The sequence below is a fragment of the Streptomyces sp. SAS_270 genome, from assembly GCF_052543295.1.
In genome coordinates, this window is the sequence record NZ_JBMNDS010000068.1 from 1 (window position 1) to 53,244 (window position 53,244).

58 protein-coding genes, 2 tRNA genes and 1 pseudogene (1 of these 61 only partly in view) are annotated in these 53,244 nt (G+C 70.8%); 25 read left to right on the top strand and 36 right to left on the bottom strand.

The features are described from left to right. Window positions 1-54: 54 nt before the first annotated feature. The 4 genes from ACN6LB_RS33675 to ACN6LB_RS33690 all read right to left on the bottom strand — a co-directional run bounded on the left by ACN6LB_RS33675 (window position 55) and on the right by ACN6LB_RS33690 (window position 4,048). Window positions 55-1,077 carry an ABC transporter substrate-binding protein gene (locus ACN6LB_RS33675; protein ID WP_445029145.1) on the bottom strand — a complete coding sequence of 341 codons (1,023 nt, stop codon included), beginning with the start codon at window positions 1,075-1,077 and terminating at the stop codon, window positions 55-57. A 39-nt stretch (window positions 1,078-1,116) separates the two neighbouring features. Then, window positions 1,117-1,932 carry an ABC transporter ATP-binding protein gene (locus ACN6LB_RS33680; protein ID WP_356134515.1) on the bottom strand — a complete coding sequence of 272 codons (816 nt, stop codon included), beginning with the start codon at window positions 1,930-1,932 and terminating at the stop codon, window positions 1,117-1,119. A 77-nt stretch (window positions 1,933-2,009) separates the two neighbouring features. Further along, complete coding sequence (locus ACN6LB_RS33685; RefSeq protein WP_445029146.1) at window positions 2,010-3,059, bottom strand: FecCD family ABC transporter permease; 1,050 nt, start codon at window positions 3,057-3,059, stop codon at window positions 2,010-2,012. Beyond that, entirely contained in the window at window positions 3,056-4,048 is a 993-nt protein-coding gene (locus ACN6LB_RS33690; RefSeq protein WP_356134534.1) for a FecCD family ABC transporter permease, read from the bottom strand. The genes ACN6LB_RS33685 and ACN6LB_RS33690 overlap by 4 nt, the downstream gene beginning before the upstream one ends. 210 nt (window positions 4,049-4,258) lie before the next feature. Here ACN6LB_RS33690 and ACN6LB_RS33695 point away from each other — a divergent pair, with 210 nt between their 5' ends. Continuing rightward, a complete protein-coding gene (locus ACN6LB_RS33695) occupies window positions 4,259-5,113 on the top strand; it encodes a (2Fe-2S)-binding protein (RefSeq protein WP_445029147.1) in 855 nt (284 codons plus the stop codon). Between the two features lie 3 nt (window positions 5,114-5,116). Here the strand turns inward: ACN6LB_RS33695 and ACN6LB_RS33700 are convergent, their stop codons facing one another. After that, window positions 5,117-6,595: an alginate lyase family protein gene (locus ACN6LB_RS33700; protein ID WP_445029189.1), complete on the bottom strand. Its 1,479-nt coding sequence runs from the start codon at window positions 6,593-6,595 to the stop codon at window positions 5,117-5,119. Window positions 6,596-6,717: 122 nt separating this feature from the next. Continuing rightward, window positions 6,718-7,095, bottom strand: coding sequence for a hypothetical protein (locus ACN6LB_RS33705; protein ID WP_445029148.1), 378 nt, complete (start codon window positions 7,093-7,095; stop codon window positions 6,718-6,720). A gap of 230 nt (window positions 7,096-7,325) precedes the next feature. Between ACN6LB_RS33705 and ACN6LB_RS33710 the strand changes: the two genes are divergently transcribed. Then, entirely contained in the window at window positions 7,326-8,168 is an 843-nt protein-coding gene (locus tag ACN6LB_RS33710) for an SMP-30/gluconolactonase/LRE family protein (protein ID WP_445029149.1), read from the top strand. 73 nt (window positions 8,169-8,241) lie between these two features. Here ACN6LB_RS33710 and ACN6LB_RS33715 read toward each other — a convergent pair whose 3' ends face one another. The 3 genes from ACN6LB_RS33715 to ACN6LB_RS33725 all read right to left on the bottom strand — a co-directional run bounded on the left by ACN6LB_RS33715 (window position 8,242) and on the right by ACN6LB_RS33725 (window position 10,607). After that, window positions 8,242-10,257 (bottom strand): oxidoreductase, encoded by a 2,016-nt coding sequence (locus ACN6LB_RS33715; protein ID WP_445029190.1) that lies wholly within the window; start codon window positions 10,255-10,257, stop codon window positions 8,242-8,244. 61 nt (window positions 10,258-10,318) lie between these two features. After that, complete coding sequence (locus tag ACN6LB_RS33720) at window positions 10,319-10,462, bottom strand: hypothetical protein (protein ID WP_445029150.1); 144 nt, start codon at window positions 10,460-10,462, stop codon at window positions 10,319-10,321. Window positions 10,463-10,533: 71 nt separating this feature from the next. Further along, window positions 10,534-10,607 (bottom strand) — tRNA-Pro (locus ACN6LB_RS33725). 104 nt (window positions 10,608-10,711) lie between these two features. Between ACN6LB_RS33725 and ACN6LB_RS33730 the strand changes: the two genes are divergently transcribed. The 4 genes from ACN6LB_RS33730 (at window position 10,712) to ACN6LB_RS33745 (ending at window position 15,003) form a co-directional block, all read left to right on the top strand. After that, window positions 10,712-11,272, top strand: a complete 561-nt coding sequence (locus ACN6LB_RS33730) for a DUF309 domain-containing protein (protein ID WP_445029151.1) — start codon at window positions 10,712-10,714, stop codon at window positions 11,270-11,272. A 204-nt stretch (window positions 11,273-11,476) separates the two neighbouring features. Further along, window positions 11,477-12,247 carry a precorrin-6A synthase (deacetylating) gene (gene cobF, locus ACN6LB_RS33735; RefSeq protein WP_356134503.1) on the top strand — a complete coding sequence of 257 codons (771 nt, stop codon included), beginning with the start codon at window positions 11,477-11,479 and terminating at the stop codon, window positions 12,245-12,247. A 125-nt stretch (window positions 12,248-12,372) separates the two neighbouring features. Then, window positions 12,373-14,457: an MDR family MFS transporter gene (locus ACN6LB_RS33740; protein ID WP_445029152.1), complete on the top strand. Its 2,085-nt coding sequence runs from the start codon at window positions 12,373-12,375 to the stop codon at window positions 14,455-14,457. A 45-nt stretch (window positions 14,458-14,502) separates the two neighbouring features. Continuing rightward, entirely contained in the window at window positions 14,503-15,003 is a 501-nt protein-coding gene (locus ACN6LB_RS33745) for a hypothetical protein (RefSeq protein ID WP_445029153.1), read from the top strand. On the opposite strand, the gene ACN6LB_RS33750 is transcribed toward ACN6LB_RS33745, so the two are convergent. Together ACN6LB_RS33750 and ACN6LB_RS33755 are read right to left on the bottom strand one after the other, a co-directional pair. Further along, window positions 14,990-15,736: a cobalt-precorrin-6A reductase gene (locus tag ACN6LB_RS33750; RefSeq protein WP_445029154.1), complete on the bottom strand. Its 747-nt coding sequence runs from the start codon at window positions 15,734-15,736 to the stop codon at window positions 14,990-14,992. The two genes, ACN6LB_RS33745 and ACN6LB_RS33750, sit on opposite strands and share 14 nt — an antisense overlap. A gap of 21 nt (window positions 15,737-15,757) precedes the next feature. Then, window positions 15,758-16,531 carry a sulfite exporter TauE/SafE family protein gene (locus tag ACN6LB_RS33755; RefSeq protein WP_445029155.1) on the bottom strand — a complete coding sequence of 258 codons (774 nt, stop codon included), beginning with the start codon at window positions 16,529-16,531 and terminating at the stop codon, window positions 15,758-15,760. A 231-nt stretch (window positions 16,532-16,762) separates the two neighbouring features. Between ACN6LB_RS33755 and ACN6LB_RS33760 the strand changes: the two genes are divergently transcribed. Genes ACN6LB_RS33760 through ACN6LB_RS33770 form a run of 3 tightly spaced genes read left to right on the top strand, consistent with a single transcriptional unit; the run spans window position 16,763 to window position 18,333 of the window. Beyond that, a complete protein-coding gene (locus ACN6LB_RS33760; protein WP_356134491.1) occupies window positions 16,763-17,245 on the top strand; it encodes a Dps family protein in 483 nt (160 codons plus the stop codon). Window positions 17,246-17,286: 41 nt separating this feature from the next. Then, the gene (locus ACN6LB_RS33765) at window positions 17,287-17,628 is read left to right on the top strand and encodes a DUF3140 domain-containing protein (protein ID WP_445029156.1); all 342 of its coding nucleotides are present in this window, start codon (window positions 17,287-17,289) and stop codon (window positions 17,626-17,628) included. A 45-nt stretch (window positions 17,629-17,673) separates the two neighbouring features. Further along, window positions 17,674-18,333: an endonuclease gene (locus tag ACN6LB_RS33770; protein ID WP_445029158.1), complete on the top strand. Its 660-nt coding sequence runs from the start codon at window positions 17,674-17,676 to the stop codon at window positions 18,331-18,333. Between the two features lie 61 nt (window positions 18,334-18,394). Here ACN6LB_RS33770 and ACN6LB_RS33775 read toward each other — a convergent pair whose 3' ends face one another. From ACN6LB_RS33775 to ACN6LB_RS33810, 8 genes are all read right to left on the bottom strand, one after another. Further along, window positions 18,395-19,087 carry an SDR family NAD(P)-dependent oxidoreductase gene (locus tag ACN6LB_RS33775; protein ID WP_356134485.1) on the bottom strand — a complete coding sequence of 231 codons (693 nt, stop codon included), beginning with the start codon at window positions 19,085-19,087 and terminating at the stop codon, window positions 18,395-18,397. After that, window positions 19,084-19,965 carry a cupin domain-containing protein gene (locus ACN6LB_RS33780; RefSeq protein ID WP_445029159.1) on the bottom strand — a complete coding sequence of 294 codons (882 nt, stop codon included), beginning with the start codon at window positions 19,963-19,965 and terminating at the stop codon, window positions 19,084-19,086. The genes ACN6LB_RS33775 and ACN6LB_RS33780 overlap by 4 nt, the downstream gene beginning before the upstream one ends. Beyond that, the gene (locus tag ACN6LB_RS33785; protein ID WP_445029160.1) at window positions 19,962-21,320 is read right to left on the bottom strand and encodes an amidohydrolase family protein; all 1,359 of its coding nucleotides are present in this window, start codon (window positions 21,318-21,320) and stop codon (window positions 19,962-19,964) included. The genes ACN6LB_RS33780 and ACN6LB_RS33785 overlap by 4 nt, the downstream gene beginning before the upstream one ends. A 36-nt stretch (window positions 21,321-21,356) precedes the next feature. Next, a complete protein-coding gene (locus ACN6LB_RS33790; protein ID WP_445029161.1) occupies window positions 21,357-22,337 on the bottom strand; it encodes an alpha-ketoacid dehydrogenase subunit beta in 981 nt (326 codons plus the stop codon). Next, window positions 22,325-23,293, bottom strand: a complete 969-nt coding sequence (locus tag ACN6LB_RS33795) for a thiamine pyrophosphate-dependent dehydrogenase E1 component subunit alpha (protein WP_356134477.1) — start codon at window positions 23,291-23,293, stop codon at window positions 22,325-22,327. Before ACN6LB_RS33795 ends, ACN6LB_RS33790 begins: the two co-directional genes overlap by 13 nt. Next, window positions 23,293-24,624: a M24 family metallopeptidase gene (locus tag ACN6LB_RS33800; RefSeq protein WP_445029162.1), complete on the bottom strand. Its 1,332-nt coding sequence runs from the start codon at window positions 24,622-24,624 to the stop codon at window positions 23,293-23,295. The genes ACN6LB_RS33795 and ACN6LB_RS33800 overlap by 1 nt, the downstream gene beginning before the upstream one ends. A 44-nt stretch (window positions 24,625-24,668) precedes the next feature. Beyond that, complete coding sequence (locus ACN6LB_RS33805) at window positions 24,669-25,310, bottom strand: helix-turn-helix domain-containing protein (protein WP_445029163.1); 642 nt, start codon at window positions 25,308-25,310, stop codon at window positions 24,669-24,671. Window positions 25,311-25,457: 147 nt separating this feature from the next. After that, complete coding sequence (locus ACN6LB_RS33810; RefSeq protein ID WP_445029164.1) at window positions 25,458-26,759, bottom strand: YhgE/Pip domain-containing protein; 1,302 nt, start codon at window positions 26,757-26,759, stop codon at window positions 25,458-25,460. Between the two features lie 559 nt (window positions 26,760-27,318). Between ACN6LB_RS33810 and ACN6LB_RS33815 the strand changes: the two genes are divergently transcribed. The 3 genes from ACN6LB_RS33815 to ACN6LB_RS33825 all read left to right on the top strand — a co-directional run bounded on the left by ACN6LB_RS33815 (window position 27,319) and on the right by ACN6LB_RS33825 (window position 30,299). After that, window positions 27,319-27,756, top strand: a complete 438-nt coding sequence (locus ACN6LB_RS33815) for a Fur family transcriptional regulator (protein ID WP_356134468.1) — start codon at window positions 27,319-27,321, stop codon at window positions 27,754-27,756. A 33-nt stretch (window positions 27,757-27,789) separates the two neighbouring features. After that, entirely contained in the window at window positions 27,790-30,003 is a 2,214-nt protein-coding gene (katG, locus tag ACN6LB_RS33820) for a catalase/peroxidase HPI (RefSeq protein WP_445029165.1), read from the top strand. A 116-nt stretch (window positions 30,004-30,119) separates the two neighbouring features. Beyond that, the gene (locus ACN6LB_RS33825) at window positions 30,120-30,299 is read left to right on the top strand and encodes a hypothetical protein (protein ID WP_445029166.1); all 180 of its coding nucleotides are present in this window, start codon (window positions 30,120-30,122) and stop codon (window positions 30,297-30,299) included. A 292-nt stretch (window positions 30,300-30,591) separates the two neighbouring features. Here ACN6LB_RS33825 and ACN6LB_RS33830 read toward each other — a convergent pair whose 3' ends face one another. Then, the gene (locus ACN6LB_RS33830) at window positions 30,592-31,170 is read right to left on the bottom strand and encodes a TetR/AcrR family transcriptional regulator (RefSeq protein WP_356134451.1); all 579 of its coding nucleotides are present in this window, start codon (window positions 31,168-31,170) and stop codon (window positions 30,592-30,594) included. A gap of 90 nt (window positions 31,171-31,260) precedes the next feature. Here ACN6LB_RS33830 and ACN6LB_RS33835 point away from each other — a divergent pair, with 90 nt between their 5' ends. The 3 genes from ACN6LB_RS33835 (at window position 31,261) to ACN6LB_RS33845 (ending at window position 32,937) form a co-directional block, all read left to right on the top strand. Further along, the gene (locus ACN6LB_RS33835; RefSeq protein ID WP_356134449.1) at window positions 31,261-31,707 is read left to right on the top strand and encodes a DUF1772 domain-containing protein; all 447 of its coding nucleotides are present in this window, start codon (window positions 31,261-31,263) and stop codon (window positions 31,705-31,707) included. Between the two features lie 110 nt (window positions 31,708-31,817). Further along, a complete protein-coding gene (locus ACN6LB_RS33840; RefSeq protein WP_445029167.1) occupies window positions 31,818-32,168 on the top strand; it encodes an antibiotic biosynthesis monooxygenase family protein in 351 nt (116 codons plus the stop codon). A gap of 343 nt (window positions 32,169-32,511) precedes the next feature. Beyond that, on the top strand, window positions 32,512-32,937 hold the full coding sequence (locus tag ACN6LB_RS33845) for a DUF4267 domain-containing protein (RefSeq protein WP_445029168.1): 426 nt from the start codon (window positions 32,512-32,514) through the stop codon (window positions 32,935-32,937). A 425-nt stretch (window positions 32,938-33,362) separates the two neighbouring features. Here the strand turns inward: ACN6LB_RS33845 and ACN6LB_RS33850 are convergent. Then, window positions 33,363-33,439, bottom strand: a tRNA-Pro gene (locus tag ACN6LB_RS33850). Between the two features lie 172 nt (window positions 33,440-33,611). Here ACN6LB_RS33850 and ACN6LB_RS33855 point away from each other — a divergent pair. After that, window positions 33,612-34,322 (top strand): transketolase, encoded by a 711-nt coding sequence (locus ACN6LB_RS33855; protein ID WP_445029169.1) that lies wholly within the window; start codon window positions 33,612-33,614, stop codon window positions 34,320-34,322. Window positions 34,323-34,418: 96 nt separating this feature from the next. Beyond that, window positions 34,419-35,330 carry a transketolase family protein gene (locus ACN6LB_RS33860; RefSeq protein ID WP_445029170.1) on the top strand — a complete coding sequence of 304 codons (912 nt, stop codon included), beginning with the start codon at window positions 34,419-34,421 and terminating at the stop codon, window positions 35,328-35,330. Window positions 35,331-35,387: 57 nt separating this feature from the next. Here the strand turns inward: ACN6LB_RS33860 and ACN6LB_RS33865 are convergent, their stop codons facing one another. The 6 genes from ACN6LB_RS33865 to tdh all read right to left on the bottom strand — a co-directional run bounded on the left by ACN6LB_RS33865 (window position 35,388) and on the right by tdh (window position 40,175). Continuing rightward, window positions 35,388-35,747 (bottom strand): MmcQ/YjbR family DNA-binding protein, encoded by a 360-nt coding sequence (locus tag ACN6LB_RS33865; RefSeq protein ID WP_356134439.1) that lies wholly within the window; start codon window positions 35,745-35,747, stop codon window positions 35,388-35,390. Window positions 35,748-35,777: 30 nt separating this feature from the next. Next, window positions 35,778-36,344: a GNAT family N-acetyltransferase gene (locus ACN6LB_RS33870; protein ID WP_445029171.1), complete on the bottom strand. Its 567-nt coding sequence runs from the start codon at window positions 36,342-36,344 to the stop codon at window positions 35,778-35,780. Next, window positions 36,341-36,913 carry a helix-turn-helix domain-containing protein gene (locus ACN6LB_RS33875; protein ID WP_445029172.1) on the bottom strand — a complete coding sequence of 191 codons (573 nt, stop codon included), beginning with the start codon at window positions 36,911-36,913 and terminating at the stop codon, window positions 36,341-36,343. The genes ACN6LB_RS33870 and ACN6LB_RS33875 overlap by 4 nt, the downstream gene beginning before the upstream one ends. Before the next feature lie 40 nt (window positions 36,914-36,953). Beyond that, entirely contained in the window at window positions 36,954-37,871 is a 918-nt protein-coding gene (locus tag ACN6LB_RS33880; RefSeq protein WP_445029173.1) for a LysR family transcriptional regulator, read from the bottom strand. A gap of 18 nt (window positions 37,872-37,889) precedes the next feature. Further along, complete coding sequence (locus ACN6LB_RS33885; protein WP_445029174.1) at window positions 37,890-39,083, bottom strand: glycine C-acetyltransferase; 1,194 nt, start codon at window positions 39,081-39,083, stop codon at window positions 37,890-37,892. Between the two features lie 63 nt (window positions 39,084-39,146). Continuing rightward, window positions 39,147-40,175 carry an L-threonine 3-dehydrogenase gene (tdh, locus tag ACN6LB_RS33890; protein WP_445029175.1) on the bottom strand — a complete coding sequence of 343 codons (1,029 nt, stop codon included), beginning with the start codon at window positions 40,173-40,175 and terminating at the stop codon, window positions 39,147-39,149. A 307-nt stretch (window positions 40,176-40,482) separates the two neighbouring features. Between tdh and ACN6LB_RS33895 the strand changes: the two genes are divergently transcribed. Next, window positions 40,483-41,298, top strand: a complete 816-nt coding sequence (locus ACN6LB_RS33895) for an alpha/beta hydrolase (protein WP_445029176.1) — start codon at window positions 40,483-40,485, stop codon at window positions 41,296-41,298. 133 nt (window positions 41,299-41,431) lie between these two features. Further along, window positions 41,432-42,286, top strand: a complete 855-nt coding sequence (locus tag ACN6LB_RS33900; protein WP_445029177.1) for an alpha/beta fold hydrolase — start codon at window positions 41,432-41,434, stop codon at window positions 42,284-42,286. A gap of 90 nt (window positions 42,287-42,376) precedes the next feature. On the opposite strand, the gene ACN6LB_RS33905 is transcribed toward ACN6LB_RS33900, so the two are convergent. Continuing rightward, on the bottom strand, window positions 42,377-42,958 hold the full coding sequence (locus ACN6LB_RS33905; protein ID WP_445029178.1) for a TetR/AcrR family transcriptional regulator: 582 nt from the start codon (window positions 42,956-42,958) through the stop codon (window positions 42,377-42,379). A 241-nt stretch (window positions 42,959-43,199) separates the two neighbouring features. Here ACN6LB_RS33905 and ACN6LB_RS33910 point away from each other — a divergent pair, with 241 nt between their 5' ends. From ACN6LB_RS33910 to ACN6LB_RS33920, 3 genes and pseudogenes are all read left to right on the top strand, one after another. Then, on the top strand, window positions 43,200-43,850 hold the full coding sequence (locus ACN6LB_RS33910; RefSeq protein ID WP_445029179.1) for a DsbA family protein: 651 nt from the start codon (window positions 43,200-43,202) through the stop codon (window positions 43,848-43,850). 49 nt (window positions 43,851-43,899) lie between these two features. Beyond that, a complete protein-coding gene (locus ACN6LB_RS33915) occupies window positions 43,900-44,712 on the top strand; it encodes an MBL fold metallo-hydrolase (protein WP_445029180.1) in 813 nt (270 codons plus the stop codon). Window positions 44,713-44,903: 191 nt separating this feature from the next. Beyond that, a pseudogene (locus ACN6LB_RS33920) lies at window positions 44,904-45,434 on the top strand (aquaporin); the annotation flags it as partial. 46 nt (window positions 45,435-45,480) lie between these two features. Here ACN6LB_RS33920 and ACN6LB_RS33925 read toward each other — a convergent pair. The 4 genes from ACN6LB_RS33925 to ACN6LB_RS33940 all read right to left on the bottom strand — a co-directional run bounded on the left by ACN6LB_RS33925 (window position 45,481) and on the right by ACN6LB_RS33940 (window position 48,931). Then, entirely contained in the window at window positions 45,481-46,434 is a 954-nt protein-coding gene (locus ACN6LB_RS33925; RefSeq protein ID WP_445029181.1) for a helix-turn-helix domain-containing protein, read from the bottom strand. 215 nt (window positions 46,435-46,649) lie between these two features. Next, window positions 46,650-47,021: a YybH family protein gene (locus tag ACN6LB_RS33930; protein ID WP_445029182.1), complete on the bottom strand. Its 372-nt coding sequence runs from the start codon at window positions 47,019-47,021 to the stop codon at window positions 46,650-46,652. 83 nt (window positions 47,022-47,104) lie between these two features. Further along, window positions 47,105-47,842 carry an SDR family NAD(P)-dependent oxidoreductase gene (locus ACN6LB_RS33935; protein WP_445029183.1) on the bottom strand — a complete coding sequence of 246 codons (738 nt, stop codon included), beginning with the start codon at window positions 47,840-47,842 and terminating at the stop codon, window positions 47,105-47,107. A gap of 150 nt (window positions 47,843-47,992) precedes the next feature. Further along, window positions 47,993-48,931, bottom strand: a complete 939-nt coding sequence (locus ACN6LB_RS33940) for a LysR family transcriptional regulator (protein WP_445029184.1) — start codon at window positions 48,929-48,931, stop codon at window positions 47,993-47,995. A 196-nt stretch (window positions 48,932-49,127) separates the two neighbouring features. Between ACN6LB_RS33940 and ACN6LB_RS33945 the strand changes: the two genes are divergently transcribed. The 3 genes from ACN6LB_RS33945 (at window position 49,128) to ACN6LB_RS33955 (ending at window position 51,347) form a co-directional block, all read left to right on the top strand. Continuing rightward, on the top strand, window positions 49,128-49,430 hold the full coding sequence (locus tag ACN6LB_RS33945; RefSeq protein ID WP_445029185.1) for a muconolactone Delta-isomerase family protein: 303 nt from the start codon (window positions 49,128-49,130) through the stop codon (window positions 49,428-49,430). 113 nt (window positions 49,431-49,543) lie between these two features. After that, window positions 49,544-50,728, top strand: a complete 1,185-nt coding sequence (locus tag ACN6LB_RS33950; protein WP_445029191.1) for a YbfB/YjiJ family MFS transporter — start codon at window positions 49,544-49,546, stop codon at window positions 50,726-50,728. Window positions 50,729-50,741: 13 nt separating this feature from the next. Continuing rightward, a complete protein-coding gene (locus ACN6LB_RS33955) occupies window positions 50,742-51,347 on the top strand; it encodes a GOLPH3/VPS74 family protein (protein WP_445029186.1) in 606 nt (201 codons plus the stop codon). Here ACN6LB_RS33955 and ACN6LB_RS33960 read toward each other — a convergent pair. The 4 genes in view from ACN6LB_RS33960 to ACN6LB_RS33975 are tightly spaced (at most 51 nt apart) and all read right to left on the bottom strand, a layout consistent with a single transcriptional unit that may run on beyond the window. Continuing rightward, a complete protein-coding gene (locus tag ACN6LB_RS33960) occupies window positions 51,344-51,943 on the bottom strand; it encodes a TetR/AcrR family transcriptional regulator (protein ID WP_445029187.1) in 600 nt (199 codons plus the stop codon). The genes ACN6LB_RS33955 and ACN6LB_RS33960 overlap by 4 nt on opposite strands. Before the next feature lie 51 nt (window positions 51,944-51,994). Beyond that, a complete protein-coding gene (locus tag ACN6LB_RS33965; protein ID WP_356134421.1) occupies window positions 51,995-52,591 on the bottom strand; it encodes a GAF domain-containing protein in 597 nt (198 codons plus the stop codon). A 28-nt stretch (window positions 52,592-52,619) separates the two neighbouring features. Further along, a complete protein-coding gene (locus ACN6LB_RS33970; RefSeq protein ID WP_356134419.1) occupies window positions 52,620-53,219 on the bottom strand; it encodes a GTP-binding protein in 600 nt (199 codons plus the stop codon). Further along, window positions 53,197-53,244 carry the 3' portion of a DUF742 domain-containing protein gene (locus ACN6LB_RS33975; protein WP_356134417.1) on the bottom strand. It continues 324 nt past the right edge of the window, so the window shows 48 of its 372 coding nt (coding positions 325-372); its start codon lies beyond the right edge, outside the window — the gene reads right to left on this strand; it ends in the stop codon at window positions 53,197-53,199. The genes ACN6LB_RS33970 and ACN6LB_RS33975 overlap by 23 nt, the downstream gene beginning before the upstream one ends.

Below are 53,244 nucleotides of genomic sequence, written 5' to 3' on the forward strand. Positions count from 1 at the left end.
GGGCCGCACCTGAACTGCGGCCCCGCCCCGCAACCCCCCACCTCCGAGCGGGAGTTACTTCGCCGGAAGGTCCACGCCGGTGGCCTTGGCCACGTCGGCGAGCATCTGCTCGGCCGCCTGAACGCCGATGCCGGACATCCAGGTCTCGTCCGGAACCTCGAAGACCTTCTTGTTCTTGACGGCGCCCAGGTCCTTCCAGACCGGGTTGGAGGTGACGGCCTTCTGCTGGGTCTTGTCCGGGGTGTCGGCGGTGGTGACGAAGATCAGGTCGGCGTCCGCACGGTCGATCTGCTCGGGGCTGACGTCCTTCATGGTCACGTCCGGGTCGTCGGAGACCTGGGAGGCCGGGCGCTTGAGGCCGATGTCGTTCAGAACGATGCCGCTGTAGGAGTTGGACTGGTACAGGCGGGTCGGTCCGGCGATGAAACGGACGACCGACGCGGTCGGCATCGTGACGCCGTCCTTCTTCTTGATGGCCGCGCCGAGCGCCTTGGCGCGGGTCTCGTACTCCTTGAGCTTCGCCGCGGCCTCGCTCTCCAGGCCGAGCGCCTTGGCGTGCACCTTCAGGTTGGCCTTCCAGGGGCCGCCGGTGGTCTCGGTGAAGACGGTCGGGGCGATCGCGCTGAGCTTGTCGTAGACCTTCTCGTGCCGGACCTTGGAGGACAGGATCAGGTCGGGCTTGAGCGAGGCGATCAGTTCGAGGTTCGGCTCCAGCAGCGGGCCGACGTCCTTGGTGCCGTCCAACTCGCCCTTCAGGTAGGTCGGGAAGCCGCCCTCCGTCTTGAAGTGCGGGGCGACGGCGCCGACCGGGTCGATGCCGAGCAGGGTGACGTCGTCCAGCTCGCCGGTGTCGAGTACGACGACCTTCTTCGGCTTGGACGGGATCTTCACGTCACCCATCACGGTCTTGAGGGTGCGCGGGAATCCGGCGGACGCGGCACCGGCGTTCGCCGCGTCGTCCTTGGTGCCGGAGTCCTTGTCGCTGCCGCAGGCGGCCAGCGCCGCGGTGCCGAGCACGACGGCGAGCAGCACGGCGAGGAGCCGGCCGATTCCGCGCAGGGGGGATCGCAAGAGCATGGGGGGTTCGTCTTTCTCGTAGGGGTACGGAGGTGCGGGTCAGGCGGACGCGGTGGTGCGCCGTAGGGCACTGCTCCTGGGGACGACCAGCGGTGTGCCGGTCTCCGGGTCGGGAATCACCCGGCAGTCCACGTCGAACACGGCCTTGACCAGCTCCGCGTCGAGTACGTCGGCGGGTGTTCCGGCGGCGGCGAGGCGCCCGTCCTTGAGGACCACCATGTGGTCCGCGTAGCGGGCGGCCTGTCCGAGGTCGTGCAGCACCATGACCACGGTGCGGCCGGCCTCGGCGTGCAGCGCGGCGACCAGGTCGAGTACGTCGAGCTGGTGCCGCAGGTCGAGGAAGGTGGTGGGCTCGTCGAGCAGCAGCAGTTCGGTGTCCTGGGCCAACGCGAGGGCGATCCAGGCGCGTTGGCGCTGACCGCCGGAGAGCTGGTCGACGGGGTGGTCGCGCAGCTCCGCCGTGCCGGTGCGCTCCAGGGCGTTCTCGACCGCCGTCTGGTCGGCGGCGGACCAGGGGCTCAGCAGCCGCTGGTGCGGATAGCGGCCGAGTCGTACGAGTGCTTCGACGGTGATCGCCTCCGGGGTGACCGGCTGCTGCGGCAGGAGCCCCATCCGGCGGGCGAGCGCACGTGCGGACAGCCGGTGGATGTCGGCGCCGTCGAGGGCCACGGTCCCGGCGGCCGGTGCGAGCAGTCGGCTCAGGCCGCGCAACAGGGTGGACTTTCCACAGGCGTTGGGGCCGACGATCGCGGTGACGGCGCCGCCGGGCAGCGTCAGATCGAGGCCGCCGACCACGAGCCGGTCGCCGTAGCGCAGGTCGAGGCCCTGCGTGGAGAGCTGGTTGGCGGCGGTCATCGCCGGCTCCTGCAGACGGGTCGGACGAGTCGTGGCTGACTTCTGCGGACGGGTCATGGCCGACTCCTGGGGGCGAGTCATGTCTGGCTCCGGTGGACGGGGGCGCTCTGGCGGAACATCAGCACCAGCAGCCAGGGGGCACCGAGCGTCGCGGTGACCGCGCCGACCGGGAGCCCTTCGACGGGCAGCAGGTGCTGCACCACCAGGTCGGAGGCGAGCAGCAGGGCGGCTCCGGTGAGAGCGGCCAGGGCCAGCGAGCCGGCGGTCGGCGGTCCCGTGACGAACCGCACGAGGTGGGGTACGGCGAGCGCCACGAAGGTCACGGGACCGGCGAGCGCGGCGGCCAGCGAGGCCAACACCACGGCGATGAGGAGGAGTTGGAGGCGCGCTGTGGAGGTACGCAGGCCGAGGGCGCCCGCGGAGTCGTCGCCCAGGTCGAGCACGGCGAGCGAGCGGTGCAGGGCGAAGGTGGCGATCAGCGCGAGCGCCATGGCGCCGCTCGCGCCCCACACCTCGGTCCATGTGCGTCCGTACACGGACCCGGTCGTCCACTGGAGCGCCGAACCGGCCAGCTCGGCCGGGAAGCGCACGATCATCAGGTTCACCGCGGCGGCGAGGCCCGCCTGCACCGCCAGTCCCATGAGAACGAGCCGGGTGACGGCGAGCCCGGAGCGCCAGGCGAAGACGCCGAGCAGCAGGGCGGCGAGGAGACCGCCCGCCAGCGCGCCGAGCGGGATGAGCGTCTGCGAGGCACCGGCGGCGACCAGCGCGACCGCGCCGAGCGAGGCCCCTCCGGTCACGCCCATGACATCGGGTGAGGCGAGCGGGTTGCGGAACAGCCGCTGCAGGACGCTGCCGGCGGCGCCGAGTCCGGCACCGGCGACGATCGCCGCCACGGCCCGGGGCGCACGGAACTGCTGCACCACGAGCACGTCACCGGAGTCCCCGAGCCCGAACAGCGCCCGCAGCGCGGTGGTCGCGGGCAGCCGCATCTCTCCCGTGGTCAGGGCGACGGTGAGCAGGACGAGAAGCAGGAGAAGAGCGCAGACGCCGTACGCGAGGACACGGCGACGGTGGCGGGTACGGGCTCGGCCGCCTCGTACGACTCCCGTGAGCACGGCGGTCATCGGGCCACCTTCCGTGCGAGGAGCGCCAGCAGGGGGGCGCCGAGGAAGGCGGTGACGATGCCGACCTCCAGCTCCGAGGGCCGCACCACGAGACGTCCGAGGACGTCGGCGGAGAGCAGCAGCAGCGGTCCGGCGATCAGACAGCCGGGCACCAGCAGCCGGTGGTCGCCGCCCAGCAGTGGTCGTACGAGGTGGGGAGCGGCGAGCCCGATGAAGGCGACCGGACCGGCCACGGCGACAGCGGATCCTGCGAGCAGGACCACCGCGATGCCTCCGGCCAGCCGGATCCTGGCCACCGGCACACCGAGCGCCTGCGCCGAATCGTCGCCCAGCGCAAGGGCGTTGAGGGCGGGCGCCACGGCCATGGCGACGATCAGTCCGAGCACCAGGGTCGGCAGCACCGGCCACAGGACGTCGAAGGTACGTCCTGACAGTGATCCGGCCAGCCAGAACCGCGCCTCATCCAGGGTCCGTTGGCTGGCCAGCATGACCGCGGACGTCCAGGAGATCAGGACGAGTTGGAGCACGGTGCCGCCGAGCGCGAGCCGTACGGGGTCGATGTCCCCGGCACGCCGGGCGAGCGCCTGGGCGAACAGTGCGGCCGCGGCCGCTCCTGCGAAGGCGAACCACAGGTACTCGACGGGGCTGGTGAGATGCAGCGCGAAGATGGCGACGACGACCGCGAATCCGGCACCCGCGTTGATACCGAGGGTGGTCGGGGAGGCGAGCGGGTTGCGCGTGATGCCCTGGGCGACCGCACCGGCGACTCCGAGCGCGGCACCGACCGCGAGACCGATGACGGTACGCGGCAGCCGCAGCCCGGTCACCACGAGCGCGTCACGCCCCTGAGCATGGCCGAACAGCGCGTCGGCCACGGTGGGCAGGGGGATGGAGCGGGCTCCGAGGGCGAGGCTCAGCGCCGCGCAGAGCAGCAGGGCACCGATGCCGGTGAGGAACAGGGGAATGTGCCGGAAGGCACGGAAGGGCACACCCGTGGGTGCGGCCCGTTCGGTCGCAGTCACAAAACGTGAGCTTAGGTTAGGCATGCTTTACTTTTCAACCAGCCATGGAATGGCTGTGACGTGCACACCTTCCGGCCGTCGACACATCCGCACCCCCGAAGTCGTCCGCGTGATCCTTTGAGTAAGGTAAGGCTTACCTATGGATCCCGCAATGACGTCTCATGCTCAGGAGTACCGATGACCGTGGCCCTGGAGACCCCGCCGACCGCCGTCCCGCACGGCGTGCCCGGGCTCCTCTCCGACGCCTACCGGCGCCTGGGCGACCTCTGCGAGGCACTGACCGTGCATGTCGCGGACGGGAGCGCGGAGGGTAACCAAGTCGGCGTCACCGGGGCTGAATTGATTGACCATCAGGAGGCGGCCGACGCATTCGTCGAGGCCGAGGCCCGGCGGATCCACGACCGCTACGGGCACACCGCGCGCCGGGACGTCGCCGCGTCCCGCGCTCTCCACGACTACGCGTGGTCGGTCGGTCTGCTGATGAGCGGGGTCTGGTACCTGGAGCGGCGGGTGCCGCTGCTCCGGCCCCAGGACGTACGGCTCGACCTCGCGTCCGGTGTGTTCATGATCACGCCGGGGTCCGAGCTGGTGTGTCTGCCCGACGACCCGGCCGCCCGCCTCCCGGGCGCCCGCGTCGTGCCCCACGAGCAGTCGCTGCACGCCGAGTTGAGGACGGCGGTCGCCGACCACATGCGGCCGCTCCTGTCCGCGCTCGGCCCCATCGCCAGGCGCGGACCGCGCGCCCTGTGGGGCATGGTCGCCGACGACCTCGTGTCGGGGATCTGGTATCTCGGCCGCGCACTCGGCGAGGAAGGCGACGCCGTGCGGGCCGCCACCGCCCTGCTGCCCTCCGCCGAGGCGCCGTTCCCCGGCGGCGCGGACTTCCGCCGGCTCACGGGCGCGGACGGCCGACTGCACCCGACCCGCACCCGCACGGGGTGCTGCCTCCAGTACACCGTCCGCCCCGCGGAGGCCTGCATCACCTGCCCCCGGACCTGCGACGCCGAACGGCTGCGCAGGCTGGAAGTCTGACGCCTACTCCTGACCGCCCGCCTGGCGTCGCCGCAGCGCGTAGAAGCCGGCCGCAAGGGCCAGGACACCGGTGCCCGCGATGGCGGTGATGCCTCCGGCACCGCTGAGTGCCAGGTCGCCGCCGCCGGAGTCACCGCCCTGCGGCCGCGCACCCGCGGCTCCGGACGCGGACGGCGAGGCGGAGGCGGCCGACGACCCGGTCGCCGAAGGAGTGGCTGTCGTACCGGTGCCGGTGCCGGTGCCGGTGCCGGTCGGGCCCGGCGTGCTCCTCGGCACAGAGACCTCCCCTGCGTCCCGGCTGAACGTCAGCGTCCCGAAGCCGAGTTGGTCGAATCCCCCGCTGTTGGGGCCGTAGTCGCCACCGCCTCCCTCGGGCGCCACCTTGGCCGCGATCTGGGTGACGTAGGGCGCGGAAAGACCCCGGCGCTTGGTGTAATGGTTGGCGATCATTGCCCAGATCGGCCGGGTCATCGCCGGGTCCACGGCGGCCGCGCGGCTCGCGGTCTCCGCTCCCGACCACACGCCCGGGGCGCCCTTCCTGCGGGTGTTGGCGGTGTACGGCACATCCCCGCCCATGCTCCACTTGGCCACGTACTGGGCGCCCTTGAGGAAGCGGTTGTCGTCGTATCCGTACAGGTCGATGCCCTGGTTCCAGGCCATCTCGCAGATGGTCCCCATCAGGCCCACACCGAGCAGGGCGTGGCCCTGGTCGCGTCCCGCCTCGACCCACTCGGCGAGACCGTCGCCGTACACGACCGGGATCGCGTTCTTGACGGAGCCCATGCCCTCGCCGTGCTTGAAGTACGCGACCGCGCGACCGACTTGGTCGCGGTCGTCGCAGAGGATGCCGATGGCGAGAACACAGGCGATGGCGGTCAGGTCCCAGTTGGCCCAGTAGTTGGTGGAGTAGGCGCCGTTGTGGTTGACGAGGAAGTCCTCGCTGAGCGGCGCGAAGACCTCTTGCATCATCTTCTGGAAGCGGGCCAGTTCGAAGCCGTCGCGGTCGCGGACGAGTTCGGCGGCGTTGGCGAACTGATAGCCGTACAGACCTGCCGCAAGGAACCGGTCCGCGCTGCCGTCGAGCTGGGTCAGCTTCGCCGACCAGGCGTTGAGGATGGCGACGGCGGTGTCGGCGTGGGCGGTGTCGCCGCTGACGTGCCAACGCAGGGCGTTCTGGTAGGCGGCGTGGATGTCGTTGTAGAGCGTGACGTAGTTCTGGGGACTTCCCGAGCCCCGGTACACCGTCGCCTGCGGATTCGGCGTCCAGCCGCTCTGTGCATGCCGGTTGGCCACGAGCTTGGCGAAGCCCGCCTTCCAACGGCCGCTGCCCGCCTTCACCTTGGCAGCCATCCGCTCCAGGTCGGCCCGGGTGTGCAGCATCCCCGGATGCGCGAACGCCCCGGCGGCCGCCGCGCCGGGAGCAAGGACGGTGCCGCCGAGCGCGGCGGCACCGGCGCCCACCACCGTGACGGCACCCGCCATGCGAAGCGCTCCGCGCCGGGTGATCGGGCGTCCGCTGCTGTCCTGGTTCACGCGCTCACTCCTGAGGGGTGGGGGTCCCGTACGGAGTGGAGACGCGCGGGCCGCTCAGGGATAACAGAAACTCAGCAGTTCGGGACGGGGTCCGTCTCGCTGTAGATCGCGGTGTCCTTCATGAAACCCAGCTGCCCGTTGTCGGCCTTCGTCATCAGCCAGCGCGTCGGGTGCGGTCCACCGACCCAGGCCTGGCCGTCCTCCTTGCAGTAGAACCAGCTCGGGTTGGAGTACATGCGGCCCACGATCGTGTGGGGATCCGGGTAGGAGTGGTTGTTGCCGATGATGCCGTAGACCGCTGCGCCGGAGACGTTGTTGCAGTACCAGTGGATGCTGTCACTGGTCCAACAGCCCGAGGCGGCGTGGGCGGACGGTGCCGCCACCGCGCCGAACCCCACGGCCAGCGCCGCCGTCGCCAACGCCGCGCCGATCTTCTTCTGCTTACGCATGGCTACCCCCGAGTCGGTGTCCGCCGAGCGGCGAACGATCAAGATGTGTCGATGGACGTGGTCCACGGCCACTCTGCCGAGCGCGGGCACCTCGGTCGATCTTTTCGATCCTGGTGGAACTGTCCAAGCCCTCGGCGATTCCCCGGCGCGTGTCGATTTCGGCGCTGCCCGTTCGTGTGGAGAGTGAGACGCCGGCAACATGTCGACGCGAGCGAAGGGACGTGACCGTCATGAGCGAGGTACGCACACTGCTCACGGGGCGGGGGCTGGTGGAATCGCCGCGCTGGCACGGTGACCGGCTGTACTTCTCCGACTGGACCGCGGGCGAGGTCCTCGCGTTGGATCTCGACGGCCGCAGCGAGGTGGTCGCACAGGTCCGGTCGCTGCCCCTGTGCACCGCCTGGACCCCGGCCGAAGAGCTGCTGATCGTGTCGTCGCGGGACGGTCTGCTGCTGCGCCGGGAGCCCGACGGGACGCTCGTCGCGTACGCGGATCTCGGCAGGCCCGGCTGGAACGACATCCTGGTGGACGGCCGCGGCAACGCCTACGTCAACCGCGTTGACTTCGATCCGATGGCCGGGGAGGCGTCCAAGCCCGGCTTCGTCCACCTGGTCACTCCGGACGGCTCGGTCACCCAGGTCGCCGACGACATCGCGTTCCCCAACGGGATGGCGGTGACGCCCGACAACTCGACACTGATCGTCGCGGACTCCTACCGGCACAGCCTGGTCGCCTTCGACATCGAGGGGGACGGCAGCCTCTCCCGTCGGCGTGTCTGGGCCGACCTCGGCGAGGGCACACCGGACGGCATCTGCATCGACGCGCACCAGGCCGTCTGGTACGCCGACGTCCCCAACCGGCGGTGCGTACGCGTCGCCGAGGGCGGCAAGGTCCTGCACACCGTCGAACTGGACCGCGGCGGCTTCGCCTGCGCCCTCGGCGGCCCCGACGGCACCACCCTCTTCGTCGTGACCGCCCAATGGCAGGGCATGACCGCGAGCGAGATGGTGCCCGCCGGAACCGGCCAGGTACTGGCCGTCGACGTGGAGGTCCCGGGCGCGGGGTGGCCGTGACCTCGGCGGGGCCGCAGTCGCCGGGCCCTCATCGGTGAACCGAGGGGCCCCTCGACCGACGTCCGGCGACCGGCTACAGAGCGGCGGCCACTTCCGTGCCCTGCTTGATGGCACGCTTGGCGTCCAGTTCGGCGGCCACGTCGGCGCCGCCGATCAGGTGCACGGTGCGGCCCGCGGCCCTGAGCTCCTCGTACAGGTCCCGGCGCGGCTCCTGCCCGGTGCACAGCACGATGGTGTCGACCTCCAGGACCTGGCTGGTCCCCTCGACGGTGACGTGCAGCCCCGCGTCGTCGATCCGGTCGTACTGGACACCGGGGACCATGGTGACGCCGCGGTGCTTGAGCTCGGTGCGGTGGATCCACCCGGTGGTCTTGCCCAGGCCGGCGCCGACCTTGCTGGCCTTGCGCTGCAGCAGGTGGACCGTTCGCGGCGGGGCGGGCCGCTCGGGCGCGGCGAGGCCGCCGGGGGCCCGGTAGTCCATGTCGACGCCCCAGGCACGGAAGTACGTCGCCGGGTCCTCGCTCGCCTTGTCGCCGGCGTCGGTCAGGTATTCGGCGACGTCGAAGCCGATGCCGCCGGCGCCGAGGATGGCGACACGGTCGCCGACCGGGGCTCCGTCGCGCAGCACGTCGAGGTAGCCGACGACGCTGGGGTGGTCGACGCCCTCGATGTCGGGGGTGCGCGGGCTGACGCCGGTGGCGACGACGACCTCGTCGAAGCCGGCCAGGTCCCCGGCGGCGACGGGGGTGTTCAGCCGTACGTCCACGCCGTGGTCCTGGAGCTGGGTGCGGAAGTAGCGGATCGTCTCGTCGAACTCCTGCTTGCCGGGCACCTTGCGGGCCACGTTCAGCTGGCCGCCGATGTCGCCCGCCGCGTCGTAGAGCGTGACGTCGTGGCCGCGCTCCGCCGCGGAGACCGCGCAGGCCAGGCCCGCCGGGCCGGCGCCGACCACGGCGACGCGCTTGCTGCGGCGGGTCGGGGACAGCACAAGCTCCGTCTCGTGGCAGGCGCGCGGGTTGACCAGGCAGGAGGTGATCCGGCCGCTGAACGTGTGGTCGAGGCAGGCCTGGTTGCAGCCGATGCAGGTGTTGATCGCCTCGGGGCGGCCCGCCGCGGCCTTGGCGACGAAGTCGGGGTCGGCCAGCATCGGCCGGGCCATCGACACCAGGTCGGCGTGTCCCTCGGCGAGCAACTCCTCGGCGATCTCTGGGGTGTTGATGCGGTTGGTCGTCACCAGCGGGACCGAGACGGCGCCCATGACCTTCTTGGTCACCCAGGCGTACGCACCGCGCGGCACCGACGTCGCGATCGTCGGGATACGGGCTTCGTGCCAGCCGATGCCGGTGTTGATGATCGTCGCTCCGGCGGCCTCCACGGCGCGGGCGAGCGTGATCACCTCGTCCAGCGAGGATCCGCCCGGGACCAGGTCCAGCATCGACAGGCGGTAGATGATGATGAAGTCGTCGCCGACCGCCTCGCGCACCCGCCGCACGATCTCCACGGGGAAGCGCATGCGGTTCTCGTACGAGCCGCCCCAGCTGTCGGTGCGCTGGTTGGTCTGCCGGGCGATGAACTCGTTGATCAGGTAGCCCTCGGAGCCCATGATCTCGACACCGTCGTACCCCGCCTGCCGGGCCAGCCGGGCCGCGCGGGCGTAGTCCTCGATGGTCTGCTCGACCTCGTCCCCGGTCAGTGCGCGCGGCACGAACGGGCTGATCGGCGCCTGCAGGGCGCTCGGCGCGACCAGGTCCGGGTGGTAGGCGTACCGCCCGAAGTGCAGGATCTGCATCGCGATCTTCCCGCCCGCGCCGTGCACCGCGGCGGTGATGGCGGTGTGCTCCTCGGCCTCCGCCTCGGTGGTCATCTTCGCCCCGCCCTCGCCCGGCCGGCCGGCGTCGTTGGGGGCTATACCGCCGGTGACGATGAGTCCCACTCCGCCGCGTGCCCGGGCGGCGTAGAACTCCGCCATGCGCTCGAAGCCGCCGTCGGCCTCCTCCAGCCCCACGTGCATGGAGCCCATGAGTACCCGGTTGGGCAGCGTGGTGAAGCCCAGGTCGAGCGGGTTCAGCAGGTGCGGGTAGCGGCTCACGGGGGCCTCCGTACGGGGTGTCATGTCCTCTGTTGTAGACGACGAACAACGCCTTATGCAACTAGTTGCACAAGGCGTGAAGGGTGAGGCCAGTCACGGAGGCGTGCGGGGAGTCGTCGTAGTACGGAGGGCCGGCGGCCGACGGGCAGACCTGGCAGGAGATGCCGTCGGCGAGCCTCTCGCGGGCCGCGGTGCTCTGGCGCACAGGTGCACAGGCGCCCGGCCAAAACGAAAAAGGCCCCCACAGGCTCTCGCCTGCGAAGACCCTTCGCACCGTCGGGACGACAGGATTTGAACCTGCGACCCCTTGACCCCCAGTCAAGTGCGCTACCAAGCTGCGCCACGTCCCGGTGCGCTTTTCGTCGCGGTGACCCGCGTGATCGCGCAGGACAACACTACCGCACCGCGGAGGGTGCCCTCAGCGTCGTCCCGGACAGCGCGCGACAATCGCCGTATGAGTGTGAACAGCAGGGGAGGTACGAGCGACCCGCACACCGCGCCCGGGGCCGGGGCCGACGCGGGGCGCGACCGGGACGTGGAGGGGCGGGCTCGCAGCGCCCGGCCGCGGGACGGCCTGGGCAGACCGCTGCCGTACGGCACCGAGGGCGTCGAACGGCAGCCGGAGGGCGTCGTCCGCACACCCGGGGCGACCGTCGCCGAAGCTCAGGCCCTGCTGACGGCGGGCAAGCCCTTCCACGCCCACGAGGTGTTCGAGGACGCGTGGAAGTCGGGTCCGGAGGACGAGCGCGGACTGTGGCGGGGCCTCGCCCAGCTCGCGGTGGGCCTCACCCACGCGGCACGCGGCAACATCACGGGCGGCGCCAGGCTGCTGCGGCGCGGGGCGGACGCGGCCGAGGAGTGGTGCACGACGGCGGGGCAGGAGCGCCCGTACGGCATCGACCTCCCTCATCTGGCCGTGTGGGCACGGGAGTTGGCGGGCGTCCTGGAGAGCGAGGGGGCGGCGGTCGACGCGCGTGTGTGGGCGCCCCGGCTGGGCGGCGGGGACGCGGCCTGAGCAACGGCGTACGTGCTGCACATCGGGGCCGCGCGTAGCCAGATTGCGCCTGAGACCGGGGCCGCGCGGGACGGCGTGCGCCGGACACCGGGAGGCCGCGGACGCAGGTCGCCGCGCGCATCCCGCGGCAGCGCCACATGTATGCACCGCACCCATCCCGGGTGCGGTGCATCCGTTGTCAGTGGCGTGCGGCAGACTCGGGGCGTGCGAAAGATTCATGTCATCGGTATTGGCGCGGGCGATCCCGACCAGCTCACCCTGCAGGCGGTCAAGGCGCTGAAGAGCACGGACGTGTTCTTCATCCTGGACAAGGGCGAGGTGAAGTCGGACCTCGTGCAGCTGCGGCGTGACATCCTCGACGCGCACATACCGGACGGGGCATACCGACTGGTCGAGGCGCGCGACCCGGACCGCGACCGCTCGGCCGGGGGCTCGGCGTACTCGCCGGCGGTCGGGGACTGGCGCAGCGCCCGGGCGGACATCTTCGAGCGGCTCATCACCGAGGAGCTGGGCGAGGACGAGAGCGGCGCGTTCCTGGTGTGGGGCGACCCCGCGCTGTACGACAGCACGCTCGGGATCCTGGAGGAGGTCCTCGCCCGGGGCGCGGTGGACTTCGCGTACGACGTCGTGCCGGGCATCAGCAGCGTCTCCGCGCTCGTCGCCAGGCACCGCACGGGGCTGAACCGGGTCGCGCGTCCGGTCCAGATCACCACGGGCCGCCGTCTCGCGGAGGGTTTCCCGGAGGGCGTCGACGACGTCGTGGTCATGCTGGACGCCCACCAGGCCTTCCGGCAGTACGCCGAAGAGGACATCGACATCTACTGGGGCGCCTACATCGGCACGCCCGACGAGATCCTGGCCTCCGGCCCCCTCGCCGAGGCAGCCCCCCGCATCGAGCGGCTGCGTGCCGAGGCCCGGGAGCGCAAGGGCTGGATCATGGACACGTATCTGCTGCGCAGGAATCCGCGAGGGTAGTTCGGTTCCGTTCTGCGCGACGGCTGGGCCCCGCGAGGAGGCCCGGCGTCGCACGGGGCGGGGCAGGGTACGCCGGGCGGGTCGTTCCGCATGCGCGCCACGCCCGCCGGTGTGAAAGTGGCGATGTGACGACCACCCAGGAATCCGCGCCGCCCGCTGCCGAGGCCGCCGCTCCACCGGTGCTGGACAAGCGGCGCCGCAACGTCGTCTTCGTGACGATCATGCTGGGCATGCTCCTGGCGGCCCTGGACCAGACGATCGTGGGGACCGCCCTGCCGACGATCGTGTCGGACCTGGGCGGCGCCTCCCACATGTCGTGGGTGGTGACGTCGTATCTGCTGGCCGAGACCGTTGCGACGGTGCTGGTCGGCAAGTTCGGTGACCTGTTCGGCCGCAAGGTGGTCTTCCAGGCGTCGGCGATCATCTTCATCACCGGTTCGTTCCTGTGCGGTCTGGCCACCAACATGTCGCTGCTGATCGCCTGGCGGGCGATGCAGGGAATCGGCGCGGGCGGTCTGATGGTCACCGCGATGGCGCTCATCGCGGACGTCATTCCGCTGCGCGAGCGCGGCAAGTACCAGGGCGCGATCGGCGCCGTCTTCGGCGTGGCGACCGTCATCGGGCCGCTCCTGGGCGGTCTGTTCACCGACCATCTGACCTGGCGGTGGGCCTTCTACGTCAACGTGCCCATCGCGATCGTCGTGGTCGTCGCCGCGGCCCGCACCATCCCCGTGGTGAAGTCGGCGGCCCGCCCCGTCATCGACTACCTCGGCATCGCCTTCGTCACCATCGGCGCCAGCTCCCTGATCCTGGCGACGAGTTGGGGCGGCAACGAGTACGCGTGGGGCTCGGCGACGATCATCGGCCTCTTCGCGGGCGGAGTGATCGCCCTCGGCCTGTTCTGCTGGGCCGAGACGCGGGCCGCCGAACCGACGCTGCCGATGCGCCTGTTCGGGAACCCGGTCTTCACGGTGTGCTCGATCCTCAGCTTCATCGTGGGCTTCGCGATGCTCGGCGCGATGACGTTCCTGCCGACGTTCCTGCAGTACGTCGACGGGGACTCGGCCACGGTGTCCGGCGTGCGCACACTGCCCATGGTGATCGGCCTGCTCATCGCGTCCATCTTCAGCGGCAACGTGATCAGCAAGACGGGGCAGTATCGCCTCTTCCCCATCATCGGTTCGCTGGTGATGGCGGCCGGGCTGTATCTGCTCTCGCTCCTGGGCCCGGACACCAGCGCGTGGCTGGCGTCGCTGTACATGTTCATCCTGGGCACCGGCATCGGCCTGTGCATGCAGGTGCTGACGATCGCCGTGCAGAACACCGTCGACTACGCCGACCTCGGCACCGCGACGTCCGGCGTCACCTTCTTCCGTACGCTGGGCAGTTCGTTCGGCACCGCTGTGTTCGGCACGATCTACACGAACACGTTGAAGACGAACCTCGCCGACGGGGTCAAGGCCGCCGCGGGGACCGGCGCGGCGGACCCCGCCACCGTCGCCAAGGCCTCCCAGAGCCCGGAGGGGCTGCACGACCTGCCGTCGGCGGCGGCCGCACCCCTCATCAAGGCGTACGCCGACACGCTCCAGACCGTGTTCCTCTGGACGGTGCCGGTCGCCCTCCTCGGCTTCCTCGTCGCCCTCTTCCTCAAGCAGGTACAGCTGCGCGACAGCGCCCGGATGGGCTCGACCGACATGGGAGAGGGCTTCGCCTCCCCGGCCGGCGCCGACTCGCAGCGGGTCCTGGAGGCCGCGGTCGGAAAGATCATCGGCGGTACGGAGCTGGAAACCACGCGCCGTATCGTCAACGAGTCGGACACCCGGCTCGACGTGGCGGGCGCGTGGGCGGTGATGCACGTGCATCTGTTCACGAAGCTGGTCGGGCACGCCAACCTCGGACTGATCGCCGCCAGCCACCACCTGCCTCCCGAGATCCTGGTGCCGGTCTTCGACCGCATGGTCGACGAGGGCTACCTCACCCGGGAAGGCACCCTCTTCTCGCACACCCCGGCGGGCGAGCGCGAGGCACAGGTCATCGGCGACGCCTGGGGCAGCTGGCTCGCTCAGCGCGTCGAGCAGGACCTCGGCCGCCCGTCGAGCGAGGACCTCCGCGCAGCCGTCCACACCATCGCCAAGCGCCTCCTCGCAGAGGACCTGGCCCAGGAACTCCCGAGGCGCACCCCGGCGGCGGCAGTCGCCGCGGCCCACTGAGAAACCCGGGTGCCGCGCAGGGCACGCGGACCGCATACTCGGTCCATGTCCCCCGCACCGACCCGTTTCCGTGACCCGCTCTACACGAAGTACCAGTTCGTGGACTCGGTTCTGGTGCGCTGCCCGCGGTGCGAGCGGATCGCTCATGTCGTGCCGCGCGCGGAGGCCGAACCCGGCGCCCGGCCCGGGGTGTTCGATCCTCGAAGCCTCGTCTGCCGCGCCTGCGGGCTGTCCAGAACATGGGCCGAACGATCGGTCATGTTCTCCGGGAGCTCCCTCGCGCCCGCTCGTGACCCGTACTTCCGCGTCCCGCTGTGGCTCCGGACGGGGACCCGTCACGGCAGGTTGTGGGCGTACAACCTCGAACACCTGGAGCTGCTCCGGCAGTTCGCCGCGGCCTCGCTGCGGGAGCGGGGCCCCTGGTACGAGCACGGGCGGAAGATGACCTACGTCGCCCGGCTGCCCGCCTGGATCAAGAGCGCCAAGAACCGGGACGAGGTGCTGCGCGCCGTCGACCGGATGCGTGCGTCCGTCACGGAAGCCTGAGGCCCAGCCGCTCCAGTACGCCCGGTACGTCCGGGACCGCGGCCGTGCCCTCCGGCAGCGGTGGACGTCGTACGACCACCACGGGCAGGCCGAGCCCCCGCGCGGCCACCAGCTTCGCCGCGGTCGCCGCTCCCCCGCTGTCCTTGGTGACCAGAACGTCGATGCGGTGCTCGCGCAGGAGCGCGGTCTCGTCGTCCACCGTGAAGGGGCCGCGGGCGAGCAGCACTTCGGTGTGCGCGGGGAGCGGTGGCTCGGGCGGCTCCACGGAGCGTACGAGGAAGTGGAGTTCGGGCAGGTCGGCGAAGGCCGCGAGGCCGAGTCGGCCGGTGGTGAGGAAGACGCGGCGGCCCAGCGAGGGCAGCAGCGCGGCAGCTTCGCTGAGGGAGGCCGCCGCATGCCAGCGGTCCCCGGGTTCGGGGCGCCAGCCCGGGCGGCGCAGCACCACGTCCGGGATGCCGGTCGCCGCCGCGGCCGCCGCCGCGTTGGCCGTGATGCCCTCGGCGAAGGGGTGTGTGGCGTCGACGACGGCGTCCACCTCGTGCTCGCGCAGCCAGGCGGCCAGCCCCTGCGCCCCGCCGAACCCACCGACGCGTACGTCCCCTTGCAGCGGCCCCGGCCGGGACACCCGGCCCGCCAGCGACGAGGTCACGCGCACACCGGGGCACGCCGAGAGCGCGGCGGCGAGTTCACGCGCCTCGGTGGTACCGCCGAGGACCAGGACGTGCGGGGACATGGCGTCGAGCCTACGAGAGCGTCAGCGCAGCAGGAGCTGCACCCCTCCCACCACCGTCGCCGCGATGACCAGCTGTTCGAAAAGCCGTTGGTTGATCCGGGTCACGGCCCACTTGCCGAGGAGTGCACCCGGCACCACGAACACCGCGAGCGCCGCGTCCAGCAGCAGCGAGTGCCCGTCGATCAGGCCGAGGCCCACGCTGAAGGGCACCTTGGAGATGTTGACGATCAGGAAGAAGAAGGCCGAGGTGCCGAGGAAGCCGAGTTTCCGGAAGCCGGCCGACAGGAGGTACATCGACATGACGGGGCCGCCCGCGTTGGCGACCATGGTGGTGAAGCCGCCGAGGATGCCGTAGGAGCGGGCCTTGATCCGCCCTGTGGGGGTTGTCACCGCGTCGGGCTCGGCGTCCTGGACGGCGGCCCGGCGGCGCCACATCGTGACCGCCGCCATCAGCAGCAGGATCGCGCCGATCGAGGTCCGTACGGCCCCGTCGTCGGCCCACACCAGGAACAGCGTGCCGAGGACGACGCCCGCGGCGACCGCCGGGAACAGTCGCCACAGCGTCGGCCAGTGGGCGTGCCGCCGATAGGTGAGCACGGCGAGGACGTCGCCCACGATGAGGATGGGCAGGAGTACGCCGGTCGAGGCGCGGGCGGGCAGGACAGCGGCGAAGATCGCGAGACTGACCGTGTTGGCCCCGCTCACGGCGGTCTTCGAGAAGCCGACGAGCAGGGCCGCGGCGGCGAGAGCGGCGAACTCCCAGGAAGTCAGGTGCCAGAGCGTCATGGTGTTCATGCGGGAACCGATGCTAGGCCCACGCATCCGCCGTCGTCAGGAGCGTCTCGACAGGTGACACCTGTGGGTCGGCGGGGTCGTGGACGTAGCGCACCGGTTTTCGCCCCGCTGTCCTGGGCACCCGCGCCTCAGGGAGTGGTGGCGGTGCGCTGCCCGCGCCCGGTGGCACCCCGTTCCGTGACGGAGCTCGGGGAGCGATGACACAGACGACGGCACAAGGAGGACCTCAGTATGACCGTGGTGAAGAGCACGCTCTCCGACCTGGCCCGACAGGTCACCGGGGATGCGCTGCAGGACACCCTCGTGGATCTTCTCGGACTCTCACTCATCGGGAAGCAGGCCCACTGGAACATCGTGGGTCCCCGGTTCCGGACGATCCATCTTCAGCTCGACGAGGTGGTCGCCACGGCACGCGACTACGCCGACACGGTGGCGGAGCGTGCGGCGGCGCTCGGCGTTCCGCCGGACGGGCGTCCCGAGACCGTGGCGCAGAGCGGCACCCTGCCCGTCCCCAAGGACGGCTGGCTGCAGGACACCGAGGTCGTGAGCCTGCTCGTGGAGGCGCTGGAGACCGCGATCCGGCGGCTGCGCGAACGTATCGCGGCGACCGAGGAGTCCGATCTTGTCAGCCAGGATCTGCTCATCGGCATCACCGCCGAGCTGGAGAAGCAGTTCTGGATGTTCCAGGCCGAGAACAGCCGGGCCGGCGACTGACCGGCACTCCGCGACGAGCACAGGGATGAGAGGGGTACGCGATGACGGACGCCCTTGAACTCGACGCGCTGTGGGCCGAGTTCCACCGCGTGGTGAACATGACCTCCCAGGAACTGGCGACCTGGCTGCGGGTCCGTGACGCCGGCGAGGAGACCGAGCCGCTGCCGGAACAGGCGGGCACGCCGACCGGGCAGCACGTCCTCGCGATCCTGCAGAAGCGGCGCACGGATCTCACCGACGACGACATCCGCGTCATGTACGAGGTCGTGGACAGCGTCACCGCTCAGCGGGACGAGGCGAACGAGCCCGAGGCCGACGACACCCGGCGCCGCCACCGTCTGATGACAGTGGGGCACGATCCCCTCAAGCCACCCCATTCATAGGCTGGTCGAAGCCACGCCGGCCGCTCCCGACAAGGGGCCTGGACCATGGGCGCCAGACAGCAGCAAGTGATCGAGCGACTCGTCGCCTCGTGCGGGCGCACGTACGCCGAGGAGGCGGGCATCCGCCTGAGGAACACGCCGCAGCCGCTGTACCGCCTCCTCGTGCTGGCGTGTCTGCTGAGCGCACGCATCCGGAGCTCGACCGCGGTCGCGGCGGCGCGCGCCCTGTCCGAGGCGGGCCTGCGCGATCCCCGGAGCATGGCGGCCGCGACCTGGCAAGAGCGGGTGGATGCCCTCGGCCGAGGCGGCTACCGGCGTTACGACGAGCGCACGTCTACCCAACTCGGCGACGGAGCACAACTTCTGATGGATCGTTGGGGCGGCGACCTGCGGCGTATGCGGGACGAGGCCGACGGGGACATGGCGCGGCTGAGCGCGCTGCTCCAGGAGGTGCCCGGCCTCGGGCCGGCCGGGGCGGACATCTTCCTGCGTGAGGTCCAGCTCGTCTGGCCGGAGGTGGCGCCGCGCTTCGACGCCAAGACCCTGGAGGGTGCGCGCCGCCTGGGCCTTCCGGACAGTCCCGGCCGGTTGGCCAGGATCACCGGCGCCACCGAACCGGCCCTGTTCGCGGCGGCGTTGGTGCGGACGGCGCTGGACAAGAACGTGGCGCAGGAGATCCTTGACGACGCCTCCGCACACGCGTGAGTCGACGACGCCCGCGCAGACGTGATTCGACGGTGGGACAGCGCCGGCCGCCGCCCTCAGCTCAGCTCAGCAGCCAGCCTCCGTCCACGCCGAGGTTGACCGCGTTGACCGAGCGGTTGCGGAGCAGGAAGTCCACGGCGTCCACCACGTCCCGCATGGTGGCCAGCCGGCCGGTGGGCGTTCGTGCGCGCAGACCCGCCAGGACCTCCTCCGGCTTGGCCGCCCAGTAGGGGCTGTCGCCGACGACGCCCGGGTGCACGGCGTTGACCCGGACGGGAGCCAGCTCGGTGGCGAGGGTGTGCACCAGGCCGGTCACGCCCGCGTTCACTGTGGCCACGGTCGTCGCGCCCGGGTACGGCCGTTCCTTGGCCTGTCCGCCGAACAGGACGACGGCGCTCTCGTCGTGCAGCCGCGGGTGCAGCGTGTGCACGACCTCGGTGTAGCCGACGAGTTTGAGCGTGACGAGGTGGAGGGCGGCGTCGATGTCGTAAGCGGCGACGCGGTTGTCGTCGCGGGAGATGCCGACGAGGACGAGATGGTCGACGCGGCCGAGGTCCGCCAGCGCCCCGGCGATCCCCCGCGGCCGGGAGAGGTCGAGGGCGATGCCGCGGGCCGCGCCGATCTCCTTGGCGACCGTGGCCGCCCGGTGGGCCTCGCGGCCGGTGAGAATCACCTCGTCACCGCGCTCGGCGCGGAACCGGGCGATCTCGCGGCCGATCCCCGAGGTGCCTCCGATGACGACCACGCTGTTCATGGCTTCTCCTCCAGCGCCGTGCGCAGATGATCCCAGTCCCGGGTGAAGCGGTAGGAGTGGCGCGAGGGCGGTTGCGGCGCCTGTGTCTCCAGCCAGCGCACCGGAGTGTCACCGGCGTTGGCGAACCCGTGCACGCAACCGGCCCCCGCCCAGGCTGCGTCGCCCGGGCCGAGCCGGTGCCGCTCGCCGTCGAAGGTGGCGTCCACGGTTCCTTCCAGGATCAGATACGTCTCCTCGAACGGATGGTCGTGTGTGCCGGCCACACCGTCCGGGGCGTACTGCACCATGAACATGGTTGAGGACACCGCCCCCAGGTCGGCGTCCACCATCATCTTGACGGTGATGCCGCTGTAGACGAGCAGTGCGGTACGCATGCTCGCCGATGCCGCCAGCAGGTCCTGGGACTGCTTGCCGGGGTCCATCTGCGCCCGTTCGAAGTGCCCGAACAGGCGGGTGCGCGGATCACGGACGTCGATGCGGACCGGGTGCCGGGCCGGGAGTGCGGGCACCGGCTGGGTGTCGTACCCGTAGCGGGCCCGCGGGACGGGCGCGCGCATGTCCGCCCAGCGCGCGACGGTGTCCCCGGCGCCGCGCCAGGCGTGCGGCATTCCGGTGGGCAGCAGACCGTAGTCGCCCTCTTCGAGGAGGTACGAGCCTTCCGGCACGTCGAGGATCACGGTTCCCGACACCATGTGGAACGTCTCCTCGTACGAGTGCACATGTGGGCCCACCACACCGTCCGGCCGTAGCTCGCAGATGCCGAAGCCGGTGTGCACACTGCCGTCCTCCTCGGCGACGACCGCTCGGCGCCGGAACCCGTCGAGGTCGTAGGGGAGATCGGGCGCGTTCGCGACCCTGCGCACCAGGAAGGAGGTCATGCCCGGTCCCTCGCCTCCTTCGCCGCCAGCAGCCGGTCCCGCGACTCCTCCACCAGCCGCCGCGCCCGCCCGGTGTCGGCGAGCAGCCTGCCGTCCCGCTTGCGGACCATGCCGTCGACGATGACGGTGTCCACGTTGGACACGTCCGCGCTCAGCGTGACCGCGGCCGCCGCGTCGTGCACCGGAGCGACGTTGAGCGCGGTGGCGTCGATCGCGACGATGTCGGCACGCTTGCCGGGGGTGAGGGAGCCGGTGCGGTCCTCCAGCCGGGCGACGTGCGCGCCGTTGAGCGTGGCGATGCCCAGCATCTGACGCGCCGTCAACATCGTTTCGGGGATGGCGACATCTGCCTCCCAGCAGGCGGCGTTGACGCGGGCGCGCTCGGCCGCGAAGGCCGCGCGGATCTGGGTGAACATGTCGCCGGGGACGGTGGTGACCACGTCGATGCTCAGGCTCGGCCGCAGTCCGTGCTCGATCGCCTTCATCACGGGCGGCCAGCCGTGCCCCATCTGCGTCTCGACCTGCGGTGCGATCGAGACCGTACCGCCGCTGTCGGCGACCATCCGCCACTCCTCCTCGCTGAGGTAGCAGCAGTGGACGTAGGTGGTGTCAGGGCCGAGCAGGCCGAGGCCGTGGAGCTGCTTGACCATGCCGAAGCGGCCGGCCAGGCGGCCCATGGCGACGTGCACGGTGATCGGGAGGTCCAGCTCGCGGGCGAGGGCCCATTCGGAGATGACGACGTCGTTGATGCAGAAGCCGGGGCCGCGGGTGGCCAGCGCCATCGTCAACAGGCCGTCGTCGGAGGCGAAATGGCGCTCGCGGATGCGCCGGACGTCGTCGCCCGGTATCGCGATCTTGCTGTCGAACCAGTAGTCGGCGAGTGAGGTGTTGGCGCTGCCGTACGCGTACTGCGCGCGGATACCGGTCTCCGCCAGGGCCTGGACCGCGGCGTCGGGGTGCTCGGGCGTGTTGTTGATGTGCGACCAGTCGACGAGCGTGGTGATGCCCGCGTCGAGGCATTCCAGGGAGCCGGCGAGGTTGCCCGCGTACACGTCCTCGGGTGTGTAGAGGGGCGCGAACGTATCGAGGACGTCCACGAAGTAGTCGTCGAGGGTGGCGTCGGGCGCGCAGCCGCGGATCGGCGCCTCCCAGGTGTGGCGATGGGTGTCGACGAAGCCGGGGACGACGATACGGCCCCTCATGTCGAGCACTTCGGCGTCGTCCGCGGCGGGGATCTCGCGGGCAACCGCCGTGATCCTGCCGTCCTCGACGAGGATGTCGCCCTGGGGCAGGTCCCCGATGTCGGGGTCCATCGAGACGACATGGCCCGAGCGCAGGAGCATCCGATGGGGCATGGCCCTTCCTCCCGTGGGGTGTTGGGTGAGCGGCGGTCAGTACGCGGCGAGACGGCGGACCGTCGCCACGACCTTTTCGGCGGTGGGAATGACCTGTTCTTCCAGGGCGTCCGCGAACGGCAGCGGGACGCACTCCCCCGCCACCCGTCGCACGGGTGCGTCCAGCAGGCCGAATCCCTCGTCGGCGACGATCGACACGAGCGTGCCGCCCCACCCGCCCTGGTACGGGTTCTCCTCCACGGTGACCAGCCGGGAGGTCCGGGCGAGTGAGGCGAGTACGGTGGCGGCGTCCAGCGGCACCAGGCAGCGCAGGTCGATCACGTCCGCCTCGATGCCTTCGCGGGCCAGCTCCTCGGCGGCGGCCAGCGCCACGGGCACCATCGAGGCCAGCGCCACCAGTGTGACGTCGCCGCCCGCGCGGACGAGGGCCGCGCGGCCCAGTTCGACCAGGTGGTCCGGGGGCGCGGGCGGGCCCTTGGTGGCGAGCAGTCCCTTGTGCTCGAAGAAGACGACGGGGTCGTCGCTGCGGATGGCGGCGGCCATCATGCCGATCACGTCGGCGGGTGTCGCCGGTGCCGCGATCTTCAGGCCGGGGACGGTGAACGCCCAGTTCTCGGTGGCCTGCGAGTGCTGTGCGCCGAAGCCGAGGCCGCCTCCGTTGGCGGTGCGCACGACTAGCGGCACTGTCACCTGACCACCCGTCATGTACCGGACTTTGGGTATCTCGTTGGCGAGGTAGTCCCAGCAACAGGCGAGGAAGTCGGAGAACATGATCTCCGCGACAGGGCGCATGCCCGTCATCGCGGCGCCCATCGCCGCGCCCACGATGGCCTGTTCGGAGATGGGGGTGTCCCACACCCGGTCGGGTCCGAACTCATCGAAGAGCCCGGCGGTCGTCTTGAAGACGCCGCCGGCCGCGCCGATGTCCTCGCCGAGGCACACGACGGCCGTATCGCGGCGCATCTCGCGGGCGATGCCCTCGGCGACCGCTTCCCGGTAGCTGATCACGTCCGCCATGCCGCCCCTCCGTCCGCCCATACGTCGGTCAGTGCCTCGCCGGGGTCGGGCGGGGGCGCGCTCTTCGCGGCGTCGACGGCGTCCGCGACCGTCCGCTCGACGCGGGCGTCGACCTCCTGTGTGGTGGTTCCCAGAGCTTCGAGCCGGGCGCGGGCGAGGTCCAACGGGTCGTGTTTCAGCCAGCGTTCGACCTCCTCGGCCGGGCGGTAGGTCGCCGGGTCGGTGCGGCTGTGCCCGAAGTGGCGGTAGGTCTCCGCCTCCAGCAGGCCCGGCCCCTCCCCCGCCCGCGCCCGGTCCGCGAGCCGGCCCACCGCCTCCCGCACGAGCACCACGTCGTTGCCGTCGACGACCTCGCCCGTGATGCCGTACGCGGGGGCGCGGTCCGCCGCCGGCCGGGCGACCGCCGTGACCTCGGCGATGGGCGTGTACTCCATGTAGAGGTTGTTCTCGCACACGAAGAGCACCGGCAGTTTCCATACGGCGGCGAGGTTGAGCGCCTCGTGGAAGGCGCCGATGTTGGTGGCGCCGTCGCCGAAGAAGGCCACCGCGATCTGTTCGGTGCCGCGCAGCCGGGCGGACCAGGCGGCGCCGACCGCCATCGGCAGATGGGCGCCCACGATGGCGTACGAGCCGAGCATGCCGGCGGACGCCTTGGTGAGGTGCATGGAGCCGCCCTTGGCCCGGCACAACCCCGTTGCCCGGCTCATGAGTTCGGCCAGGCACTCCTCGGGGGTGGCACCGCGGGCGAGGGCGTGATGGTGGCCGCGGTAGGTGGCGAAGACGTAGTCGTCGGGGCGCAGGGCCGCGCTCGCGCCGACGGCGATCGCCTCCTGTCCGGCGGCCAGATGTGTGGTGCCCTTGACCAGCCCGGACAGGAACAGGTCGTGGGCGGCCTTCTCGGTACGGCGGATGATCGCCATCCGTTCGTAGAGCGCGAGGAGTTCGGGGCCGTCCATCAGCGCGTCCCGCCTCGGGTGTTGAGGTGGGACTGGGCCTCGCGCCGGGTGTTCAGTTCGCCTCCGACGGTCCAGTACTTGCGGCCCGCGACGAGGAGTTCCTCGGCCGGGAACTTGGTGATCACCTCGCAGCCGTCGGCGGTGACGACGAGCTCCTCCTCGATGCGCGCCGCCGACCAGCCGTCCTTCGCGGGCCAGTACGTCTCCAGGGCGAACACCATGCCCTCTTCGAGGACTTCGGGGTGGTCGAGCGAGACGAGGCGGCTGAAGATCGGCTTCTCCCAGATGGACAGGCCCACTCCGTGGCCGTACTGCAGCGCGAAGGCGGCCGTCTCGTCGGCGAAGCCGAACTCCTCGGCGCGCGGCCACACTTGGACGATGTCGGCGGTGGTCGCGCCGGGTCGCACCAGGGCGATCGCCTCGTCCATGTACTCCCGGCAGCGGACGTACGCGTCGCGCTGCGCGCCCGAGGCGCTGCCGACGGCGAAGGTGCGGTAGTAGCAAGTGCGGTAGCCGAGGTGGCTGTGCAGAATGTCGAAGAAGGCGGGATCACCGGGGCGGATCAGCCGGTCGCTGAAGACGTGGGGGTGCGGTGAACAGCGCTCCCCCGAGATGGCGTTGACGCCCTCGACGTACTCACTGCCCAGGTCGTACAGCACCTTGCTGACGAGCCCCACGCACTCGTTCTCCCGGACGCCGGGGCGCAGGTAGCCGTAGAGCTCCTCGTAGGCGGCGTCGACCATCGCGCAGGCCTGGGTGAGCAGGGAGATCTCGTCGCGCGACTTGGTGCGGCGGGCCCGGAGGAACACCTGCTGTCCGTCGACGACGTCGATGCCCTGGGCGCGCAGTGCCATGAGGATCGGCATCTCGACGAGGTCGACGCCCAACGGCTCGCCCGCCAGGCCGTGTTCGCGCAGCTCGGCGGCGATCTTCGCGGCGACGTCCCCGGCGATGCCGGCGTCCGGGTGGAAGGCGCCGCGGAGGGTCGAGATACCGGCCCGGGCGCCGGTCGGCGGTCCTTCCTTGCCGTCGCTGTAGTCCAGCCAGGGGTTGTGGAGCTGGTGGTGGCGGGCGGCGGAGCCGAAGTCCCAGACGATCGGGTCGCCGCCGCGGACGAGCAGCGCGAAGCGGATCAGCTTGTCCATGGCCCAGGTGCCGATGTGGGTGGACGACATGTAGCGGATGTTGGCGAAGTCGAAGCTGAGCACGGCGCCCAGCTCCGAGCGGTTGAGCGCCTCGTGCAGCCGGGCGAGGCGTTCCTTGCGCAGCCGGTCGAAGTCGATGCGCTCTTCCCAGTCGACCGCGTTCGGCCCGAATGTGCGGATCGTCATGGAGACCACCCCCAACCGGAGTGAACGACCGCAGAGCGGGAGTGTCAAGTGGTACTGAACACGAACCAGACGCCCACGGCCGGTTCGGAGCCGTCGTTGCGGTAGCGGTGCGGAGTGGTCGACTCGAAGCTGACCGCGTCGCCGGGGCGGATCGTGTACTCGTCGAAGCCGAGGGTGAGGACCAGTTCGCCGGAGGTCAGAACGCCGTACTCGGTTCCCGCGTGCCGCATCAGGCCGCCGGATCCGGAGGAGGAGCCGCCGGGGCGGTAGGTCACGAGCAGGAAGTCGACGTCCGTGCCGGGGACATGGCCGAGGCGCTCCCACACCACGCCCGAGTCCAGCTCCAGCCTCTCCCGCTCCTCGGCACCGACCAGCGGTCCGATGCGGCGGCCGGGGTCGGCGGCGAACGCGGCGAGGGCGTGCAGGACGGTGGCCGGTGCCCCCACGGCCGCCGGGGCCGCAGCCGTCGCCTCCCGGGCGTCGAAGAGCGACTCCACGGAGATGCCCAGGGCTGTCGTGATCGCGTACAGCGTGCTCACCGACGGCTGGCTCTTGCCGGTCTCGATCTGCGAGATCAGACTCGCGGAGACCCCGATCTCGCGCGCGAGAGCGCGCAGGCTCACGCCTCGCTCCAGGCGCGCCCGCCGGATCCGCGCGCCGAGGGGCGGCACGACCGCAGGAGACACGGGCAACTCCCTTCACCGCCGAGCTGTGTTCAGCTTCATTGAACAGCAGAGCGGGCGATCCGACTCCGGAATCCGGTACCCCGGTCGGCGCTTGCGGTCCCCCGGGTTGCGGCGAGGCGGGCGGCCGGACCTGGTCAGGTGACCCGGTCAGGTGAGTTGCGGGACGACGCGGCGATGGCCCTTGCGGTCGTAGTAGAGGGTCATCGCGAAGCCGAAGAGGAGGGCGGCGGCGATTCCGATGGCGGTCATGACCCAGGCACGGCCCAGTCCGGCGTCCAGGCGCGCGTCGAAGAAGAGGATCGAGCGCACGCCGTCGGTGAGCTGCCGCATCGGCTCGAAGATCGCCAGCCCGCGGAAGAACGGGGGCACCGCGACCAGCGGGACGGTCGCTCCGGAGGACGGGATGCCCATGACGATGAAGACGAACATGCTGACCAGCTGCCCCAGCCCGCCGAAAGCGGCGTTGATGGCCTGGACACCGAGTCCTACGGCGGCGGTCGCACAGAAGGAGAACACCCAGAGCATGGGCAGATGAGCGGCGTCCATGTTCAGGATGCCGACGGTGGCGGCCATGATCACCGATGAGGTGACGGCGGCCAGCACCACCGACATGACGCACTTGACGGCGAGGGTGCGGGTGCGGCTGATGGCCACGACGGGGTGCCGGACCATCCAGGGGCCGATCTCGTTGTCGACGTAGCCCAGGGCGACGTCCACGCCGTTGCTGATGATGTTGGCGCCGAGGAACCCGGCGAGGATCAACAGCAGCGTGTAGTACAGCGCCGACAGCCCGAGCCCGCTGTGGTCGCCGATGGGGTGCCCCTGCTGGACGGTGACCGCGACCGGGTCGGCGAGGACGAGTCGCAGCGGCCCGGAGATCGCCGTACCGCTGCCGCTCAACTGGCTCGTCAGGGTCTTGCCCAGCTCGATCGAGGCCTGCTGGGCGGTCTTCTGCGAGGTCTGCTGGGCCAGCGAGGACCCCAGGCTTCCCATGGAGGGGTTGGTCAGGACGGTCATGGTGGGGCGCGTGGGGTTCTTGGTGCGCGGATCGGCCAGCCCGGCCACCGATGTGGTGAACCCCGCCGGGACCACCAGGGCGCCGTAGAGCTTCCCGGACTCCAGCTGCTCCTGTGCCTCCGCCCTGCTGAGCAGTCGCCAGTCGATCTTGTCGCTCCGGTCTCCGGCCTTCTTGACGGAGGCGGTGATCTGGCGCCCGAAGTTCTGCTGCCTGCCGCCCACCAGGGCCCCCTGATCGCTGTTGACCAGGCCGATCCTCATCTCGTGCAGGTTCCCGCGCGGGTTGAGGACACCGCCCATGTAGAACAACGGCAGCAGCAGGGCCAGCAGGGTGAGCAGGACGGTGGGGGTGGCCCAGACCCGGGGATTCCTCAGCACCGCCGTCACCTGGCGGATCGCGGGCGTCGGTGCGGGATCGGATGTCTGCGTCATGGTTCCTCCGAGCGGCCGTGGTGCGTCACGGGCCGGACAGGACATGGGCCCGAAGGCCTTCGGGTCGGACGGAAGTCCGCGCCCAGAAGATACGTTGCCCGGCCGCCGCGACCGGTGAGGCCGGGATGACCGGGAGCGTGTCCCGGAACGAGCGCGGTCGGGAAGAACGAAGCGGCGGGAAGGACTGCGCGAAGGGCGGAGGACGGAGAGCGGGGGGACGGAGAGCGGAAGGACTGAGGGCGGAAGGACTGAGGGCGGAAGGACTGAGGGGCGGCTGCCGACGACGCCGTACGACCGCGGGGGGCGCCGTACGACCGCGCACGACGGCGCACGCCCCCTGGCATACCACCCGGACCGGTCCCGACACAGGCGGGTATCGGCCGCCGGGAGCGGCCCCGCGGGAGGCGGTCCCGGACCTCGTACCCACCTCTTACCCACCTCGTACCCACCCGGAAATCGCGGGCCGGCCGCCGGGCCGACCGCTGCGACACCTCTTCTTCTAAACTTTGATGGATCGTTTTCTTGAATCGTTCGTGTTTATGAGGATAGGTTTGACGTCATGACCGCATCCCAGAGTCCGACCACCGCCGAGCAGCTGCGCGGTGCCGGCCTGCGGGTGACGGCCGCCCGCGTCGCGCTGCTCGAAACCGTCCGGCACGGTGATCACCTCGGTGTCGAGGCCATCGCCACCGGGGTACGCGCTCGCGTGGGCCATATATCCGTTCAGGCCGTATACGAAGCCCTGCACGCCCTCACCGCCGCCGGACTCGTACGCCGCATCGAACCGGCCGGCAGCCCGGCCCGGTTCGAAGGCCGCGTCGGCGACAACCACCACCACGTCATATGCCGGTCGTGCGCCGTCGTCGCCGACGTCGACTGCGCGGTCGACGTGGCCCCCTGTCTGACTGCGTCCGACGACCACGGCTTCGCCATCGACGAGGCCGAGGTCATCTACTGGGGCCTGTGCCCCACCTGTTCCACCGCCCTCAGTACCTGACCACCATGATCTGTCTGGTCCGGAAGGATTCCCATGTCTGAGAACCCCGATGCAATCGTCACCGACCCCAAGGTCGAGGGCACCGGTGGCTGCCCGGTCGCGCACGACCGTGCCCCGCACCCGACGCAGGGCGGCGGCAACCGCCAGTGGTGGCCGGAGCGACTGAACCTGAAGATCCTCGCCAAGGACCCCGCCGTGGCGAACCCGCTCGGCGCGGAGTTCGACTACTCCGAGGCGTTCCAGGCCCTTGACCTCGCTGCCGTGAAGCAGGACATCGCCGAGGTACTGACCACCTCGCAGGACTGGTGGCCGGCCGACTTCGGCAACTACGGCCCGCTGATGGTCCGTATGGCCTGGCACAGCGCCGGCACCTACCGCATCAGCGACGGCCGCGGCGGTGGCGGCCGCGGCCAGCAGCGCTTCGCGCCGCTGAACAGCTGGCCGGACAACGGCAACCTCGACAAGGCCCGCCGTCTGCTGTGGCCGGTGAAGAAGAAGTACGGCCAGTCCATCTCCTGGGCCGACCTCCTGATCCTCACGGGCAACGTCGCGCTGGAGACGATGGGCTTCAGCACCTTCGGCTTCGGCGGCGGCCGCGCGGACGTCTGGGAGGCCGACGAGGACGTGTACTGGGGTCCCGAGACCACCTGGCTCGACGACCAGCGCTACACCGGCGACCGTGAGCTCGAGAACCCGCTCGGCGCGGTCCAGATGGGCCTCATCTACGTCAACCCGGAGGGCCCGAACGGCAACCCGGACCCGCTGGCCGCGGCCCGCGACATCCGCGAGACGTTCCGCCGCATGGCGATGAACGACGAGGAGACCGTCGCGCTGATCGCCGGTGGTCACACCTTCGGCAAGACCCACGGCGCCGGCCCGGCCGACGCGGTCGGCAACGACCCCGAGGCCGCCTCCATGGCCGAGCAGGGCCTGGGATGGAAGTCCACCCACGCCAGCGGCAAGGGCGGCGACGCGATCACCAGTGGTCTGGAGGTCACCTGGACCACCAAGCCCACCCAGTGGAGCAACGACTTCTTCGACATCCTCTTCGGCTACGAGTGGGAGCTCACCCAGAGCCCCGCCGGCGCCAACCAGTGGGTGGCCAAGGACGCCGAGGCGATCATCCCCGACGCCCACAGCGACTCGAAGAAGCTGCCCACGATGCTCACCACCGACCTCTCGCTGCGCTTCGACCCGATCTACGGCGAGATCTCGAAGCGCTTCCACGAGAACCCGGCCGAATTCGCGGACGCCTTCGCCCGCGCCTGGTACAAGCTGACCCACCGTGACATGGGCCCGAAGTCGCTGTACCTCGGCCCGGAGGTCCCGGCGGAGACGCTGATCTGGCAGGACCCGCTGCCGGAGGCCGAGGGCGAGGTCATCGACGCCGCCGACATCGCGGCCCTGAAGGCCAAGCTCCTCGACTCGGGTCTGACGGTCTCGCAGCTGGTCTCCACCGCGTGGGCGTCGGCCTCGACGTTCCGCGGCAGCGACAAGCGCGGCGGCGCGAACGGCGCCCGCCTCCGCCTGGAGCCGCAGCGCGGCTGGGAGGCCAACGACCCGGACGAGCTCGCCCAGGTCCTGCGCGTCCTCGAGGGCGTCCAGGCCGGCTTCAACTCCGGTGCCAAGAAGGTCTCGCTGGCCGACCTGATCGTCCTCGGCGGTGCCGTCGGCGTCGAGAAGGCCGCCAAGGACGCCGGTCACGACGTGGAGGTCCCCTTCACCCCGGGCCGCGTGGACGCGACCGAAGAGCACACCGACGTGGAGTCCTTCGCCGCGCTGGAGCCGACCTCGGACGGCTTCCGCAACTACATCGGCAAGGGCAACCGCCTGCCGGCCGAGTACCTGCTGCTCGACCGCGCCAACCTGCTCACCCTGAGCGCCCCCGAGCTGACCGTCCTCGTCGGCGGCCTGCGCGTCCTGGGCGCCAACCAGGGCGGCTCCGCGCACGGCGTCCTCACCACCACGCCGGGCAAGCTGACCAACGACTTCTTCGTCAACCTGCTCGACATGGGCACGGCGTGGAAGTCCACCTCGGAGGACCAGAACACCTTCGAGGGCCGCGACGCCGCCACCGGCGAGGTCAAGTGGACCGGCACCCGTGCCGACCTCGTCTTCGGCTCCAACTCCGAGCTGCGCGCGCTGGCCGAGGTCTACGCGAGCGACGACGCGAAGGAGAAGTTCGTGAACGACTTCGTCGCGGCCTGGGTCAAGGTCTCGAACCTTGACCGGTTCGACCTGGTCTGATCCAGCTCCTGACGTCCGGGCCGGCCACGTCGGCCGGCCCGGACGCGGACAGGGCTCTCCTTCTCGGTTGAGAAGTGGGGCCCTTTTGCGTTTCCGCAGGCAAGCGCGGCCAGATCATGCAGACATGCCGGACGGGACAAGAAGACCGGTTCGGCGCGCTCGGCCTGGTCCTGGAGGCCGCCGTGCTCTGGACAGCCCGCTACCTCGACGCCGGCGTCGACCACCTGCGGGCCCTGCCGCCCGAGGAGCGGGAGCATGACGTCCCGACGAGGACGCGGCCCGGGTCTCCCCGCTGAAGCACGCCAACCTCAACTGCCTGGGCCGCTACGACTTCCCGCCCGCCCGCCACGCGAGGGCCTGCGCCAACTCCGTGACCCAGCGACCGCCCACCTCGACGAGGACGAGGGCGCCGGCGAATGACGCGGCGTCAGGGCGCGTATCGGGTCGTGATCAATGAGCATCGCAGCGTCCGGGGCGAGTGCCCTTTGGGGTACGGAGGGCCGGCGAACTGCGGCTGCGTCATGTGGGCCGCAGGCAGGCAGCGGCGGGCTCCGAGATCCTCGGCCGCACGCCTGCCGGGATGGTGGGTCAGACCACGGGTAGCCGGTCCACCAGCAGTTCCAGCCTCGGCTCGGTGTCCTCCGGCGGCAGCCGGCCCGACCGGGTCAGGGTCGCCACCCCGTGCAGGGATGCCCAGAAGACCTCGGTGAACAGCCCCGGGGCGATGCCGTCCCCGGCGACCTCGCCGAGGCACTCCAGCAGCGCGGCGAAAGCGTCCTTGAGAGGTTCCGGGGTTTCCTCCTGCGCGTACGCGAGGCCGCCGTCGAGCTGGAAGATGGCGTCGTAGACCGCCGGGTTGCGTTCGGCGAAGTCGAGGTAGGCGCGGGCGAGGGCGTACACCCGGGCGCGCGGGCCGTCCGCGGCGGCTGTCGCGGCCCGCACCGCCTCGGCCATCTCGGTGGCGCCCTGGAGGGCGACGGCGCCGATGATCTCGCGTTTGCCGCGGAAGTGGCTGTAGAGGACGGGCTGGCTGTATTCGATGCGCTCGGCGAGCCGGCGGGTGGTGACCGCGTCCCAGCCCTGCTGCTCGGCGAGTTCGCGGGCTGTCGCCACGATGAGGCGCTCGCGCTCCGCCCGTTCGCGTTCCTTGCGTTCCTGTACCGACATGATTCGATCCTAGCACCGCTAGACAAGAGAGCGGCAGCAGTACTAGCGTTGCTTCATCAGCTAGCAACACTAGATGTCGAGAGGGTCATCATGCTCAACGCACTCGAGGTCGTCACCACCGTGGTCGTCGGCGTGATGGTGGGGGTGGAATTCGCCGTCGCCTTCGTCATGAACCCGATCCTCAACGCCCTCCCGGAGGACAGCGGCCAACTCGGCCATGCTCACGGCGGCCGGATGCTCGGCGCCGTGATGCCGGTCTGGTACATCGGCTCGCTCGTCCTCGTCGGCATATGGGCCGTCGCCGGACGGCACCACCACGGCACCGGCCTCGTGGTCACCGCCGGCGCGCTGCTGATCCTCAGCGTGGTCATGTCGATCCTGCTGCTCGTCCCGATCAACAACCGGAACAAGACATGGACCCCTGACAACCGGCCCGCCGACTGGAAGGAGCAGATGAACCGCTGGCTCCGCTTCCACTACGTCCGCGTCGCCGTCATCATCGCCGCCTTCGCGCTGCTGGTCGCCGCCCTCGTCTGACCCCGCGGGCTCGCCCGCCCGGTCCTCAGCACCCTCGAACTTCGCTCGTAACCGCAGGATGCGGGCCCCAGTGACACCCACTGACCGATCGTGAGAGGAAGTACCGACGAATGGCCAAGCTGCAGAGTCTCGACCCGCACACGCCGATGTTCGCGCAGTTCAAGGAGGAGACCGGACCCATCGTCCTGGCCAACACCTTCTTCGTCCCCAAGGACAGGACTGAATCGTTCCTGGCCCTCTTTCGCAGGCAGGCCGAGTTCATGAAAGCTCAGCCGGGATTCATCTCCCTGCAGATGCACAAGGGAACGGCGGACAGTCAGTTGCTGATGAACATCGCGGTCTGGGAGTCGACCGAGGCACTCGCCACTGCGTTGGGCAGCCCGGAGTTCCAGCGCATGGCGGCCGAGTTCCCCGACGACATCGTGTCGTACCCGCACATCTTCGAGCAGATCAACGCATGACAGGGCAGCTGTAGCCGCAGGAGATGGTGCGGGCGCGGGCGCGGCCGACCCGAACCGCTGTGGCCGCCGCTCCTGTCCCGGGTCGATCCGGAGGGACATCGTCCTGCGCGTGCAGGCCCAGCACGATCGCGTTGAGGCCGCGCTGCCCCGGCTGGATGCGCGGGCCCCGGCGTGGGGCGGCCACCGCCGGAGCCGACGAGCGCGCCACGCTCCTGTCGCCCTCCCCACGCCGGTGCACGAGTGGCATCTGGCGCATCCTCGGCCGCCCTCGCCAGGCCCGCCACATCCACACCGCCCTCACCTGGCTCCCCCAATCCCACGAAGACTCGCAAGGAGAAGAACAATGCCGCTGAAGAAGATCAACACCGTCCTGACCGCCGCCTTCATCCTCTTCATCCTCTGGTTCGGGACGGAGTTCATCGTGAGCCCTGATACGACAGCAGCGGGCTTCGGCCTGCCGAGCTGGCCCTCCGGCGACGGCGGCGGCTTCCTGATCATCAAGGGAATCCGCGATGTCGTCATGGCCTTGGTCCTGGGCACCCTGCTGGTGACGGGCCACCGCCGGGCGCTGGGCTGGGTGCTGCTGGTGGAGGCCCTCGCCGCGTACGGCGACATGACCACCGTCCTGGCACACCACGGCTCCGTGGCCACCGCCCTCGGGGTCCACGGCCTGACCGCGACGCTGATGGTCGTCAACGGCCTGTTGATGATGCACGAGACCCGCGAGGTCGCGGCCGCTCCGGCAAGGCCCGCCCCGCAGCCCGCCTGATCCCATCGATCCAAGGCGGCCCGGACCCCTGCCGGGCCATCTTGGCGCGTGCCGGTATTCGCGTGCCGGTATTCGCGTGTCAGCGCCCGCCGGGAGAGGCCAGGCAGACGATCTTCTCCAGTGAGCGACGACCTGACGGCTGACGCGGCCTGCTGCACCGCAGCGGCCACGGCCACATGGACTGGCGGACATTGGAGAGCCGAGCGGCAGACCCGGCAGAAGCAGCGGCGCTCACCGCGCGACCGCATCCAGCGACTCCGCGAGTCCCCCCACCGGCGCCGCTCCCCCGCCCCGCCCGTCTTTCGACGCCACCGCGGACCATCCCCAAGTCCGGCCCGCGACCACAGCGCGACCACCAGCCCCCCAGGAACACGAAAAGCCGCCCTCCCGTAAACGAGAGAACGGCTTCCGACCTGCATCAAAGCTGGTCGGGACGACAGGATTTGAACCTGCGACCCCTTGACCCCCAGTCAAGTGCGCTACCAAGCTGCGCCACGTCCCGATACCCGTCTGACCTGGGGTTTCCCCGGGCCGCACGTGCACGGAAACAATACCGCACTCGGGCTGGTGGTCGCGCACTCCTTTATTCGGAGTCCATCGGGGTTCGAGCGGGTGCCGGAGACCGACGGGCTGGGCTTGACCTCAAGTTTGGTCGAGGTTGCACGATTCTCGGCATGACGATCACAGCAGAGCGCGGATACGAGCGCTACGACTACGCGGACCTGCCCCGGCTGATGGGGTTGATGACCGGCGCCGAGAAGCACGGGCCGGCGGCGACGTCCACCTTGGACGCGCTGTGGGTGCTCTACGACCGGGTGCTGCGGGTCGGGCCGGAGCGGATGGGCGATGCGGAGCGGGACCGGTTCCTGTTGTCCAAGGGGCACGGGCCGATGGCGTACTACGCCGTGCTCACCGCAAAGGGATTCCTGCCCGTCGAGTGGCTGCCGGGCTTCGGCTCGTACGACTCGCCGCTGGGCCACCACCCGGACCGTGTCCTGGTGCCCGGCGCCGAGATCGGCAGCGGATCCCTCGGGCACGGGCTGCCGCTCGCCGTCGGGACGGCGCTGGGGCTGCGCGCGCAGGGGCTCGACGCGCCGCAGGTGTGGGTGCTGATCGGCGACGCGGAACTGGACGAGGGCAGCAACCACGAGGCGATCGCCTACGCCGGACCGGCCGGACTCGACCGGCTGCACGCGGTCGTGATCGACAACTCCTCCGCGAGCCATGCCCGTCCGGGTGGGATCGCCGCCCGCTTCGAGGCCGCGGGCTGGTCCGCGCAGACCGTCGACGGCCACGACCACGAAGCGCTGCACGCCGCCTTCGTCGCGGCCCACCCCGGCCGCCCCCACGTGGTCGTCGCCCGGGTCGAGCCGAAGTACGCCTGAGGTCCGCCGCTCCGCCGGGTCGGCTCTTCGCCCGGCGCTCGCCATACCTCGCCATACCCCACGCCCGTACGCCCTTTCGGAAGGACACGCCATCCCATGGACACCATGCGCGACCGTTTCGCCCCTGTCGTCAGCCGACTCCTCGACGAGGACCCGCGGGTCGCGGTCGTCCTGGCCGAGATCGGCAAGGACGGCTTCACCGAGGCGCTGCGCAAGCATCCGGAGCGGGTGATCAACGTGGGTATCCGTGAACAGCTCCTGATCGGAGCGGGCGCGGGTCTGGCGCTGACCGGACTGCGGCCCGTGCTGCACACGTTCGCGAGCTTCCTCGTGGAGCGGCCCTTCGAGCAGGTCAAGCTGGACCTCGGGCACCAGGACGCGGGCGCGGTGCTCGTCAGCGCCTCCGCCTCCTTCGACTGGCCCGCCGGGGGCTACACGCACATGGCGCCCGGCGACGTGGCCCTGCTCGACACCCTGGACGGCTGGACCGTGCATGTCCCGGGCCATCCGGACGAGGCCGAGTTCCTGCTGCGGCACGCGGTCGCCGCCGGGGACGACAAGGTGTACGTGCGGCTGTCCGTGCAGTCCAACGCGCACGGGCTCGCCGTCGACGGCGCCCGGTTCCGCACCGTGCGCGAGGGGCGCGCCGGTGTGGTCGTCGCGGTGGGGCCGATGCTCGACTCCGTGCTGGAGGCCACGGAGGGGCTCGACGTCACCGTCCTCTACGCGACGACCGTCCGTCCCTTCGACGCGGCAGCGCTGCGCCGGGCAACGGAGGCGGCCGCCGCAGACGTCGTACTCGTCGAGCCGTACCTGGCCGGCACATCCACCGTCGCCGCCAACGACGCGCTCGCCGATGTCCCCCACCGGGTCCTCGGCCTCGGCGTGGGCCGCCGTGAGCTGCGCCGGTACGGACGCATCGACGAGCACACGGCAGCGCACGGCCTCGACGCCGCTTCGCTGCGGGAGCGAATCGGTGGCTTCCTGGGGGCGCGGGTCGGGGGTTGATCACTCGGATGCCGGGTGCTTGTTCCTGGGGTCCGCGGTGGACGCCGGAGACGGTGTTCAGTCGACGGCCGGAAGTCCCAGGTCCGGGTAGGACTCCAGCAGCCGGGGCGAGGCCGCCTGGCGCCAGGAGTCGGCGAGGATGTCGTGGAGTTCGCCCTCGTCCTCCAGGGCCGCGAGGCGGACCCGGACCCATGCGAAGCCCGCCTCGTGGTCGGCGATCCAGAACTTCCGCGGCTCGGCCACGGCCAGTTCGTCGCGCTCCTCCTTCGGGCAGCGCACGGCGATGGACGTCTCGTCCTCGGGCAGCGTGGCGAACATCTTCCCCGCGACCCGGAACGTGGGCATGTTCCAGGCGACCTTCTCCAGCGTGTCCGGCAGGGAGAGGGCGATACGGCGTACGTCTTCGGCATCCGGCATGACACGCACCGTAGCCAATGCCACTGACAATCACCCGCCGCGGGCAGCCGCGGTGAACGCACCGGCACTTGAGGCCGGTCCCACCCGCTTGTAGAAGATCGTCGTCGGATGCAGTACGCCGGTGGGTGTGGCCGCGTAGTCGGGGATCGCCCCGATCGGGGTCCAACCGGCGGAGCGGTACAGGGATTCGGCGGGACTGTCGGTCTCCGTGTCCAGGTGCAGCAGGGTGACGCCGGCCGCGGCTGCCGCGTGTTCGGCGGTGGTCAGCAGGGTGCGACCGAGGCCTTGTCCCCGGCCGTCGCGGTGCACCATCAGTTTCACGAGCTCGGCGCGGTGGCGGCTGTTGGGCTTGTCCGGGAAGGCGAGAGCGACGGTGCCGGTCACCCGGTCCGCCGCGTCCCGCGCGACCCACACGGCCAGCAGGCCGCCGGCCATCGCAGCCGCGCGCTCCGTCCACCAGGCGACGGCCTCCGTACGGTCGAGCGGCGCGAGGAATCCGATCGAGGCTCCGCCGTCCACGGTGTCGGCCAGCAGATCGGCCAACTCCTCCACGGAGGAGAGCAGTTGACCGGGTGTCAGCCGGGAGACGGTGGTCACGGCAGCACCACCGCCAGCGCGTACCGCACCTCGCGCGGACCGGGGCACGAGAACCGTGTCGGGCCCCAGACCCGCAGCCGTAGACAGTCTCCGACCCCGAGGCGGTGCTCGACGTCCTGCGCCGTCACGTCGAGGGCGCCGTCGAGGACCCAGATGTGCTGTTCGAGGCCGGGCACGGGCGGGCGGTCGTACGCGATGTCGGTGCCGGCCGCGAGCCGCCCCTCGACGAGTTCGCCGCGCAGGCCCGGGTGCGGCGGGGACACCGACCGCCGTACGAAACCGGAGGCACGGTCCTCCCAGATCCGCTGGTCGGCCGCGCGGACCAGCAGGGCGGGCTCGGCCTCGACCTCGCTGAGGAGCTGCGACATGGTCCGCCCGTACACCCCGCACAGGCGGTTCAGGAGCGAGGCCGTGGGGCTGATCTCCGCGTGCTCGGCCCGGGACAGGGTCGAGCGGCTGATTCCGCTGCGCTCCGCCAACTCCCCGAGCGACCAGCCGTGTTCGGCCCGCAATTCGGCCAGCCGGGCGCCGAGCCGGGCATCGAGAGCTCCACTCTCATCACTTCCCATATCCGGGACGCTATCCCAGATACGAGTCAGACTCCAGCTCTCATTCCACGCCCGCGGGCTCCGTCAGCGCCTTCGTCAACGCCTCCAGCACCGGCCTGATCAGCGGATGGTCCTCCGCTCCGCGGCGTACGGCCGCGAACACCCGGCGGGTGGGCGCGACGCCGTCGACCGGGCGCACGACCACGCCCGTGAGGTCCATGCCGCGCAGGGCCGAGCGCGGCACCAGGGCCACCCCGGCATCCGCCGAGGCCAGCGCGACGACTGCCCGGAAGTCGTCCGAGGAATGTTCGAGGCGGGGTTGGAATCCGGCGTTCTCGCAGGCCAGGACGACCACGTCGTGGCAGGGGTTGCCGGGGTACGGGCCGATCCAGGGGTCCTTGGCCAGCTCGGCGAGGGGCACCTCGGCGGCGTCGGCGAGCCGGTGGGTGACCGGGACGACCGCGTCGAACGGCTCGGCGTACAGCGGGACGTGGCTCAGGCGCGGGTCGTCCGCGTCCGGGGCGCCCCGGTACTCGACGGCGACCGCGATGTCGACCTGCCGGTCCAGCACCATGGGCAGGCTGGCGTCGCCCTCCGCGTCCTGGACACGGACCCGGATGCCGGGCGCGGTGACGGCGAGGCGGGCCAGCGCCGGCGCCACCACCAGCCCGATGCCGGTGGCGAAGGACGCGACGGTGACGGTGCCCGCCGCACCCGAGCTGTACGCGGCGAGCTCCGCCTCGGCACGCTCCAACTGCGCGAGCACCGCGTTGGCGTGGCTGAGCAGGATCTCGCCGGCCGGAGTGAGCCGTACACCCTTGGCGCCGCGCTCGACGAGCCGGTGCCCGGTCTCCTGCTCCAGGGCGGTCAGCTGCTGCGAGACCGCCGAGGGCGTGAGGTACAGCGCGGCGGCCGCCGCCGTCACCGTACGGTGGTCCGCCACCGCACGAAGGATGTGGAGCCGCCGCGCTTCGATCATGCGACCGATTCTCTCAGGTCAGGCCCCCAGCGCGGCCCGGGCGGCCACGAACGCGTCGACCGCCCGGTTCACGTCCGCCGTCGAGTGCGCGGCCGACAGCTGCACGCGGATGCGCGCCTTGCCCTGCGGGACCACCGGGTACGAGAAGCCGATCACGTACACGCCGCGCTCCAGGAGCAGCTCGGCCATCCGGCCGGCGACGGTCGCGTCGCCGATCATGACGGGGGCGATGGCGTGGTCGCCGGGGAGGATGTCGAAGCCCTCGTCGGTCATCCGGGAGCGGAACAGCGCGGTGTTCTCGGCGAGCCGCTCGCGCAGGTCGCCCGCCGACTCCAGGAGGTCGAGCACCTTGAGGGAGGCGGCCGCGATCACCGGTGCGAGCGTGTTCGAGAAGAGGTACGGCCGCGAGCGCTGGCGCAGCAGCGCGACGATCTCCGCGCGGGCGGCGACGTAGCCGCCGGAGGCGCCACCGAGGGCCTTGCCGAGGGTGCCGGTGATGATGTCGACGCGGTCCATGACGCCGTGCAGTTCGGGGGTGCCGCGGCCGCCGGGGCCGACGAAGCCGACGGCGTGCGAGTCGTCGACCATGACCATGGCGTCGTAGCGGTCGGCGAGGTCGCAGATCTCGCGCAGCGGCGCCACGTAGCCGTCCATGGAGAAGACGCCGTCGGTGACGATCAGGCGGCGGCGGGAGCCGGACGCTTCCTTGAGCTGCGTCTCCAGGTCGGCCATGTCGCGGTTGGCGTACCGGAAGCGGCGAGCCTTGGACAGCCGGATGCCGTCGATGATCGAGGCGTGGTTGAGGGCGTCGGAGATGACCGCGTCCTCGGCTCCGAGAAGGGTCTCGAAGACGCCGCCGTTCGCGTCGAAGCAGGAGGAGTAGAGGATCGTGTCCTCCTGGCCGAGGAACGCCGACAGCCGCGCCTCCAGCTCCTTGTGCACCTCCTGCGTACCGCAGATGAAGCGCACGGAGGCCATGCCGTAGCCCCAGCGGTCGAGCGCCTCGTGGGCGGCCGCGACGACCGCGGGGTGGTCGGCGAGACCGAGGTAGTTGTTCGCGCAGAAGTTGAGGACCTCACCCGGGCGGCCGCCCGCGGTGACGCTCACGGTGGCGGACTGCGGGGTGCCGATGACGCGCTCGGGCTTGTGAAGACCGGCGGCGCGGATCTCGTCGAGGGTGGTCTGGAGGTCGTCGCGTACGGAGTCGAACATCATCAGTTCCTTTAAGAGGTCCAAGAGGTCCCGGTAGGCGGTAACCGGTCTCGGTCAGGGGTCTCAGACAGTCCAGTCGAGGATGACCTTGCCGCCGCGGCCGCTCGCCGCGTCGGCGAACGCCGCCTCGAAGTCGCGGTAGCCGTACCGGCCGGTGATCACGGGGGCGAGGTCGAGGCCGCCCTCCAGGAGGACCGACATGGCGTACCAGGTCTCGAACATCTCGCGGCCGTAGATGCCCTTGATCGTGATCATGGAGGTGACGATCCGGGACCAGTCGACCGGGAACTCCTGGGACGGCAGGCCGAGCATCGCGATCCGGCCGCCGTGCGTCATGTTGGCGATCATGTCGCGCATCGCCTCCGGCCGGCCGGACATCTCCAGGCCGATGTCGAAGCCCTCGCGCAGCCCCAGCTCGCGCTGGCCGTCGGCGATGGTCGCGCCCGTGACGTTGAGGGCGAGGCTCGCACCGATCTTGCGGGCGAGTTCGAGGCGCTCCTCGCTGACATCGGTGATGACGACGTTGCGGGCGCCCGCGTGCCGGGCCACAGCGGCGGCCATCAGGCCGATCGGGCCCGCTCCGGTGATCAGTACGTCCTCGCCGACCAACGGGAAGGACAGGGCCGTGTGCACGGCGTTGCCGAACGGGTCGAAGATCGCGGCGACGTCGAGGTCGACGGGGACGCGGTGCACCCACACGTTCGACGCGGGCAGGGCCACGTACTCGGCGAAAGCGCCGTCGCGGCCCACGCCCAGACCGACGGTGGCGCGGCACAGGTGGCGGCGCCCGGCCAGGCAGTTGCGGCACTTGCCGCACACCAGGTGGCCCTCCCCGCTCACCCTGTCGCCGACGGCGATGTCCGCGACGTCACGGCCGGTCGCGACGACCTCGCCGACGAACTCGTGCCCGAGCACGAGCGGCGTGCTGATGGCCTGCTGTGCCCACCCGTCCCAGTTGCGGATGTGCAGATCGGTGCCGCAGATCCCGGTCCTGAGAACCTTGATCAGTACGTCGCCGGGGCCGATCGCGGGCTCCGGGACCTCCATGAGCCGAAGTCCGGGCTCCGCCTTCTCCTTGACCAGCGCCTTCAACGCTACGGCTCCTGTGGGTGAGACCCCGGGTCCGCGCACGCCGAAGACGCCCGTACCGGGGAGAGGGGTGGATTCGCGTAGCAATCTGCCGTACGGCGACGCCCCTGGTCCATCGAGGATTTCTTAAGCGGCGCCGCAGCTTTCCTTCACGCCTGCTCCTGCGCGAAGTACGGCACCGCGAGGAACTCGCCGGACGCACCTCGGTCCGATATGCGACGCAGACCACTTCGTGCCCCGCTTGCCCGGCCGAAGATCCCGGCTTACCGTGACGTGGATAGAACGTTCTATCCACTCTCTGGGAGTTCTCATGAGTCACGCCTCCTCCGCCCGCACGGTCGTACTGATCCACGGGCTCTGGATGACCCCGCGCAGCTGGGAGAAATGGATCGACCACTACCAGGCGCAGGGGCATCGGGTCATCGCCCCGGCCTGGCCGGGTCTCGACGCCGAGGTCGAAGAGATACGGCGCGACCCCTCGCGCATCGCGGGAGTGGGCCTGGGTGAGGTGATCGCCCGCTATGAGGAGGTCATCCGCAGCCTGGATGAGCAGCCCGTCATCATCGGGCACTCCTTCGGCGGGGCCGTCACGCAGGTGCTGCTGGACCGGGGCCTGGGCCGTGCGGGCGTCGCCATCGACTCGGCTCCCGTCAAGGGCGTCCTGCCGCAGCCGTACTCCACGGTGAAGTCGGTCCGGCCGGTGATCGGCAACCCCGCCAACAAGAACAAGGCCATCGCCTTGACGCCGAAGCAGTTCCACTACAGCTTCACCAACACGCTCAGCGAGAAGGATTCCGCCGCCGTCTACGAGCGCTACCAGGTGGCCGGTTCGGCTCGCGTGCTCTTCCAGGGCGCGTTCGCCAACTTCAACCCCCGCGCCGCGACGAAGGTCGACTTCCGCAACGAGCGGCGCGCTCCCCTGCTGTTCATCGCGGGCGGGGCCGACCACATCGTGCCGGCGAAGGTGAACAAGGCCAACTGGCGCCTGTACCGCAAGTCCCCGGCCGTCACCGATTACCAGGAGTTCCCAGGTCGCTCCCACTTCACCCTCGGCCAGGACGGATGGGAAGAAGTCGCCGACTACGCCCTCAGCTGGGCAGCTCACCACGACCTCAGCCGCGCCTGAGCGCCATCGGGCGACGCCGCTCCCCCCGGCTGCGCGGGATGGTCCCCCTCCCCCGACCGGTACCGGCCCACGCCCCTCCCCACGGACGGCGGATGCGCCTGTCCGTTACTTCACAGCACAAGGAAACGCAGCGATGCTCAATCACCGCCTGGTCCGTCCTGCCGCCCTCGGCGCAGCCGCCCTCACCCTCGCCGCAGGTCTCGCCGCAACCGCCTCGGCCGACCCCGCCCACCACGCCCGGTCCCACTCCGCCGCCAAGCCGACTGTTGTCCTCGTGCATGGCGCCTGGTCCGACTCGTCCGGCTGGAGCGGCGTCGTCAAGCGTCTGCAGGCCGACGGCTACCCGGTCACCGCCCCTGCCGATCCGCTGCGCGGCCTCAGCAGCGACGCCACCTATCTGGCCGACTACCTCAAGACGATCCGCGGCCCGGTCATTCTGGTCGGCCACTCCTACGGCGGCGCCGTCATCACCAATGCCGCCACCGGCAACCCGAACGTCAAGGCGCTCGTCTACGTCGCGGCTTTCGCACCGGATCGAGGTGAGAGCGCTCTGGCCCTCAACGCCAGGTTCCCCGGCAGCCACCTCAGCGACGACCCCACCGCCCCCGTCCCCACCGCCCTGAACGCCGTCCCCTTCACCCAGCCGGACGGCAAGACCGGCACCGACCTGTACTTGAAGACCGACAAGTTCCGCGACGTGTTCATCGGCAACCACTTCAGCAACGCCACGGTCGCCGAACTGGCCGCCGCCCAGCGACCCGCCACCGCGCAGGCTTTCGGGGAACCCTCAGGCACTCCGGCGTGGAAGACGATCCCTTCCTGGTACCTCGTCGCCCGCGACGACCACACCATCCCCGCCGCCGCCGAGCAGTTCATGGCATCGCGGGCACACGCGCACACCACCGAGATCAACGCCCCGCATGCCGTCCAACTCACCGACCCGGGCGCCGTGACGAAGATCGTGGAACAGGCCGCCACCACCGAGTAGCCCCCGCTGCCACCCGCCTCCGCCCACTGCTCAACGGGCGGAGGCCGTAGGCATGCGCGCTCCCTGGTGCACCAGGACGAGGGCGAGCAGTCAGTCCGCTGCCAGGAGAGCGGCGACGCCGTGCACGAGAGTGTCGTTCGCCTTCTGCGGATCGCTCAGGTAGCCGGCGACCATCGCTCCGTCACGCATGGCCACCATGGCATCGGCCGAGCGCGCGGGATCAGCCGCACCCGCCTGCTCGAAGGCGTCCTGGAGCGCCTGGTGAAACCAGGCCCGGTGCGTCAGCACCGCCTGATGGACAGCGCTGTTCCGCTCCGGGTACTCGGCGGCCGCGTTGATGAACGGGCAGCCGCGAAAGCCCACGCCGCACAGCTCCTCCCCGATCCCGGCCGCCACGGCTCGGAGGAAAGCAGAAGGGTCGGCGATCGCCTCCCTGGCTGCGCCGAGGCGGTCGCGGATGTCCTGGTCCGTTGTTTCGAGGTAGGCCCGTACGAGGTCGTCCTTGCCCGCGAAATGCCGGTAGAAGGTTCCGCGGGCGATCTCCGCCTCCGCCATGACGCGGTCGACACCGACGGCTCGGATCCCCTCGATGTAGAAGAGTCGACTCGCCGTGCTCAGCAGCCGCTCACGCGCCGGCGACCGGCGTCCTGGTGCAGTCATGTGCTTCGCCATACACCCATTGTATAGAACGTTCTTTCCACACATTGGGCGCCAGGTGGCAGAGCGCTGGTTTTGGGGGCGGGACGGTAGCCGTCCGGACTCACAGCGAGACGCACTCACGAGAGTGTCAGTTTTTCACCATAGGGCGTCGTCTGTGGATCCTGGAGGGCTCGCCTTCTGACCATAGCTTTGAGCGTGTCAGCCCGGCCGTGACAGGGAGCCGGGTGACGGAATCCGGAAAGGACAACACGCGATGAGCTCCGCAAAGCCCATTCGACTGACCTACGCCTTCGACGCCTACTGCGGCTGGTGCTACGGCTTCGGCCCGGCCCTGCACGAATTCGCCGCCGCCAACGCGGACCGGATCGAGCTGCGGGTGCTGTCCGGCGGACTGTTCTCCGGCCCGCGCGCGCTGCCGGTGTCGGCCTATCCGCACATCCCGGGCGCCAATGAGCGCATCGCCCAGCTGACCGGCGTCACCTTCGGCGACGGCTACCGTGCCGCACTCAAGGACGGCACTGTCGTGATGGACTCCGCCGACGCCGCCACCGGCCTGGCCGCACTGCGTAGCCAACAGGGCGCGAACGCCCTGGATGCCGCAGCCGCGATGCAGCGTGCCTGGTACGTCGACGGCCGCAGCCTCTCCGACGCCCAGGTCTACCGGGGCATCGCCGCCGAACTGGGCCTGGACGCCGACGCGGTGGCAGCCGCGTATGCCTCGCCCGCCGCCCGCACCGAGGCGGAGGCCGACTTCCTCCAGGTGCGCCGTCTGGGCGTAGACAGCTACCCGACGCTGCTGCTGCACACCGCACACGGCACCGACCGCCTGGGCGGCCCCGTCTCCTCGGCGGCCGCGCTCACCCAGGCCCTGGACCAGCACCTGGCCGCCGTAACGGCCGCCTGAACCCACCCCCCTCACAACACTCCTCTTCCCTCTGAAAGGCAGTACCCCCATGTCGACCACCCTGACGTACACCGTCCACACCGCCGGTGACACCGGCCTGCACAAGTCGTCCGTCCTGATCGCCGGCGAGCGAGAGGCGCTCCTGGTCGACGGCCAGTTCACGCTGGCCGAGCAGCACCGGGTCCTGGCGGACATCATCGACAGCGGCAAGGAGCTGACCACCGTCGTGGTCACCACCTCCGACCCCGACTACTACTTCGGTCTGGAAGTGATCCGGCAGGCGTTCCCGGACGTCCGGATCGTCGCCACCGCCACCACCGTGGAGCGGATCAAGGCCAGTTGGGAGAAGAAGCTCAAGACCTGGGCGCATCTGGGCAGGAACCTGCCCACCGAGGTGATCATCCCTGAGGTCCTGGACGGGGACCGCGTCAGCGTTGAGGGCCACGGCTTCGAGCTTCGTGGCGGCCACCCGGACCTGGTGTGGCGCACCGAGTACCTGTGGCAGCCCGAGGACCGCGCGGTCGTGGGTGGAGTCCTGCTCTTCGCCGGCCTTCACGTGTGGACCGCCGACACCCCCACGCCGCGCGAGCGGGCCGCCTGGGCCGACACGCTCGCCGAGATGGAGCGGCTCGCCCCGCGCTTCGTTGTAGCCGGCCACCGCTCGGCCGACTCTCCCACCGACGCCTCCGTGATCGCCTACACCCGCAGCTACCTCGCCGCGTTCGAGAAGGAACTGGCCGCAAGCGGCAACGACTCCGAGGCGCTGAAGGCCGCGCTCCTCGAGCGCTACCCGGACCTGGGCCTGCTGGTGGCTCTGGACCTGGGCAGCAAGGTCGCCACCGGCGAGATGGCCTGGGGCTGACGATGCGCACCTCCGCCCGTGTGTCCGCGTGGCGGGCCACCGGGACGACGTCCGGCGGCGGTACCGGTCATGCCGGTGCCGCCGGGAGGCCTACGGCTCCGGGCGGCACGACCGCCCGGGCCGCGGCCGCCGTGGAGTTCACCCTCACCGGCGGCGTGCTGTTGGTCCTGGTCACCGCAGTCCGCTGGGTGATGGCCTCCCCGCTCAGCCAGGCCCTGCCGGGCCCGCACCTCCAGCTCGCGGCCGTGGCCCTGATCGTCGGGGCGGCGCTCGTCTGGGCGCTGTCCTCTCCATGGGGCCGCTGCTCCGGCGGGCACCTCAACCCGGCCGTCACCCTCGCCCTGTGGCTGACCGGTGCCTTCCCCGGCCGCCGTGTCCTGCCGTACGTCGCCGCCCAGCTGGCCGGTTCCGTGGCCGGCACCGGCCTGGCCCGCCTCGTGTGGGGCCCGGTCGTCGGCGATCGCATGGCGTACGCCGCGGTCCAGCCAACCCCCGCGTGGTCGCCCGCCGCCGTGTTCACCACCGAAGCGGCGGCCACCGCCGCGATCCTCACCGTCGCCCTGGTGCTGATGTCCCGCCCCGCGTGGACGCGCTGGATTCCGCTCGCCCTGCCCGCCGCCACTGCCGTGGTCATCGTCACCCTCGGCACCCTGACCGGCGGATCCGCCAACCCTGCCCGCCAGTTCGGCCCCGCCCTCTGGGCACACCAGCCCGTCTACTGGTCACACCTCTGGGTCTATCTGGTGGCACCCCTCGCGGGAGCGGCCCTCACCGCCCTGCTCGCCCGGTACCGGACACATCACCCTGGCCCCTCTCCGCGGAGCGGCCGCGCACGGTCGCACGAAAGGCGATCGGAGACCGACTGGTGCGCTGCTGGAAGTACTTGCTGAAGTTGGTGGCGCTGGTGAAGCCGAGCTGTGCCGCGATACGGGAGGCCGGCTGGTCGCCGTGCGCCAGGAGGCGTTTGGCTTCCAGGATCACCCGCCGGTCGATGAACTCCTTCGCTCCCACCCCTGCGCCGGCCAGTGTGGCCCGGGAGAGGGTGCGGGGTGAGTAGCCCAGCGTCCGGGCGTAGTCCTCCAGGCGGCGCGTCCGGGTGAAGTCGCGTTCGACCGCATCACGGAAGTGCACGAACGTCTCTCCGGGTTCAGGAGCCGGGCTGCCGACCGGCGCGGTGCGCTGCGAAAGGCGCAGCACCAGGACCGCCAGCAGGTGGCGCACCACCGCCACATGGGCTTCCAGCGCGATGCCGCGCAGTGCCTGGGACTCAAGCGCCAGATGGTTCAGGGCCGTCTCCAAGGCGTGCCGGTCCTCGGTGTCGGCAACCCGGAGCACGGGGGCATGCGGATCGTCCACGCGCGCCGCGGCCACGGTGGCGGGATCCAGGAAGTCGCGCTCGAAGAGGATCAGAGTGCCCTCGGCGTCGTGCAGATCACCCCACTGCTGCACCTGACCGGGCCGGACCCACAGCCACGAGCCAGGCTTGAGGGCGTAGCCGGTGAAATCCACCGTGTGCCACAAGAAGCCGCTGGAGAGGGTGATCAGGTGGTGGAACGTCGGCCGCTGCGGTGCCCCCAGCCCTGCCTTGCCCATGCGGACGGCAGCCCGCTCCCGCAGTTCCGCCAACGTCATGATCTCGACGCCGGTCGGTGTGCCGACCGCGGGAGCGAAGCCGATGTCCACGATCTCGCGCGGGCCGTCGTGTCGTTTACTCACCGTCACCATTAGTCACCATGCAGAGAACGAGACCTGTTCACGCTCAGGCACGACCAACGCCTCCCCAGGACGCCACATTTGGTTGCGCCCCCGCCCTCCACCCACTTCGCGGATTGCAGCCCGAGAGCCGTCATGACGAGTCTGCCTCCGATGTCTCTCCACAGGCGAGCCCAGCAGTGTGGACGGCGTCGACGTCAGGGCCCTGGATCGGGCCCGGACGGTCAGTCCAGGCGGGACACCTGGTAGTGGGCGATGAGCCAGCCGTCCGCCGCACGCCGGACCAGGACGGCGAGCTTGACGGCGACGGTGGGCCGGTCGGCGAACGTGAAGTCGACGTCCAGGTAGCCGAGTACCAGGTCGTCCGCGAGTTGTCGGGTTTCGAGAATCCGGTACTCGGCTGTCATGCCCAGAGGCTGGGAGTCGTAGTAGTCGGCAACGCCGTGGCGTCCGACGCTGTAGGGGTGCAGGCCCTGGAAGATCGCGTCCTCGGTGAAGCCGGACGCGACCCGCTGCGGGTCGTGCGCGTCGACGGCCGATTTCCACCGGTCGAGGACGCCTCGCAGAATCGTGTCGTTGTCCGTGGTGGTGCTCATCGCGGATTCTCCCGTCGAGCGATGGCGAGTGATGGCCCGTGCTGTGAGGTGGTGGCGGGTGATGTGGGTTGGTGGTGGGTGGGTCAGTGTCCGGCGCTCATGCCTCCGTCGACGTGCAGGATCTCGCCGGTGACGAACGGGGCCGTCTCCAGGTAGAGCACGGCGTCGACGATGTCGCTCACTTCGCCCATCCGGCCCATCGGGTGCAGGGCGGCGAGGAACTCGTGGGTCTCCTCGGCGTGCATGGGGGTCTTGATGGTGCCGGGCGACACGGCGTTGACGCGGATGCCGCGGGTGGCGTACTCGATGGCGAGGGACTTGGTGGCGGACTGCAGACCGCCCTTGGTCAACGAGGCCAGGACGGAGGGCACGTTGGCGTCAGCGTTGTCGACCAGGCTGGTGGTGACGCTGACGATGTGACCGGCGCCCTGCGCGAGCAGGTGCGGCATGGCCGACTGGGTGATGTGGAAGAAACCGGCGACGTTGATGCCGGTCACGGCCGCGTAGTCCGCGGCCGTGTACTCCGTGAACGGCTTGGCGACGAAGACGCCCGCGTTGTTGACCAGGGTGTCGATACGGCCGAACCGCTCGACGGCGGCTGCGATCACACGCTCCGCGGTGGCCGGGTCCGCTATGTCTCCCTGGACGGTCAGGACGTCCGCGTCGTCGACGGGGACGATGGTGCGCGAGGTGGCGACGACGGCGTAACCGAGCTTGCGGTAGGCCTCGACGAGGGCGGCGCCGATGCCCTGCGATGCGCCGGTGATGACCGCGACCTTTTGGTTGTGCGTCGGGGTGTGCGTCTGGTTCTGAGTGCTCATGGTGACCTTCTCCGAAGGGGTGACCGGACTACTAGCCGACCGGTCGACTATTTGGAAGGTAGGTCGGCGCAATGGCAGCGTCAAAGGTCAAAGGGGGGTTCCGCGGGACTCGTTTCCTCCTGCCTGCGAGGCTCTGGCTCGCAGTGCAGATCAGCGCGGGAGGGCGTGCGGGTCGTCGGCCGGCAGCCAGGCGTCCGGCGCGTCGATGCCGAGGTCGCCGACACCGTCGCCCAGGGCGTCGACAGTGGCGAGAACCCCGGCACGGTCCTCGTGCTCACGCCAGACCAGGGACCAGGTCCAGTACGGCTTCGGCGCGACGATCTCACGGCGGACCAGGTCGGGGGGAAGCGGAGTGGTCTGCCCCTTGGGCGAGTTGAGGACCGGGCGGCGGCAGCGGCGGACGTGGTCGAAGAAGGCGGGGCCGGTGATGGCCCCGTCGGAGATGCGCACCGTACGGGCCCCCGTGACCTGCGCCAGCTCTTCGGCGTACACGTTCCAGGAGGCCCAGGAGGTGATGTCGTCGTCGACGAGGACGTCGGTGTCCCGGGCGGCCACGTCGGGTACGTCGCCGCTGTCACCGCCCTTGGCCACGGCGTAGAGCCGGTCGGCGCCGATCAGCCGGGCCCGCAGCCCCAGTCGCCCGAGGTCCTCGGTGCGCACCCAGCACACGGCGAGGTCCAGGCTGCCGTCGGCGACCCGGGCGGCCTGGGTGTGGGAGGGGGCGACCCAGGCGTCGACGTGCACCTGGGCCACCGCGGCCGTACGCGAAGTCAGGTCCGGGGGAAGCCAGTTGACGTAGCCGAGCCGTACAGACTCCGAGCCCGACAGTCGGCCGGCCCGGCGCTTGAGGTCATCGGCGCGCTCCAGCAGGGCGCGGGTGTGCGGGAGCAGGGCGGCGCCGGCCGGGGTGAGGGCGACGGCGCGGCGGTCCCGGTCGAACAGCCGCACACCCAGGTCCCGTTCGAGGGCCTTGATCTGCTGGGAGAGCGAGGGGCCCGCGATCAGAAGCCGCTCGGCGGCCCGGCCGAAGTTCAGTTCCTCGGCGACCGCGACGAAGTACCGCAGCTGGCGCAGTTCCACGCGCGCCATGCTACGCGCGCTGGGAGGCTGTGCCTCTCAGCAGCGAGGAAGCCGGTCGTGGCATCGGTGCTGGTGGCGGGCGCACGATGAGGCCGCAGCGGGACTTCCAACGGCACTGAGCGAACGGTGCCGCGTGAACGGCACCAAGTGAAGCCCATCGAGTGAACCGCACCGAGTGAATACCGCCGAGTATCGGAGAGAGATCATGCGAGAGTTCCTGGTCGAGATCACCACCACCGTCCCCGAGGGCACCAGCCAGGACGAGGTCGACCGGCGGCGGGCCGCCGAGGCCGTGCGCGCCGAGGAGCTGGCCGCCACCGGAAATCTGGGCCGACTGTGGCGCCCCGTGGGCGAGTTGCGCAGCATCGGCGTGTGGCGGGCCGCCGATGAGGTGGAGCTCCACGAGAAGGTGCTCGGCACGCTGCCGCTGCGCCCGTGGATGACGCTCACCGTCACCCCGCTGGAGTCCCACCCCAACGATCCGGGTCGGGGCGACGACGCGCGATGAGCGACCCTTCCCCTCGGACCGCAGACCTACGGACCGCAACCCTCCGGACCACAGCCCCGACCACATCCCCCTGGACCCATGTCGCCCAGGCCGCCGCGGCACTCGCCGCGGGAATGGGGGTCGGCCGCTTCGTCTACACCCCGATCCTGCCCCTCATGCACACCCAGGCCGGGCTGTCCGCCGGCTCGGGCGCGAACCTGGCGACGGCCAACTACGTCGGCTATCTCGTCGGGGCACTCGCGGGCATCCTGGCCCCCGCGCTGGTCCGTTCCCGCACCGTCCTGCGCGGCTCGCTGCTCATGCTGACCGCGACACTCGCCGCGATGCCCCTCACGCACAGCGCCGCCATGTGGGGCGTGCTGCGGCTGGTGGCCGGGGCGGCGAGCGCCCTGGTCTTCGTCGTCGCGGCCAGCTCCCTCCTGCACCACCTGCGCGGACACCCGCCGCAGCTGCCCGGCTGGGCCATCGGCGGCGTGGGCGCCGGCATCGCGCTGTCCGGTCTGCTGCTCCTGGGCCTGCGTTCCGTCGCGGACTGGCGGGGAGCCTGGTGGGCCTCGGCCGCGCTGACCGTCCTGCTCACCGTCGGCTCGTGGAACCTGCGCCCTGAGGCGGCTGCCTCCGTGAGCGGCGAGAAGTCCGAGAGCACGGCGCCCCGCACCCACCGCTGGTTCGGTGCGCTGTTCGCGAGCTACTTCCTGGAGGGCATCGGCTACATCGTCGCCGGAACCTTCCTGGTCGCCGCGATCGACCAGCAGTCCCCCGGCTGGGTCGGCGTCGGCGCGTGGGTGCTGGTGGGGCTGGCCGCCGTGCCGTCCCCGGCGCTGTGGGCGCGGCTGGGACGCCGCTGGTCCCGCCCCGGACTGCTGCTCGCCGCGCTGGTGGTCCAGGCGGCCGGCATCGCACTGCCCGCCCTGATCGGGGGAACGGCTGCCGCGCTCATCTCGGCGGTGCTGTTCGGCGGCACGTTCCTGGGTGTCAGCATGATCACCCTGGCCACCGGCGCACACCTGCGTTTCCCCCGCTCGGTCGCCCTGCTGACCGCCGGATACTCGGTCGGCCAGATCCTGGGCCCGGTGGCCGTCGCCCCGCTGCTGCACCACGGCTACCGTCAAGCCCTGTCGGCGGCCGCCCTCGTGGTGCTCGCCGCGGCCGCGGCCGCCGCCGTGCTGCGGATCGGATTCCCGCACCACATGGTCGTAGTACGACACACGGCCACGCCCCGGCAGCGAGAATCGACGCAGGACGCCCGGCCCGCAACGGCCGGCCCCGACGCTCTCGCCCCGCACTCGGCCAACTGACGTGGAGCCGCTCATGACCACCGCACGGGACCTCGCGATCGTCGCCCTGGACACGGCATCCGCCAAGCCGGTGGAACAGGGCGACCTGTCACTCGCGCTGGCGGGAGCCGAGGTGTTCGACCTGATCGAGGCCCGGGCCCTCGTCCTGGACGACGACCGCATCGTGCCCAGCGCCCCCTCGCCCACGGGCGACCGCCTGTTGGACGAGGCTGCGGCGGCACTCGTACGGCAGGAGCCGTACGAGTCGATCGAGGACTGGCTGTGGCGCCGGGGACGCGGGCTGTCCGCGGCCTATGTCGACGACCTTGAGCGGATCGGGCTGACGACCCGGGCGCGAGGACGCCGGATTCCGCTGCGGACCGGGCGGACGGAGCTGGTCGACTCGGCGGCCCGGCGCGAGGCCGAAGAGCGATGGACGGCGGGCGAGCCCGTTCTCACCGCACTGGCGGCCGCCGCCGGGTTCCACGACCAGCCGGCCGACGGCGCCGAGGACCTCGCGGGCGGCACGGCCGCGACCGTGCTGGCCGCCGTGGGGGACGCGTTGCAGGAGCTGGAGGCGGTACGCCAACGGAAGGTGATCGAGGACGCCGCGTTCGACAACGTGTGGCGCGGTTTCTAGGAGCCGGTGGCGCCGAGCAGGGCCCGGCAGTTCTGCCACAGCGGGCTCAGCCTGCTGGTGCTGTTGTACAGCTTGGCGAACATCACCTGGCCCTCGAGCTGGGCCACCACAGCCCGCGCCGCCTCCCGGGTGTCGGTCACGCTCACGTCGCCGCGGCCCTGGGCCTCCGCGACGACCGCCTCGACCATGTCGACCTGCGCGTCGAAGATCTCCTGCAGTCGCCCACGGACCGCCTCGGTCTGGTTGCTCAGCTCCAGGGTGAGGTTCCCGAACAGACAGCCCGACACGGTGCCGCACCCCTCCTGGCCGGCGCGCTGGCCGGCCTCCGTCTCCTCGAAGAGCCGCCGCAGCCGCCGCAGCGGCTGCGCGGCGCCGCCCAGGATTCGTGCCCAGTCGCGCTGCTGGGCCGCCCAGTGCTCGTCGACGACGGTGAGCGCGAGGGCCTCCTTCGATTCGAAGAAGTAGTAGAAGCTGCCCTTCGGCACCCCGGCCGCCTTGCAGATCTCGGCGACACCCAGGGCCGTGTAGCCGCGCTCCTCGATGAGCGAGCGTGCGGCACCGAGGATCTTCTGCCGGGCGTCACTGGTTCGTCCCACGAAGCAAGAATACGGCGGTACTAGACCGGTCGGCTGGCGACCTGAGTTGCCTCACAGCAGCGGGAGTCCGTCGGCCTCCCGTCGCTCCAGCCTGGCCACCAGCTCCGCCGCCGACGACTTGATGGTCTCCAGGCCGGCCCTCCCCCACGGCCGCGGCTCCACGTCGACGACGCACACCGTGCCGAGCACCGTTCCCGTGCCGTCGATGAGCGGTGCGCCCAGATAGGAACGGATGCCGAACTCGTCGACGACCGGATTGCCCGCAAACCGCGGGTAGTCGCGGACGTCCTCAAGGGCCAACGCCCTGCGTCGGACGACCACATGGGGGCAGAACCCATATTCGCGGGCCATATGGCGCCCGACCCCATACTCCACTCCGTCCGCCGAGGGCGTCACCGGCCTGAGTCCCTCGCCGGTCCCGTACGGGGTGTGCAGGCCCGCGAAGAACTGTCGTTCCTCGTCGATGAAGTTGACCATCGAGTACGGCACCGCCGCGACCTCCGCCAGCCGGTCCGCGAAGGCGTCGAAGGCCGGCTCCGCCCGCTCCCCCAGCCCCAGTCCGCGCAGCCGCCGTACCCGGGCGGGGGCGTCCTTGTCCTCCGGGGTCAGCAGCAGTCGACCGGGGGGACGCGGCGGGTCGTAGCTCATGCGGCGGCTCCGTGGCTCGGGAAACGGGTCATGTGTGGGCGCCGTGGCTCGGGGCGTGCGTCGGCGCGTGGGCGATGAGATGGCGGACCAGGGTGAGCAGGGTCTGTACGCCCGAGCTGGAGATCCGGGCGTCGCAGCGCACGATGGGGATGCCGGGATCGAGGTCGATGGCGGTGCGCACCTCGTCGGGGTCGTAGCGGTACGAGCCGTCGAACTCGTTGATCGCCACGATGAATCCGAGGCCGCGCTGCTCGAAGAAGTCGACGGCGGCGAAGCAGTCCTCGAGGCGCCGTGTGTCGGCGAGGATCACCGCACCGAGCGCCCCCTCGGACAGCTCGTCCCACATGAACCAGAACCGCTCCTGCCCGGGTGTGCCGAACAGATACAACACGTGTTGCGGATCGAGGGTGATGCGGCCGAAGTCCATCGCCACGGTCGTCTCGACCTTGTTCTCGATGCCGTCGAGATTGTCGGTCGCTGCGCTGACCGTGGTGAGCAGCTCCTCCGTACTGAGCGGCGCGATCTCGCTCACCGCGCCGACGAAGGTCGTCTTGCCGACCCCGAACCCTCCCGCCACCAGGATCTTCAAGGCGGTGGGGAAGGGGTCAGAGCTGTCGTCGTAGTCCATCGAGCACTGCCTCCAGAAGAGACCG

Excerpts from the sequence above, each read along its gene's own strand:
- ACN6LB_RS33885 (WP_445029174.1), bottom strand. The coding sequence starts at position 39,083 with ATGTTCGACTCCGTACGCGACGACCTCCAGACCACCCTCGACGAGATC.
- ACN6LB_RS33780 (WP_445029159.1), bottom strand. The coding sequence starts at position 19,965 with ATGACCTCCTTCCTGGTGCGCAGGGTCGCGAACGCGCCCGATCTCCCC.
- ACN6LB_RS33955 (WP_445029186.1), top strand. The coding sequence starts at position 50,742 with ATGACCACCGCACGGGACCTCGCGATCGTCGCCCTGGACACGGCATCC.
- ACN6LB_RS33810 (WP_445029164.1), bottom strand. The coding sequence starts at position 26,759 with ATGACGCAGACATCCGATCCCGCACCGACGCCCGCGATCCGCCAGGTG.
- ACN6LB_RS33895 (WP_445029176.1), top strand. The coding sequence starts at position 40,483 with ATGAGTCACGCCTCCTCCGCCCGCACGGTCGTACTGATCCACGGGCTC.
- ACN6LB_RS33695 (WP_445029147.1), top strand. The coding sequence starts at position 4,259 with ATGACCGTGGCCCTGGAGACCCCGCCGACCGCCGTCCCGCACGGCGTG.
- ACN6LB_RS33730 (WP_445029151.1), top strand. The coding sequence starts at position 10,712 with ATGAGTGTGAACAGCAGGGGAGGTACGAGCGACCCGCACACCGCGCCC.
- ACN6LB_RS33785 (WP_445029160.1), bottom strand. The coding sequence starts at position 21,320 with ATGCCCCATCGGATGCTCCTGCGCTCGGGCCATGTCGTCTCGATGGAC.
- ACN6LB_RS33825 (WP_445029166.1), top strand. The coding sequence starts at position 30,120 with ATGCAGACATGCCGGACGGGACAAGAAGACCGGTTCGGCGCGCTCGGC.
- ACN6LB_RS33970 (WP_356134419.1), bottom strand. The coding sequence starts at position 53,219 with ATGGACTACGACGACAGCTCTGACCCCTTCCCCACCGCCTTGAAGATC.
- ACN6LB_RS33965 (WP_356134421.1), bottom strand. The coding sequence starts at position 52,591 with ATGAGCTACGACCCGCCGCGTCCCCCCGGTCGACTGCTGCTGACCCCG.
- ACN6LB_RS33765 (WP_445029156.1), top strand. The coding sequence starts at position 17,287 with ATGACGGACGCCCTTGAACTCGACGCGCTGTGGGCCGAGTTCCACCGC.
- ACN6LB_RS33840 (WP_445029167.1), top strand. The coding sequence starts at position 31,818 with ATGGCCAAGCTGCAGAGTCTCGACCCGCACACGCCGATGTTCGCGCAG.
- ACN6LB_RS33860 (WP_445029170.1), top strand. The coding sequence starts at position 34,419 with ATGGACACCATGCGCGACCGTTTCGCCCCTGTCGTCAGCCGACTCCTC.
- ACN6LB_RS33760 (WP_356134491.1), top strand. The coding sequence starts at position 16,763 with ATGACCGTGGTGAAGAGCACGCTCTCCGACCTGGCCCGACAGGTCACC.
- ACN6LB_RS33950 (WP_445029191.1), top strand. The coding sequence starts at position 49,544 with ATGGGGGTCGGCCGCTTCGTCTACACCCCGATCCTGCCCCTCATGCAC.
- ACN6LB_RS33835 (WP_356134449.1), top strand. The coding sequence starts at position 31,261 with ATGCTCAACGCACTCGAGGTCGTCACCACCGTGGTCGTCGGCGTGATG.
- ACN6LB_RS33675 (WP_445029145.1), bottom strand. The coding sequence starts at position 1,077 with ATGCTCTTGCGATCCCCCCTGCGCGGAATCGGCCGGCTCCTCGCCGTG.
- ACN6LB_RS33880 (WP_445029173.1), bottom strand. The coding sequence starts at position 37,871 with ATGATCGAAGCGCGGCGGCTCCACATCCTTCGTGCGGTGGCGGACCAC.
- ACN6LB_RS33845 (WP_445029168.1), top strand. The coding sequence starts at position 32,512 with ATGCCGCTGAAGAAGATCAACACCGTCCTGACCGCCGCCTTCATCCTC.
- ACN6LB_RS33790 (WP_445029161.1), bottom strand. The coding sequence starts at position 22,337 with ATGGCGGACGTGATCAGCTACCGGGAAGCGGTCGCCGAGGGCATCGCC.
- ACN6LB_RS33745 (WP_445029153.1), top strand. The coding sequence starts at position 14,503 with ATGTCCCCCGCACCGACCCGTTTCCGTGACCCGCTCTACACGAAGTAC.
- ACN6LB_RS33875 (WP_445029172.1), bottom strand. The coding sequence starts at position 36,913 with ATGGGAAGTGATGAGAGTGGAGCTCTCGATGCCCGGCTCGGCGCCCGG.
- ACN6LB_RS33705 (WP_445029148.1), bottom strand. The coding sequence starts at position 7,095 with ATGCGTAAGCAGAAGAAGATCGGCGCGGCGTTGGCGACGGCGGCGCTG.
- ACN6LB_RS33940 (WP_445029184.1), bottom strand. The coding sequence starts at position 48,931 with ATGGCGCGCGTGGAACTGCGCCAGCTGCGGTACTTCGTCGCGGTCGCC.
- ACN6LB_RS33795 (WP_356134477.1), bottom strand. The coding sequence starts at position 23,293 with ATGGACGGCCCCGAACTCCTCGCGCTCTACGAACGGATGGCGATCATC.
- ACN6LB_RS33680 (WP_356134515.1), bottom strand. The coding sequence starts at position 1,932 with ATGACCGCCGCCAACCAGCTCTCCACGCAGGGCCTCGACCTGCGCTAC.
- ACN6LB_RS33815 (WP_356134468.1), top strand. The coding sequence starts at position 27,319 with ATGACCGCATCCCAGAGTCCGACCACCGCCGAGCAGCTGCGCGGTGCC.
- ACN6LB_RS33900 (WP_445029177.1), top strand. The coding sequence starts at position 41,432 with ATGCTCAATCACCGCCTGGTCCGTCCTGCCGCCCTCGGCGCAGCCGCC.
- ACN6LB_RS33905 (WP_445029178.1), bottom strand. The coding sequence starts at position 42,958 with ATGGCGAAGCACATGACTGCACCAGGACGCCGGTCGCCGGCGCGTGAG.
- ACN6LB_RS33710 (WP_445029149.1), top strand. The coding sequence starts at position 7,326 with ATGAGCGAGGTACGCACACTGCTCACGGGGCGGGGGCTGGTGGAATCG.
- ACN6LB_RS33685 (WP_445029146.1), bottom strand. The coding sequence starts at position 3,059 with ATGACCGCCGTGCTCACGGGAGTCGTACGAGGCGGCCGAGCCCGTACC.
- ACN6LB_RS33775 (WP_356134485.1), bottom strand. The coding sequence starts at position 19,087 with ATGAACAGCGTGGTCGTCATCGGAGGCACCTCGGGGATCGGCCGCGAG.
- ACN6LB_RS33830 (WP_356134451.1), bottom strand. The coding sequence starts at position 31,170 with ATGTCGGTACAGGAACGCAAGGAACGCGAACGGGCGGAGCGCGAGCGC.
- ACN6LB_RS33770 (WP_445029158.1), top strand. The coding sequence starts at position 17,674 with ATGGGCGCCAGACAGCAGCAAGTGATCGAGCGACTCGTCGCCTCGTGC.
- ACN6LB_RS33750 (WP_445029154.1), bottom strand. The coding sequence starts at position 15,736 with ATGTCCCCGCACGTCCTGGTCCTCGGCGGTACCACCGAGGCGCGTGAA.
- ACN6LB_RS33800 (WP_445029162.1), bottom strand. The coding sequence starts at position 24,624 with ATGACGATCCGCACATTCGGGCCGAACGCGGTCGACTGGGAAGAGCGC.
- ACN6LB_RS33930 (WP_445029182.1), bottom strand. The coding sequence starts at position 47,021 with ATGAGCACCACCACGGACAACGACACGATTCTGCGAGGCGTCCTCGAC.
- ACN6LB_RS33915 (WP_445029180.1), top strand. The coding sequence starts at position 43,900 with ATGTCGACCACCCTGACGTACACCGTCCACACCGCCGGTGACACCGGC.
- ACN6LB_RS33935 (WP_445029183.1), bottom strand. The coding sequence starts at position 47,842 with ATGAGCACTCAGAACCAGACGCACACCCCGACGCACAACCAAAAGGTC.
- ACN6LB_RS33700 (WP_445029189.1), bottom strand. The coding sequence starts at position 6,595 with ATGGCGGGTGCCGTCACGGTGGTGGGCGCCGGTGCCGCCGCGCTCGGC.
- ACN6LB_RS33945 (WP_445029185.1), top strand. The coding sequence starts at position 49,128 with ATGCGAGAGTTCCTGGTCGAGATCACCACCACCGTCCCCGAGGGCACC.
- ACN6LB_RS33910 (WP_445029179.1), top strand. The coding sequence starts at position 43,200 with ATGAGCTCCGCAAAGCCCATTCGACTGACCTACGCCTTCGACGCCTAC.
- ACN6LB_RS33755 (WP_445029155.1), bottom strand. The coding sequence starts at position 16,531 with ATGAACACCATGACGCTCTGGCACCTGACTTCCTGGGAGTTCGCCGCT.
- ACN6LB_RS33865 (WP_356134439.1), bottom strand. The coding sequence starts at position 35,747 with ATGCCGGATGCCGAAGACGTACGCCGTATCGCCCTCTCCCTGCCGGAC.
- katG (WP_445029165.1), top strand. The coding sequence starts at position 27,790 with ATGTCTGAGAACCCCGATGCAATCGTCACCGACCCCAAGGTCGAGGGC.
- ACN6LB_RS33855 (WP_445029169.1), top strand. The coding sequence starts at position 33,612 with ATGACGATCACAGCAGAGCGCGGATACGAGCGCTACGACTACGCGGAC.